Source organism: Streptomyces sp. SID5464 (assembly GCF_009862985.1).
Classification (GTDB): Bacteria; Actinomycetota; Actinomycetes; order Streptomycetales; family Streptomycetaceae; genus Streptomyces; species Streptomyces chartreusis_D.
Genome location: NZ_WWIQ01000008.1, coordinates 950 through 58620, shown reverse-complemented (window position 1 = coordinate 58620; position 57671 = coordinate 950). Strand labels below are relative to the sequence as shown.

48 protein-coding genes (1 of these 48 cut by a window edge) are annotated in these 57671 nt (G+C 71.8%); 19 read left to right on the top strand and 29 right to left on the bottom strand.

Translation table 11 applies throughout. The features are described 5' to 3' along the window. Positions 1-216, bottom strand: the 5' end (the start) of a protein-coding gene (locus GTY47_RS07885; RefSeq protein ID WP_010036949.1) for a sialidase family protein. It extends 858 nt beyond the left edge of the window; the window shows 216 of its 1074 coding nt (coding positions 1-216); its start codon is at positions 214-216; its stop codon lies beyond the left edge, outside the window. A gap of 118 nt (positions 217-334) precedes the next feature. Between GTY47_RS07885 and GTY47_RS07880 the strand changes: the two genes are divergently transcribed. Further along, complete coding sequence (locus tag GTY47_RS07880; RefSeq protein WP_010036947.1) at positions 335-937, top strand: hypothetical protein; 603 nt, start codon at positions 335-337, stop codon at positions 935-937. 66 nt (positions 938-1003) lie between these two features. On the opposite strand, the gene GTY47_RS07875 is transcribed toward GTY47_RS07880, so the two are convergent. Further along, the gene (locus tag GTY47_RS07875) at positions 1004-1234 is read right to left on the bottom strand and encodes a hypothetical protein (protein ID WP_010036946.1); all 231 of its coding nucleotides are present in this window, start codon (positions 1232-1234) and stop codon (positions 1004-1006) included. Between the two features lie 58 nt (positions 1235-1292). Here GTY47_RS07875 and map point away from each other — a divergent pair, with 58 nt between their 5' ends. Continuing rightward, positions 1293-2150, top strand: coding sequence for a type I methionyl aminopeptidase (gene map / locus GTY47_RS07870; protein ID WP_010036945.1), 858 nt, complete (start codon positions 1293-1295; stop codon positions 2148-2150). Between the two features lie 31 nt (positions 2151-2181). Here the strand turns inward: map and GTY47_RS07865 are convergent, their stop codons facing one another. Further along, positions 2182-2577 carry a MarR family transcriptional regulator gene (locus tag GTY47_RS07865; RefSeq protein WP_078602784.1) on the bottom strand — a complete coding sequence of 132 codons (396 nt, stop codon included), beginning with the start codon at positions 2575-2577 and terminating at the stop codon, positions 2182-2184. A gap of 191 nt (positions 2578-2768) precedes the next feature. On the opposite strand from GTY47_RS07865, the gene GTY47_RS07860 reads away from it, so the two are divergent. After that, the gene (locus tag GTY47_RS07860) at positions 2769-3554 is read left to right on the top strand and encodes an NmrA/HSCARG family protein (protein WP_231911255.1); all 786 of its coding nucleotides are present in this window, start codon (positions 2769-2771) and stop codon (positions 3552-3554) included. A 134-nt stretch (positions 3555-3688) separates the two neighbouring features. Beyond that, positions 3689-4336, top strand: coding sequence for a biliverdin-producing heme oxygenase (locus GTY47_RS07855; protein WP_010036941.1), 648 nt, complete (start codon positions 3689-3691; stop codon positions 4334-4336). A 66-nt stretch (positions 4337-4402) separates the two neighbouring features. Here GTY47_RS07855 and GTY47_RS07850 read toward each other — a convergent pair whose 3' ends face one another. Then, the gene (locus tag GTY47_RS07850; protein ID WP_010036940.1) at positions 4403-5047 is read right to left on the bottom strand and encodes a PhzF family phenazine biosynthesis protein; all 645 of its coding nucleotides are present in this window, start codon (positions 5045-5047) and stop codon (positions 4403-4405) included. A gap of 179 nt (positions 5048-5226) precedes the next feature. Here GTY47_RS07850 and efeO point away from each other — a divergent pair, with 179 nt between their 5' ends. The 4 genes from efeO to GTY47_RS07830 all read left to right on the top strand — a co-directional run bounded on the left by efeO (position 5227) and on the right by GTY47_RS07830 (position 9574). Next, the gene (gene efeO / locus GTY47_RS07845; protein WP_010036939.1) at positions 5227-6375 is read left to right on the top strand and encodes an iron uptake system protein EfeO; all 1149 of its coding nucleotides are present in this window, start codon (positions 5227-5229) and stop codon (positions 6373-6375) included. Between the two features lie 12 nt (positions 6376-6387). Continuing rightward, on the top strand, positions 6388-7626 hold the full coding sequence (efeB, locus tag GTY47_RS07840) for an iron uptake transporter deferrochelatase/peroxidase subunit (RefSeq protein WP_010036938.1): 1239 nt from the start codon (positions 6388-6390) through the stop codon (positions 7624-7626). A 5-nt stretch (positions 7627-7631) separates the two neighbouring features. After that, a complete protein-coding gene (efeU, locus tag GTY47_RS07835) occupies positions 7632-8477 on the top strand; it encodes an iron uptake transporter permease EfeU (protein WP_010036935.1) in 846 nt (281 codons plus the stop codon). 95 nt (positions 8478-8572) lie between these two features. Next, positions 8573-9574 (top strand): hypothetical protein, encoded by a 1002-nt coding sequence (locus GTY47_RS07830; protein ID WP_078602778.1) that lies wholly within the window; start codon positions 8573-8575, stop codon positions 9572-9574. Between the two features lie 43 nt (positions 9575-9617). On the opposite strand, the gene GTY47_RS07825 is transcribed toward GTY47_RS07830, so the two are convergent. Continuing rightward, a complete protein-coding gene (locus tag GTY47_RS07825; protein WP_010036926.1) occupies positions 9618-10352 on the bottom strand; it encodes a bifunctional DNA primase/polymerase in 735 nt (244 codons plus the stop codon). Between the two features lie 210 nt (positions 10353-10562). On the opposite strand from GTY47_RS07825, the gene GTY47_RS07820 reads away from it, so the two are divergent. After that, positions 10563-11483: a glycerophosphodiester phosphodiesterase gene (locus tag GTY47_RS07820; RefSeq protein ID WP_040902849.1), complete on the top strand. Its 921-nt coding sequence runs from the start codon at positions 10563-10565 to the stop codon at positions 11481-11483. Here the strand turns inward: GTY47_RS07820 and GTY47_RS07815 are convergent. Next, positions 11462-12103 (bottom strand): TetR/AcrR family transcriptional regulator, encoded by a 642-nt coding sequence (locus GTY47_RS07815; protein ID WP_010036921.1) that lies wholly within the window; start codon positions 12101-12103, stop codon positions 11462-11464. The two genes, GTY47_RS07820 and GTY47_RS07815, sit on opposite strands and share 22 nt — an antisense overlap. 107 nt (positions 12104-12210) lie before the next feature. Here GTY47_RS07815 and GTY47_RS07810 point away from each other — a divergent pair, with 107 nt between their 5' ends. Further along, positions 12211-12420 carry a DUF6243 family protein gene (locus GTY47_RS07810; RefSeq protein ID WP_010036919.1) on the top strand — a complete coding sequence of 70 codons (210 nt, stop codon included), beginning with the start codon at positions 12211-12213 and terminating at the stop codon, positions 12418-12420. Between the two features lie 126 nt (positions 12421-12546). After that, the gene (locus GTY47_RS07805) at positions 12547-13896 is read left to right on the top strand and encodes a S28 family serine protease (RefSeq protein ID WP_010036917.1); all 1350 of its coding nucleotides are present in this window, start codon (positions 12547-12549) and stop codon (positions 13894-13896) included. Between the two features lie 10 nt (positions 13897-13906). Here GTY47_RS07805 and GTY47_RS07800 read toward each other — a convergent pair whose 3' ends face one another. Next, on the bottom strand, positions 13907-14893 hold the full coding sequence (locus GTY47_RS07800; RefSeq protein WP_010036915.1) for a small ribosomal subunit Rsm22 family protein: 987 nt from the start codon (positions 14891-14893) through the stop codon (positions 13907-13909). Between the two features lie 92 nt (positions 14894-14985). Then, positions 14986-17637, bottom strand: coding sequence for an RICIN domain-containing protein (locus GTY47_RS07795; RefSeq protein WP_010036912.1), 2652 nt, complete (start codon positions 17635-17637; stop codon positions 14986-14988). Between the two features lie 307 nt (positions 17638-17944). Between GTY47_RS07795 and GTY47_RS07790 the strand changes: the two genes are divergently transcribed. Next, on the top strand, positions 17945-18298 hold the full coding sequence (locus GTY47_RS07790) for a cupin domain-containing protein (protein WP_010036910.1): 354 nt from the start codon (positions 17945-17947) through the stop codon (positions 18296-18298). A gap of 38 nt (positions 18299-18336) precedes the next feature. Here GTY47_RS07790 and GTY47_RS07785 read toward each other — a convergent pair whose 3' ends face one another. Further along, the gene (locus GTY47_RS07785; protein ID WP_050810203.1) at positions 18337-19452 is read right to left on the bottom strand and encodes a serine hydrolase domain-containing protein; all 1116 of its coding nucleotides are present in this window, start codon (positions 19450-19452) and stop codon (positions 18337-18339) included. An 11-nt stretch (positions 19453-19463) separates the two neighbouring features. Further along, positions 19464-20819 carry a multidrug effflux MFS transporter gene (locus GTY47_RS07780; protein WP_010036906.1) on the bottom strand — a complete coding sequence of 452 codons (1356 nt, stop codon included), beginning with the start codon at positions 20817-20819 and terminating at the stop codon, positions 19464-19466. 86 nt (positions 20820-20905) lie between these two features. Here GTY47_RS07780 and GTY47_RS07775 point away from each other — a divergent pair, with 86 nt between their 5' ends. After that, positions 20906-21940: a Gfo/Idh/MocA family oxidoreductase gene (locus GTY47_RS07775; RefSeq protein ID WP_010036904.1), complete on the top strand. Its 1035-nt coding sequence runs from the start codon at positions 20906-20908 to the stop codon at positions 21938-21940. On the opposite strand, the gene GTY47_RS07770 is transcribed toward GTY47_RS07775, so the two are convergent. Further along, positions 21927-23567, bottom strand: coding sequence for an alkaline phosphatase D family protein (locus tag GTY47_RS07770; protein ID WP_010036902.1), 1641 nt, complete (start codon positions 23565-23567; stop codon positions 21927-21929). The genes GTY47_RS07775 and GTY47_RS07770 overlap by 14 nt on opposite strands. Before the next feature lie 134 nt (positions 23568-23701). Here GTY47_RS07770 and GTY47_RS07765 point away from each other — a divergent pair, with 134 nt between their 5' ends. Beyond that, entirely contained in the window at positions 23702-24460 is a 759-nt protein-coding gene (locus tag GTY47_RS07765; protein ID WP_029180966.1) for an SDR family oxidoreductase, read from the top strand. A 280-nt stretch (positions 24461-24740) separates the two neighbouring features. Here the strand turns inward: GTY47_RS07765 and GTY47_RS07760 are convergent, their stop codons facing one another. The 3 genes from GTY47_RS07760 to GTY47_RS07750 form a co-directional block, all read right to left on the bottom strand. Beyond that, positions 24741-25883, bottom strand: coding sequence for a serine hydrolase (locus tag GTY47_RS07760; RefSeq protein ID WP_010036895.1), 1143 nt, complete (start codon positions 25881-25883; stop codon positions 24741-24743). A 74-nt stretch (positions 25884-25957) separates the two neighbouring features. Beyond that, on the bottom strand, positions 25958-26944 hold the full coding sequence (locus GTY47_RS07755) for an aldo/keto reductase (protein WP_010036893.1): 987 nt from the start codon (positions 26942-26944) through the stop codon (positions 25958-25960). 60 nt (positions 26945-27004) lie between these two features. After that, positions 27005-27331, bottom strand: a complete 327-nt coding sequence (locus GTY47_RS07750) for a hypothetical protein (RefSeq protein WP_010036891.1) — start codon at positions 27329-27331, stop codon at positions 27005-27007. Positions 27332-27480: 149 nt separating this feature from the next. Here GTY47_RS07750 and GTY47_RS07745 point away from each other — a divergent pair, with 149 nt between their 5' ends. From GTY47_RS07745 to GTY47_RS07730, 4 genes are all read left to right on the top strand, one after another. After that, positions 27481-28038 (top strand): DoxX family membrane protein, encoded by a 558-nt coding sequence (locus GTY47_RS07745; protein ID WP_010036887.1) that lies wholly within the window; start codon positions 27481-27483, stop codon positions 28036-28038. Positions 28039-28085: 47 nt separating this feature from the next. After that, a complete protein-coding gene (locus tag GTY47_RS07740; protein WP_010036885.1) occupies positions 28086-28430 on the top strand; it encodes a MazG-like family protein in 345 nt (114 codons plus the stop codon). A gap of 93 nt (positions 28431-28523) precedes the next feature. Next, a complete protein-coding gene (locus GTY47_RS07735; RefSeq protein ID WP_107500550.1) occupies positions 28524-29891 on the top strand; it encodes an MFS transporter in 1368 nt (455 codons plus the stop codon). Then, a complete protein-coding gene (locus tag GTY47_RS07730; RefSeq protein ID WP_029180965.1) occupies positions 29851-40488 on the top strand; it encodes a hybrid non-ribosomal peptide synthetase/type I polyketide synthase in 10638 nt (3545 codons plus the stop codon). The genes GTY47_RS07735 and GTY47_RS07730 overlap by 41 nt, the downstream gene beginning before the upstream one ends. Positions 40489-40503: 15 nt before the next feature. Here GTY47_RS07730 and GTY47_RS07725 read toward each other — a convergent pair whose 3' ends face one another. From GTY47_RS07725 to GTY47_RS07660, 14 genes are all read right to left on the bottom strand, one after another. Continuing rightward, positions 40504-41286 carry a hypothetical protein gene (locus tag GTY47_RS07725; protein ID WP_010036879.1) on the bottom strand — a complete coding sequence of 261 codons (783 nt, stop codon included), beginning with the start codon at positions 41284-41286 and terminating at the stop codon, positions 40504-40506. A gap of 48 nt (positions 41287-41334) precedes the next feature. Next, positions 41335-41823, bottom strand: coding sequence for a hypothetical protein (locus tag GTY47_RS07720; RefSeq protein ID WP_029180964.1), 489 nt, complete (start codon positions 41821-41823; stop codon positions 41335-41337). Continuing rightward, positions 41820-43097 (bottom strand): MlaD family protein, encoded by a 1278-nt coding sequence (locus tag GTY47_RS07715; RefSeq protein WP_010036874.1) that lies wholly within the window; start codon positions 43095-43097, stop codon positions 41820-41822. The genes GTY47_RS07720 and GTY47_RS07715 overlap by 4 nt, the downstream gene beginning before the upstream one ends. Then, complete coding sequence (locus GTY47_RS07710) at positions 43094-44398, bottom strand: MCE family protein (RefSeq protein WP_010036870.1); 1305 nt, start codon at positions 44396-44398, stop codon at positions 43094-43096. Before GTY47_RS07710 ends, GTY47_RS07715 begins: the two co-directional genes overlap by 4 nt. Then, positions 44395-45486, bottom strand: coding sequence for an MCE family protein (locus GTY47_RS07705; protein WP_029180963.1), 1092 nt, complete (start codon positions 45484-45486; stop codon positions 44395-44397). The genes GTY47_RS07710 and GTY47_RS07705 overlap by 4 nt, the downstream gene beginning before the upstream one ends. Before the next feature lie 20 nt (positions 45487-45506). Then, positions 45507-46652 (bottom strand): MCE family protein, encoded by a 1146-nt coding sequence (locus tag GTY47_RS07700; protein ID WP_010036863.1) that lies wholly within the window; start codon positions 46650-46652, stop codon positions 45507-45509. Continuing rightward, the gene (locus GTY47_RS07695; RefSeq protein ID WP_010036861.1) at positions 46649-47686 is read right to left on the bottom strand and encodes an MlaD family protein; all 1038 of its coding nucleotides are present in this window, start codon (positions 47684-47686) and stop codon (positions 46649-46651) included. The genes GTY47_RS07700 and GTY47_RS07695 overlap by 4 nt, the downstream gene beginning before the upstream one ends. After that, a complete protein-coding gene (locus GTY47_RS07690; protein ID WP_010036860.1) occupies positions 47683-48927 on the bottom strand; it encodes an MCE family protein in 1245 nt (414 codons plus the stop codon). Before GTY47_RS07690 ends, GTY47_RS07695 begins: the two co-directional genes overlap by 4 nt. A gap of 8 nt (positions 48928-48935) precedes the next feature. Further along, a complete protein-coding gene (locus GTY47_RS07685) occupies positions 48936-49739 on the bottom strand; it encodes an ABC transporter permease (protein WP_010036859.1) in 804 nt (267 codons plus the stop codon). Between the two features lie 3 nt (positions 49740-49742). Beyond that, the gene (locus GTY47_RS07680) at positions 49743-50513 is read right to left on the bottom strand and encodes an ABC transporter permease (RefSeq protein WP_010036858.1); all 771 of its coding nucleotides are present in this window, start codon (positions 50511-50513) and stop codon (positions 49743-49745) included. Beyond that, positions 50510-51439 (bottom strand): ABC transporter ATP-binding protein, encoded by a 930-nt coding sequence (locus GTY47_RS07675; protein ID WP_010036857.1) that lies wholly within the window; start codon positions 51437-51439, stop codon positions 50510-50512. Before GTY47_RS07675 ends, GTY47_RS07680 begins: the two co-directional genes overlap by 4 nt. A 148-nt stretch (positions 51440-51587) precedes the next feature. Beyond that, positions 51588-52676 carry a sigma-70 family RNA polymerase sigma factor gene (locus GTY47_RS07670; RefSeq protein WP_231911183.1) on the bottom strand — a complete coding sequence of 363 codons (1089 nt, stop codon included), beginning with the start codon at positions 52674-52676 and terminating at the stop codon, positions 51588-51590. A 76-nt stretch (positions 52677-52752) separates the two neighbouring features. Then, entirely contained in the window at positions 52753-53808 is a 1056-nt protein-coding gene (locus GTY47_RS07665) for a lytic transglycosylase domain-containing protein (RefSeq protein ID WP_029180961.1), read from the bottom strand. A gap of 228 nt (positions 53809-54036) precedes the next feature. Beyond that, positions 54037-54261: a hypothetical protein gene (locus tag GTY47_RS07660; RefSeq protein WP_010036853.1), complete on the bottom strand. Its 225-nt coding sequence runs from the start codon at positions 54259-54261 to the stop codon at positions 54037-54039. A gap of 373 nt (positions 54262-54634) precedes the next feature. Between GTY47_RS07660 and GTY47_RS07655 the strand changes: the two genes are divergently transcribed. Continuing rightward, positions 54635-55105, top strand: coding sequence for a hypothetical protein (locus tag GTY47_RS07655; protein ID WP_010036852.1), 471 nt, complete (start codon positions 54635-54637; stop codon positions 55103-55105). A gap of 171 nt (positions 55106-55276) precedes the next feature. Here the strand turns inward: GTY47_RS07655 and GTY47_RS07650 are convergent, their stop codons facing one another. After that, positions 55277-57436 carry a lambdoid prophage protein gene (locus tag GTY47_RS07650; protein WP_010036851.1) on the bottom strand — a complete coding sequence of 720 codons (2160 nt, stop codon included), beginning with the start codon at positions 57434-57436 and terminating at the stop codon, positions 55277-55279. Positions 57437-57671: the final 235 nt, after the last annotated feature.

The window sequence follows — 57671 nt, the reverse complement described above, 5'->3', positions numbered from 1 at the left end:
GCCGTTCCTGGCGGCGACCAGGAGCGGGCTCCAGGTGCGGCCGCCGTCCGTGGAGCGTTTGAGGACGATGTCGATGTTCCCGAAGTCGTCCCGGGAGCCGACGCGGCCCTCGCAGAGGGCGAGCAGGGTGCCCGTGCCGGTGGCGACGACGGCGGGGATGCGGAAGCTGGCGTACCCCTCCCGGCCGGCGCGGAAGGGGACGCTGGTCTCGGTCATCGGCGGGTTCCTCCGGTAGTTCGACGACGGTACGGATGACCGGTCCACCTGCCCAAGCCGGGCGAATGCGTGGTGAATTCCACGTCACGAGTGACCGGTCGGGGCAGGATGCCGTCGTATGGATGCCGTACGGGTCGCGCTGTTGCGGGAAGTGCTCGTCGGGACGGAATGGCTGGGCGCCACGCGGCGCTTCGCCGGTGCGCTGCGGGGGTCGGTGGTGTCGCACGGCGGCGGGCTGCTGCTCGTCGGCACGCCGGAGTACGAGCCGTGGCACCTGGCGGCGCACCTGGTGGACGAGGCGGCGTGGTCGGGCACGCCGGAGCTGGCCCCGACCCTGGTACGGCATGACGCGCGCCCCTCGGATCCGGCGCACCTGGCGGTCGGCCTCGGGCGGCTGGAGGCGGCCCGGCGGGGCGAGACGCTGCTGGTGGTGTCGCCCGAGGGACCCGCCGCACCCCTCCTCGAACGGGTGTCCGACGCCCGGCGCGCAGGGGCGACGGTGCTGTCCCTCGGCCCCGGTGAGGGCGAGCTGCCGGCGATGGCCCACGAGGCCCTGGCCGTCCCCGACGGCTCGGAGCTGGACCTGGACACGGTCCAGCACCTGGTCAGCGCGGCGGCCGGGGAGAACGCCCTGCCGACGCCACACGGGCGTCGCCGCTTCCGGGACAGGGTGTCGAGACTGGCGGAACACCTGACGGCCCCACCGCCGGCGCGCTGGTAAGGGGCGGTGGGGCCGGTTCTGCCGGTGGTGCGGCTGCGCGGGTCGCGCGCGGCCGCCGGGGTGCGCCTATTCGTCGTTGCGGCCGCCCGCCGGGGCGTCGTGCCACTTGGGGTCGTTCTCCCACTGGAGGTTGCGTGCGCGGGCGGTCTCCATCGCGTGTTCGGCTTCCGTGCGGGAGGCGTACGGCCCGAACCGGTCCTTGTTGGGGCACTCCGGCCCCTCCTCGACCTTCTTGTGCTCCAGGCAGTAGTACCACTCACCCGGCTTGCCGACCGTCCGCTTCTTGAACAGGGCCATGACCAGCTCCTCTCGCCATCGACATGTTCCCCCATGGGCGCTGGTTAGACTCGCTGGCATGTCTGGCCAGTCGCTGCTCGTACCGGGGGAGCTGTCCCCCACCCGTCCCGTGCCCGGAAACATCCGCCGCCCCGAGTACGTCGGCAAGCCCGCGCCGACGCCGTACACCGGACCGGAGGTGCAGACGCCCGAGACGATCGAGGCGATGCGGCTCGCCGGCCGGATCGCCGCCCGGGCGATGGCGGAGGCCGCGAAGCTGATCGCCCCCGGGGTGACCACCGACGAGCTGGACAAGGTGGCGCACGAGTACATGTGCGACCACGGCGCCTATCCCTCGACGCTCGGCTACCGGGGCTTCCCGAAGTCGCTGTGCACCTCGGTCAACGAGGTCATCTGCCACGGCATCCCGGACTCGACGGTCCTGCGCGACGGCGACATCGTCAACCTCGACGTGACGGCGTACATCGGCGGTGTGCACGGCGACAACAACGCGACCTACCTGGTCGGTGACGTCGACGAGGAGTCGCGGCTGCTGGTGGAGCGGACCCGGGAGTCCCTCGACCGGGCGATCAAGGCGGTCAAGCCGGGCCGGCAGATCAACATCATCGGCCGGGTCATCGAGTCCTACGCCAAGCGCTTCGGCTACGGGGTGGTCCGGGACTTCACCGGCCACGGCATCAACAGCTCGTTCCACTCGGGCCTGATCATCCCGCACTACGACAGCCCGCACGCGACGACGGTGATCCAGCCCGGGATGACGTTCACGATCGAGCCGATGCTGACGCTCGGGACGCACGAGTACGACATGTGGGACGACGGCTGGACGGTCGTGACGAAGGACCGCAAGCGGACGGCCCAGTTCGAGCACACGCTGGTGGTGACGGAGTCGGGCGCGGAGATCCTCACGCTGCCGTAGCGTCCCGCCCCCACCGACGCCCGGCCGGTCGTCAGTCCTTGCCGCGCAGGTGGGCGATCTGCTGCCGGGAGAGCTCGACGGTGCGTCGCATGTGCCGGTACAGCAGGGCGAGTTCGTCCTCGGTGTAGTCGGCGAACATCGCCCGCCATCGCTCGCCCAGCTCGGCCCACAGCTCCGTGAGATTCCGCATCGCCTTCGGGACGGGCTCCACCAGAACCCGGCGGCGGTCGGTCTGGTCGCGGCGCCTGACCACGTAGCCCGCCTTTTCCAGACGGTCGACCAGCCGGGTCGCCGAGCCGCTGGTCAGGCCGGTGAGCTCGGCGATCCGGCCGGTGGTGAACGGGCCGGACTCGGCGGTCAGCAGGTTGAGGCACTGGACGTCGGTCGGGTGCAGCTTGAGATGGTCCGCGACCGCCTGGTTGAACATGACGTAGGAGGCCAGGTAGCGGCGGGACTCCTGCTGGAGATCGTCTATCAGCAAGGGGTCTCCTAAATATCTGCGTCACGCAGTGACTGTGTCATACAGTAGGCGCATGACGAAGGAATTCTACCGGCCCGTCGTGGCCGTTGCCGGAGCGACCGGCACCCAGGGCGGCGCGGCCGCCCGCTCGCTGCTCGATCAGGGCTAACCGGGTCCGCGCCCTGACCCGCACTCCCGGCTCGGCCGCCGCCCGGGCGCTGCGGGCCCTCGGCGCAGACGTGCTCGCGGCCGACTTCGACGACCGCGAGTCGCTGGAGTTCGCCCTGAAAGGCGCCGACGGACTGTTCGCCATGTCCACCCCCTTCGGCTCCGACCCGGAAACCGAGGTCCGGCAGGGCATCGCCCTGCTGGAGGCCGCCCGGGACATCGGGCACATCGTGTTCTCCTCCGCCGCACACGCCGACCGGGACACGGGCATCCCGCACTTCGACAGCAAGTACCGCATCGAGCAGCACCTGCGCGGGCTGGGTGTGCCGTGGACGGTCCTCGGCCCGGCCGTGTTCATGGACAACTACACGGTCGAATGGTCGCTCGAAGGTCTGCGCGAGGGCAGATTCGTCCTGCCGATGCCTGATGACCGGCCGGTGACGCTGATTCCCGCGCGGGACATCGGCGCCTTCGCCGCCCATGTGCTCGCGCGGCCCGAAAAGTTCGCGGGCCGGCGCATCGACATCGCCTCCGACGAGCTGACCTGCCCCCGGATCGCGGAGGCGCTGACCGGCGTGTGCGGCAGGCCGATCGTCTTCGAGCGGCTGCCGATCGCCCGCGTCGAGACGTTCTCGGCCGATCTCGCCGCGATGTTCCGCTACTTCACCGAGACCGGCCTCGATGTCGACGTGGACGCCCTGCGCCGCGACTTTCCGGAGATCGGCTGGCAGCGCTTCGGCACCTGGGCGGCCGAGCGCACCTGGCCGGTCAACTGAGTGCACGCAAAACCCATCCCCTGAACTGGAGTGTTGCGACGACCACCGGAACCCGAGCCCGGAGGGCGGGCTTTTTCCACGGCACCGGAGTACCGTTTTTACCGACACGACGTCGGGAAACAGGAAGTGGGCCCATGGAATCCTTCTCCACCCTCATCCGGACCGCTTCCCGCGAGCAGCACGAGGAGGTCAGGGGCTCGACGTTCATGAGCGACCTGCTGGGGCACAAACTGGGGGTCGACGCGTTCGCCCGCTACACGGAGCAGCTGTGGTTCGTGTACGGGGCACTGGAGTCCGGCGCCGAGCGCCTGGCCGGGGACCCGGTGGCCGGCCCCTTCGTCCGCCCGGAGTTGTTCCGGACGGCCGCGCTGGAGCAGGACCTGGAGTACCTGCGCGGCCCCGGCTGGCGAGCGGGCATCAGCGCGCTGCCCGCCACCCTGGAGTACGCGCGACGGATCTCCGACTGCGCCCGCACCTGGCCTGCCGGCTACGTCGCCCACCACTACACCCGCTACCTCGGCGACCTCTCCGGCGGGCAGATCATCCGCGACACGGCCGAGAGGGCGTGGGGTCTGCCGAAGAAGGGCGACGGGGTCCGCTTCTACGTGTTCGAGGAGATCCCCAACCCGGCCGCCTTCAAGCGGGGTTACTGGGAGCTGCTGGACGCGGTGCCCGGAGACGAGCTGGAGCGGCAGCGGATCGTGGCCGAGTGCAAGCGGGCGTACGCGCTGAACAACGCGGTGTTCCACGCGCTGGGCGAGGAGTTCCCGCTGTCGGCCTGACCGGCCCCAAAGACCCGCGGCGGGCACCCGAGAGGGTTCCGCCCGTACCGACGCGCGCCGCCCGGGTCAGCGTTCGAGGTGCACCCGGCCGCCGACCTCGGTCCAGCCGCCCGGCTGGGGTGCGGTCAGGATCTGGGAGCCCGCTCCCTGGGTGATGTTGAGGGCCCGGCCGAGCCGGTCGGTGAGCAGCAGGGCCGCCGCCCCGGTCGCCTCGTCCTCGTCGATCCCGTCGCCGCGTCCGGGGAAGGCCCGGGCCCGCACCCGTCCGGCGGGCTCGTCCTCCCACGCCCAGGCGTAGACCCACTCCCCCGGCGGCGGCACGGCCAGGTCGTCGACCTCGGCCGCGCTTCCGTACTGCCGCAGGGTGCGCTGCGGCACCCACTCCGCCCGCGCCTCGATCCAGCAGAACTCCCCGTCCTGCCGGGCCCCGACCACCCCGGCGGGCGTGACCAGTTCGGGCACGTCGAGCAGCCAGGCCGTCCCGACACACGGGTGCCCGGCGAAGGGCAGGCGCAGGGTGGGCGTGTAGATGTCGATCACCCCGCGCTCGGGGTCGTCGACGAACACGGTCTCACTGAACCCGAGTTTCGCGGCGAACGCCTGCCGCTCACTCCGCTCGGGCATCACCGAACCCTCACGCACGACACCGAGTTCGTTGCCGTATCCACCGTTCGGCCCGCAGAAGACGCGGAGCACGTCGTAGTCAGTCACGGGGGCATTCAAACACCGCCCGGGCGACCAGGTCGTCCCGGGCGGCCGGCGCTCCCGATCATCCCGAAGCGCGACCTTTGACCTTCCCTTGACCACTTCATGAGAGCGATTTTGAGTCATTTAAGTAATCCTTATCTGGCTTAGGTGAGCCTCACCTTCCCCGTCCTTCTGGAGCTTTCATGCGACCCGCCAGCCCCGTATCCGTCGTGATCGCCGCCGCGGCGGTTCTGACCGCAGTCACCGGCTGTACGGAGAAGAGCAACGCCGAGGACGGCGACCGCGTGGTCCATGTGACGGCCACGGACGACAAGTGCGAGGTGTCGAAGAAGGAGTTCCCCGCCGGGCACGTCGAACTGGCCGTCGAGAACAAGGGTTCCAAGGTCACCGAGGTCTACGTGCTCTTCCCTGACGACCGCGTGGTCACCGAGCGGGAGAACATAGGCCCCGGCACCAGGCAGCGGGTCACCGCCGAGGTGAAGGCCGGCGACTACCAGATCGCCTGCAAGCCCGGCATGAAGGGCAAGGGCATCCGTCAGGCCGTCAAGGCCACCGGCGGCAAGGCGGTCAAGCGCGACCCGCGCCTGGACGAGGCCGTGGCGGCCTACCGCGCCTACACCCAGGAGCAGGCCGACGAGACCCTGCCCAAGGCCGAAACCTTCGCCCGGGCCGTCAAGGACGGCGACCTGGAAGCCGCGCAGAAGGCGTACGCGCCGTCCCGCATCGGCTGGGAGCGCACCGAGCCGGTCGCCGAGTCCTTCGGCGACATCGACCCGAAGGTCGACGTCCGCGAGGACGGCCTGGAGGACGGCCAGGACCCCGCCACCGACTGGACCGGCTGGCACCGCCTGGAGAAGGCCCTCTGGCAGGACAAGAAGATCGGCGACCGGGAGAAGGAGCTCGCCGACCGGCTCATCACCGACCTGAAGGACTGGCAGGAGCGGGTCGGCAAGGCCGACATCACCCCGACCTCGATGGCCAACGGTGCCAAGGAACTCCTCGACGAGGTCGCGACCGGCAAGGTCACCGGCGAGGAGGAGCGCTACTCGCACACCGACCTGGTCGACTTCAAGGCCAACGTCGAGGGCGCGCAGAAGTCGTACGAGCTGCTGAAGCCGGTCGCGCAGGAGAACGACAAGGCCCTCACCACGGAACTGGACAAGCAGTTCGCCACCCTGAACACGCTGCTCGACAAGTACCGCCCGGACACGACGTCGTACGACTTCACCTCCTACGACAAGGTCGGCAAGGCCGACCGCAAGGAGCTCTCGGACGCGGTCAACGCGCTGGCGGAGCCCCTGTCGAAGCTCGCTGCCGCAGTCGCGAAGTAGGGGACCGCGCCCATGACGGACAACGACACGCCATCTCCCTCCCGGCGCTCCCTGCTCGGCTGGGGCGGCGCGGGCCTGGCCCTCGGCGCCGCCGCGGCGGGCGGAGCGGTGGCGATGGCCCGCACCGACGACGACCCCGCACCGGACACGGGAACCGCGATCGCCTTCCACGGCCCGCACCAGGCGGGCATCGCCACGCCCGTCCAGGACCGGCTGCACTTCGCCGCGTTCGACGTGACGACCGACGACCGGGCGGAGTTCGTCCAGCTGCTGAAGGAGTGGACGGAAGCCGCCCGCCGCATGACGGCCGGGCAGCCGGTGGGCGAGGGCGGCTTCGGCGGCCTCCCCGAGGCACCCCCGGACGACACCGGCGAGGCCCTGGACCTCAAGCCCTCCCGCCTGACCCTCACGATCGGCTTCGGTCCGAGCCTGTTCGGGAAGTTCGGCCTGGCGGAGCAACGGCCGGCCGCCCTGGTGGACCTGCCCAAGTTCGCGGGTGACAACCTGGACAAGAACCGCAGCGGAGGCGACCTGTGCGTCCAGGCCTGCGCGGACGACCCACAGGTCGCCGTGCACGCCATCCGCAACCTGGCCCGCATCGGCTTCGGCAAGGTCGTCATCCGCTGGTCGCAGCTCGGCTTCGGCAAGACGTCGTCGACGACACCCGAGGCACAGACCCCGCGCAACCTGATGGGTTTCAAGGACGGCACCCGCAACATAGCGGGCACGGAGACGGACCGGCTGAAGAAGTTCGTGTGGGTGGACGGGAAGGACGGCCCGTCCTGGATGACGAACGGCTCCTACCTCGTCGCCCGCCGCATCCGCATGCACATCGAGACCTGGGACCGCACCTCGCTCCAGGAGCAGGAGGACATCTTCGGCCGTGACAAGGGCGAGGGCGCCCCGGTCGGCAAGGCGAAGGAGCGTGACGAGCCGTTCCTGAAGGCCATGAAGCCCGACGCGCACGTCCGGCTCGCGCACCCCGACGCCAACCACGGGGCGACGATCCTGCGCCGCGGCTACTCCTTCACCGACGGCACGGACGGACTGGGCCGCCTCGACGCGGGCCTGTTCTTCCTCGCCTACCAGCGGGACGTCCGCAAGGGCTTCATCCCGATCCAGCGCAACCTGGCCACGGACGCGCTCAACGAGTACATCCAGCACGTGGGTTCGGCGCTCTTCGCCATCCCGCCGGGCGTCCGCGACAAGGACGACTGGTGGGGCCGGACGCTGTTCTCCAAGGAGGCCTGAGCCTGTTGTTCTCCAACTACCTGATCGGTCTGCGCGAGGGCCTGGAGGCGAGCCTCGTCGTCTGCATCCTCATCGCCTACCTGGTGAAGACGGACCGCCGGGACGCGCTGCGGCCGATCTGGATCGGCATCGGCATCGCGGTCGCCCTCGCGTTCGGCTTCGGCTGTGCGCTCGAATTCGGCTCGCAGGAGCTGACGTTCGAGGCGCAGGAGGCGCTCGGCGGGTCCCTGTCGATCCTCGCGGTCGGTCTGGTGACGTGGATGGTGTTCTGGATGCGGCGCACCGCCCGGCACCTGAAGTCCGAACTGCACGGCAAGCTGGACGCGGCCCTCGCCATGGGCACGGGCGCGCTGGTCGCCACGGCGTTCCTGGCCGTGGGCCGGGAGGGCCTTGAGACGGCCCTGTTCGTCTGGGCCTCGGTCCACGCGGCGAGCGACGGCAGCCCGCGTCCCCTTCTCGGTGTCGCCCTGGGCCTGTTGACCGCGGTCCTCCTGGGCTGGCTCTTCTACCGGGGCGCCCTGCGCATCGATCTCGCCCGGTTCTTCACCTGGACCGGCGGCATGCTCGTCGTCGTGGCCGCGGGCGTACTGGCGTACGGCTTCCACGACTTGCAGGAGGCCCGCTTCCTGCCGGGCGAGCGGAAACTGGCCTTCGACATCTCCGGCACGATTCCGCCGGACAGTTGGTACGGCACGTTGCTCAAGGGCGTGTTCAACTTCCAGCCGGATCCGACGGTGCTCCAGGTCGTGGTGTGGCTGCTGTACCTGGTCCCGACCCTGACCCTGTTCCTGGCACCGACGGGCCTTGGACGCGGCCGGACGGCGCCGGCGCCGGTGCGCGACAGGGCCTGACGCCGCCGGGATTCCTCTCGCACACCCACCCCCGTCCGGCCGCCGGCGGCACCCGGTAGGGTTCGCCTCCGGAAAGGGGAAGGTGAAGGAACCCGATGAGCAGGGATCGCGACCCTCGAACGCTCCGCAGGTCCGCCCGGAGCGCCCTCATAGCAGCCTCGGTGACCGCTTTGTCGTTGACGGCGAGCGGATGCGTCGTGGTGCACGGCGAACGGGAGATCCTCCCGTCCACGACCCGAGCCGAAGCCGCCAAGGCCCTCCAGGAGTTCACGACCGCGTACAACGAGGCCGACAAGGCCTACGACGCCTCCCTGGACGCCGACCACACCACCGGCGCCCTGGCCGACATCGACTCGGCACGCCTGAAGGCCGGCCGGACGAACAGCCCGGACGGCAACCCGAACCACACGCCCCTGAAGCTGACGGACGCGAAGTACACGATCCCCAAGAAGGCCGGCTGGCCCCGCTGGTTCCTCGTCGACGCGGCCGGCAACAAGGGTGGCACCGCCCGCTGGCTGCTCGTGTTCACCCGCAGCAGCCTGGACGACCCCTTCCAGGTCGCGTATCTCACCCTCGTCGCACCGGGCAAGGTCCCGCGGTTCAAGAAGGACGCGGACGGCTGGGCCGAGTCGGTCCCCGTGAACTCGACCGGCCTGTCCGTCGCCCCCGGCGACCTGAGCCAGGACTACACGACCTACCTCAAGAACGGCGGCGAGACCTTCGCCGACGGCTCCCACACCAGCCAGTGGCGCGCCCTGCGCGAGAAGAACGCCAAGAAGCCGGGCCTGGTCACCCAGTACATCGACGAACCGCTGACGAACGGCGACTACCAGCCCCTCGCCCTGCGCACGGCGGACGGCGGCGCACTGGTGTTCTTCACCACCCGGCACTACGAGAAGCAGACGGCCTACGCGGGCACGTCGTTCCCCATCCCCGGCAAGGACGTCCTCGCGCTGACGAAGGGTGAGGTCAAGCAGTCCCTCCTGATGGAGTTCGTCTCCAACGAGGTGGCGCTGGACCCGCCGAAGGGCAGCGGCAGCGAGCAGGTGACGATCCTCGGCCGGATCCAGGGCATGACGTCGGCCGAAGGCTCGTAGGAGCAGGGCGGGGCAGGGTCGGAAAGGACAGGGCAGGACCGGCTCAGTGCCGCAGCGGCCAGGCCTGCCCGGCGTGGTCGGCTTCCTCGCCGGCGTACCGGGCGCAGGCCTCGGTCAGGGTCTCCAGCAGGCTCAGCGGATCCGGCAATGGATGCTCGGGCCCGCGCACCCAGTGCACCGTCTGGTCCTCACCGGGCAGCCGCGCCGGCGGTACGAGGACGTAGGAGCCACGGCAGTGCCACCGCAGCCCGGGGTGCTCGTCCATCGTCTCGGGGTGGCAGTCCAGTTCGCACGGCCACCACTCGTCCTCCTCCTCGGGCGTCCCGCGGGTGAGGGTGAAGAACAGCATGCGGCCGTCGTCGCTCTCGGCGACGGGCCCGACCTCGACACCGTCGCCGAGCAGCCGCTCCAACGCACTGCGACCGGCATCCAGGGGCACGTCGAGGACGTCGTGCACCATGCCGGTCGCGGTGATGAAGTTGGCCTGCGGCTGATGGCGGGCCCAGCGTTCGATCTGGGCGCGGTCGGTGGTCGACTGCGTCTGCCAGGCGAAGGACACCGGGTGCCGGGCCGGGGTGGGACAGCCGACGCGGTCGCAGGAGCAGCGGTAGCCGGCCGGGTGGGCGGCGGGCGCGAGCGGCAGTCCGGCTCCGGCGGCGGCGAGCAGCAGGGCCTCACGGCCGCCGTCACCGGCGGTCTCCTTCGGCCGGCGCCCGGCGCGCAGCCACTGGGTGAGTTTGCCCTGTAGGCCGGTCCTGCCGCCGTACTCCGCGCTCATCTATCCCCTCGCCTCGCTGTCGTGCGGAACAGCATGCCTCATGGTCCCATCTTCCCGCGCGCCGGGGGGCCAGTGCCCACATCCGGGGCAGGAGGGCCGAGACATGTACCGGTGGGGCGAGGCATATGCCGGTGGGGCGAGAGGTACTCCGCACCGTGATCGGGTGTCATTGCCCGCTTTGCCGTGACATGGCGTCCTACCGTGGTCGCCATGGTCACAAGGATCGCGCTGACGGGCCTCGCCTCCGCGGTTTCCGTGGTCTCGCTGACCCTCACGGGACCGGTCGGCGCCGCCCCGGCCCTGCCGTCGGGCCTGCGCCCGCTGGAGGGACGCACCCGCCCGCTGGAGTGGGGCACCGGCCCCCTGACGGTGGCGGCGCTCCCCCGGGTCACGTACGTGGCCCACCGCGGCGGCGCCCGCGAGGTCCCCGAGAACAGCATGACGGGGCTGGTGGCCGCCTATGAGCGCGGTACGTCGCAGGTGCTGGACTTCGACACGCGGCTGCTGCGCGACGGGACGCCCGTGGTGTTCCACGACGAGACCCTGAACCGCACCACCTACCTGGGCGGCGAGGTGCGCGGCCTCGACGCCCGGGAGTGGCAGGGCGTCCGGCTGCGCCCGAAGGACGCGCTGCCCGGCAGCTGGCGCTCGGAACGGCCGCCGACGGTCGAGGAGGTACTGGATCGTTTCGGCGGGCGGATCGTGCTGATGCTGGAGGCGAAGGATCCGCGGAGTCTCGGCCGGCTGGCCGGGATGATCCGGGCCCGCGGCCTGACCCGCTCGGTGTTCGTGAACTCCAACGACCCGGAGGTGGCCCGCCGCGTCCACCGCCTCGGCCTGCTCACGCAGTTGTGGCGCTCGGCGCGGCAACTGCGCACGGACCGCCCGGAGCGCTGGCGGTCGTACGTGGACCTGCTGGACGTGGACCACCGTGCGCGTGACGCGGATCTCGTGCGGGCGGTGAAGTCGGGGATCCGGCGGGTGTGGGCGCACACGGTGGTGACGGACGCGCAGCGGGACCGGGTGCTGGCGCTGGGCTGCGACGGGGTGATCACGGACGCGCCGGGGCGCCTCGCGCGGGCCGCCCGGCGCGGCACTCGGCAGGGCACTCAGCGCGGTGCGAGGCCGTGAAGGGCGTAGTCGACGAGGGTGTCGGTGTACTCGTAGGAGATCGGGCCCGTGTGCTGGAGCCAGCGCTGGGCGAGCGGGGAGATGAAGAACTCCAGGGCGATGCGCGGGTCGATGTCGGCCCGGACCTGCCCTGCCTCCTGCGCGGCGCGCAGCCGGCCGATGTAGAGGTCGAGTGAGGGCTGCATGAGCTTGGCCACGAACTCGCGGCCGAGCTGCTCGTTCACCACCCCCTCGGCGGCCAGCGCGCGGGACGGCGCCTCGAACCTCGGGTCGCGCAACTGGTCGACGGTGGCGCGCAGGACGCCCTTGACGTCGGCGGCGAGGTCGCCGGTGTCGGGGAAGGCGTACGGCACCGGTCCCGCCTCCCGCAGGGACTGCTCGCCCAGATCGAGGAACGCCTCCATCAGCACGTCCGCCTTCGACGACCACCAGCGGTAGATCGTCTGCTTCCCCACGCCGGCGCGGGCGGCGATGCCCTCGATGGTGGTCTTCGGATAGCCGACCTCCACGACGAGCGCGAGGGCGGCGTCGTAGATGGCGCGACGGGACTTCTCGCTGCGCCGGGAGGCGTCGGGGGCGGACTTGCCGGGGGCGGACCGGGCGGACTTCGGTGCGGACATGGGTCGAATTTACCAGGTTGACAAGACGGAGCGTCTCGCGGACAGTGGAGCGACATGAACGAGACGAACCGTCTCGTTGCGAGCACGAACCGGAGAAGGAGCCCCACATGACCCGAGGCGGAGCCGGAAACCTGCTGGGCGTCGGCGGATCGCGGCGGAAGCTCGGCCGCGAGGCGCTGCGCGGCGGCGGCCGGGGCGGCCGGATCGGCGGCGGCCTCGATCCGCAGGCCCACAAGCGCGAGCTGCTGCGCAAACTCCAGGAGCAACGGCAGCAGCAGGAACGACAGGAGGACGGTACGACCGACGAGTCGTCGTGAGCCTCCCCCGCCCGGGGGAGACCGTCCCCTCGCGCGCGGGATCCTCCCGGGACGTCCGGCGGATGTACTGAAGCGGTCGCGACACCGCGACAGTGACCGACAGACGGACACCCGGGAGGAACCACGATGCGCGTCTGGACGAGACGACGGCTGCTCGCCTCGGCGGTATCCGCCGCCTCCGCTGCCGGCCTCGCCGCGACGGCGGCCGTACCGGCACGGGCGGCGGGCGCTCCCCGGGCCGGGTCCGGGGAGCACGACGTGGCGGACGCCCTGCGGGCCCTGCCCGGACTGCGTCTGATCGAAGAGCGGCAGGACGCCGAACCCGGGTACCGGCACTTCGTCCTGGGCCTGCGCCAGCCGGTCGACCACACGAACCCCGCGGCCGGCACCTTCGAGCAGCGCCTCACCCTGCTGCACACCGCCGCCGACCGGCCCATGGTGCTCACCACCACGGGCTACCACGCGGTCCTCACGCCCTGGCGGAGCGAACCGACGATCCTGCTCGGCGCCAACCAACTCCAGGCGGAACACCGCTACTTCGGCGCCTCGCTCCCCGCCGGGCCCGGCTACGCCCACCTCACGATCCGCCAGGCCGCCGACGACCACCACCGCGTCGTCCGCCTCTTGCGCCGGCTCTACCCCGGCGCGTGGCTCTCCACCGGCAGCAGCAAGGGCGGCATGGCGAGCGTCTACCACCGCCGCTTCCACCCCCACGACGTGGACGGCACGGTGGTCTACTCGGCCCCGAACAACGTCGACGACCGCGACGACTCCGCCTACCTCCGCTTCCTGGAGACGGTCGGCACCGCTCCCGACCGTGAGGCCGTCAAGGCCGCCCAGCGGCAGATGCTGCTGCGCCGGGCCGAGATGGTCGCCCGCTACGAGGCCTGGGCGACCGCCCGGGGCGACACCTTCCGCATCATCGGCAGCGCCGACCAGGCGTTCGAGATCGCCGTGCTGCGTCTGCTGTTCATGTTCTGGCAGCGCGCAACGCCGACCGACGTGACCTCGATCCCCGGCCCGGGGGCGACGACCGACGAGCTGTACGCGTGGCTGGACGCATGGGCGGGGCTGTCCCTGTACGCCGACACCGCGGCGCGGCGGTACGTCCCGTACTGGTACCAGATCGGCACGCAACTGGGGTACGGCGATGTCCCCACCGCCCACGTGGCGGACCTGCTGCGCCACCCCGGCGGCATCGCGGCGCGCAACTTCGTCCCCCGGGACATCCCCATGGTCTTCGACACGACGGCCATGCCCGACATCGACCGCTGGGTGCGCCGTCGCGGCAGCCGGCTGCTGTTCGTCAACGGCGCCCAGGACCCCTCTGTCGCCGAGCACTTCCGACCTGCGGGTGCCGACTCACGCATCCTGTGGGTGCCGGGCGGCAATCACAGCGTCGACATCGCGAACCTGTCCCCCGCCGACCGGGCCTGGGCGGAGGAGGCGTTGTCCCGCTGGGCCGGTCAGGACTGACCGGCTCCGATCAGGGCGCCGGGGGCCAGGCGTCGCCCCAGTCCGCGTCCCGTGCCGCCTTGTAGAGGTCGCCGTGGCGCTTGGTGACGGTGGCACGGCGCAGGGACGGTTCGGTCTCGCACAGGTCGAGGAGGACCTGGCCCTTGCGGATCTGCGGGCGCCGGACGACACGGGAGGGTGCCGGGGCGACGGGGAAGCGGGCGGCGGCGACGTAAGCGAACTTCTCGTCCTCGTAGGCGAGGGAGCCGCCCTTGACCTGGCGGTGCAGGGAGGAACGGCTGACCCGGGCGGAGAAGTGGCACCAGTCCGTGCCCGGGGCGATGGGGCAGGCGGCGCTGTGCGGGCAGGGCGCGGCGACGTGGAAACCGGCCTCGACCAGCCGGTCGCGGGCCTCGATGACGCGGGCGTAGCCGTCGGGGGTGCCGGGCTCGACGATCACGACGGCCTGTGCGGCGGACGCGGCGGCGTCGACGAGGGCGGTGCGGTCGGGGGCGGTCAGCTCGTTGAGGACGTAGGAGACGGTGACGAGATCAGTGCTCTCCAGGGTGAGCGCCGCTCCGATCCGAGAGCGCTGCCACCGTACGTCCCGCAGGGCCGGGTCGGCCGCGGCGATCTCCCGGCCCAGGGCGAGCGCGGGCTCGGCCCAGTCGAGCACGGTGACGGGCCGCTCCCCGCCCCAGGTCGCGCTCACGGCCCAGGCCGCGGCACCCGTACCGCCGCCGACGTCGGTGTGCGATCCGGGCACCCACCCGGGCGCGGCCTCGGCGAACGCCTCCAGAGCCGACCGCACCGCCTCGAAGGTCGCGGGCATCCGGTAGGCGGCGTAGGCGGCGACGTCGGCCCGGTCGCGCAGGATGGGAGCGTCGGTCGGGGTGGCCCCGCGGTAGCTGGCGATGAGCCGCTCGACCGCCTGCGAGGCCTGCCGGGGCGGCAGCCCGTCGAGCAGACCGGCGAGGGCGGCACGGAGGGTTTCGGCCGGGGGTGCGGGGGCGTTCACCCGGCGATTCTACGAGGGCCCCGCGCCCGGTGACTCACCCGTCCGGACGGGTCGGACGTCCGGACGGGTCGGGCGTCAGGACGGGTCGGGCGTCAGGACGGGTCGCCGTACTGCAGGCCGCGTCCGTTGGTGCCGACATAGACGCGGCCGTAGCTGTCCGGGTCGCCGGTGATGACACCGACGCCGCCGATGGCGCCCCACTGGTGGGCGTCGTCGTTGACGCGGAGCCAGGTGGCGCCCTTGTCGGTGGAGCGGAAGACTCCGGTGACGTTCTTGACGGTGCCGATCAGGTACAGGGCCTGGTAGCCGGTGCCCGGCTTGGCCTTGCCGAAGCCGAGGGCGGAGGCGGACTGCACCGACCTGAGCGTGGTGAAGGTCCGGCCGCCGTCGGTGGAGTGCAGCAGTCCCTTGCCACTGCCGGCGATCCACAGGTCCCCGGCGATGCCGGGGACGGCCGTGAGCCGGCCGTCGGGCAGGTTGCCGGCGCGGGCGGTGAAGGTCGCGCCGCCGTCGGTGCTGGCGTAGAGCGTGCCGCCGGACAGGGAGTAGAAGGTCCTGGCCGAGGAGCGGTCGGCGACGACCACGGCGTCGTTGCCCAGGCCGCCGACCCGCGACCAGCTCGCCCCCTTGTCGGTCGAGCGGTACGGGGCCTGACCGGCCTGCGTCCAGACGATGGTGGAGCCGTCCGCCGCGAGCGCGACACGGCCGTCCTGGGCGCTGGCCACCGGCTCTGCCTCGAAGCCGTTCCAGCTGCGGCCGCCGTCGGTGGAGTAGGCGCCGTCCTGCGCGCCGCCCCGGCCGACGCGGACCATCATCGAGGGCTTGGACTGGGCGAAGTCGATGTCGGTGCTGTTGGTCATCATCGGGTTCTTCAGCCGCCCGGAGGGCACCTTGGTCAGGTCGTCGTGCCGGAAGCCGCCCTGGTCGCCCATGGCGGTGATGACCGCGGCGCCGCCGGGCGGGGCGATCGCGTCCAACAGCGCGGTCTCCTCCAGCCCTCGGGCGCCCATGCTCCAGTGGCTGGTACCGCCGCTGTCGGAGGCGCCCGCGTCCTTGCTGCGCAGGATGCCGTTGCCGGTGCCGTACAGCACGTGCCCGGAGTCGAAGGGGTCGATGGCCAGGGCGGTCATCCAGTGCCCGGTATGGGTGCCGACGTAAGGAGCGGCGGAGGCGTTGCGCACCGACTTGTCGGCCAGTGCCTTCCAGGTCGTGCCGCCGTCGGTGCTGCGGTAGATCTCGTCCTGGGGCCACCAGCGGCCGAGGGTGGTGACCATCACCGTGGAGGGCTTGCGGGGGTCGACGGCCAGACCGGAGAACCCGTAGTCGCCCCTGGACGGGGAGATGTTCTTCCACGTCCCGCGGGCCGGCGTGTACTTCCACACCGAGCCCCCCGTCACGCCGTTGGGTCCGAGGGCGTTGGTGTACGTCAGGTAGAGCGAGCCGTCACCGGAGAGGACGCCGTGCTGCGGCATCTCGCCGGTGGGCTGCCCGGAGACGGCCTGCCAGGTGCTGCCGCCGTCGGTGGAGCGGTAGAGGGAGGTGGACTTGTCGTTGACGCCGACGTAGATCGTCTTGCTCCCGGCCGGGCCGTACGTCACGAAGGAGACGCCCCCGCCGCTGCTCGCCCCGTTCTTGACGGGGAACGAGGAGACCTGCCTCCATGTCACGCCGTGGTCGGTGCTGCGCCACAGGCCGTTCTTGCGGGTGCCCAGCAGCAGGGTGCCGGGGTCCGCGGGGTCGATCGCGAGCCGTTCGCCCGCCCCGCGGCCGTCCTCGTTGCCGCCCACCTTGAACGGCAGATCGGTGCGCTTGAAGGTGCGGCCCCGGTCCGTGGAGCGCAGGATCGCGCCGTTGCCCGCCCACTCGTTGGTGTAGGTGCCCGCCATGAGGTAGAGCCGCTTGGGGTCGACCGGGTCGGTGGCCACCGAGTCGATGCCCAGCAGGTTCCAGTCCTTCTCGCCGATCCAGTCGGTCAGCGGGATCCACTGCTCGGCCCCGGTGTCCCAGCGGTAGGCGCCGCCCATGTCGGTGCGCGCGTACAGCAGGCCCTTCTCCCGCGGGTTGAACACCAGCCCGGTGACGTAACCGCCGCCCACCACCTGGGCGTTCTTCCACACATACGGTCCGGCCGCGGCCGTGGGCCGCGCAGTGCCCGCCCCGGCCGTGCGGGGCTCGGCCGTCTTGACCAGCTTCCACTGCTGGTTGGTGCCGCCCCGGTCGGGATACTGGACGACTGCCGCCCCCTCGGCCGTGGAGCCTGAGGAGACATCCAGGACCTGGCCGCTCCTGCGGGAGGTGAAGGTGACGGCGCCGGAACCGCTCACCTCGTTGATCCGCCATTCCTGGGAAGGGGAGGAGCTGTCGGTCTGCTGCTCGGCGGCGGCGCCCTGGGCGGTCGAGTTGCCCGCTATGCCCAGCACTTTGCCGCTGTTGCGGTTCACCAGCTCGTAGTAGCCGTCCCCGGCGGGTTTCAGCCTCCACTGCTGGTTGGCGGTGCTCTGGTCGGTCCACTGCTGGATACGGGTGCCGTCGGCGGTGGAGAAGGCGTTGACGTCCATCACCTTGCCGCTGCGCACGGAAACCAGCCGGTAGTAGGCATCGCCGTCGACCGTCGCGGCCTGCGAGTCCTCCTGTGCGTACAGGAGATACGGCACGAGGACGGCGGGCACGCCGAGCAGCAGACCGGTGGCGGTCCAGCGGCGGCGGTGACGCCCGCGGCGTCCGCCGTTCGTGGGGTTGTTCATGGGGAGGCGTTCTCCTTGCGAGCCGTTCACGAGCGAAGGCGGATTCCGGCACCGGAACTGGCCGGATCCACTCCCTTGTGGTCACAGCCCCCGCAAAAGGTTGCCCTGCGCCAGGACGCCCGAGTTTCAGCACTCCCCGGGCCGACCGGAGCCGTGGGTGCCGCCTTCCAGCCCCTCGCTTGACACAACGTCCGAACATCGCGCCCGCAACGGACAGCTCACGCGTGGGCTCCGTGCGGGGCGTCGGAGATAGTCGACGGTGTCCGCTCCCGATGTGCGTCGTTCCCGACACCAGCAGAGGAAAAGCATGTCGCTCCTGAAGACCATCGACACCGATCCCTCGTTCGCCCCCCGCGAGTCCGGCCCGCTGCCGGAACGCCTGATCTCCGGCGACCCGACGTTCAAGACCTGGGCACAGGACACCGCCCGTGGGGAAACGATCAATACGGGTGTCTGGGAAGCCACGCCCGGCGAGACGCGCTCGATCAAGGGCGAGATCTTCGAGTTCTGCCACATCCTTTCCGGCGTCGTCGAAATCACGCCGGAAGGTGGCGAGCCGGTGGTCTACAAGGCAGGCGACAGCTTTGTCATGAAGCCTGGCTTCGTCGGTGTCTGGAAGACCATCGAAACCGTGCGCAAGATCTACCTGACCGTGTCGTGACGCCGATGCCGCCGGCGCCTCGCGCAGGCGGCAGCGGGTCACATCCCCCGAACCGCCCGGGCCACCCGCGACCCCGCCGCCGCCCTCGGGGCGCTGTCCGGGCGGCGGCGACGGGGATGGACCGCGTTCGTGAGGAGGATGAGGAACGTGTCCGTCGCCCGGTCCAGGACGAGGGACGTGCCCGTGAAGCCCGTGTGGCCCGCCGCGCCGCGCCCCGCCAGATCGCCCATGAACCACGGCTGGTCGAGCAAGAAGCCCAGGCCGGGTGGCGTGAAGAGGAGGTCGACGAAGTCGGGGCCGAGGATGCGGGCGGGGCCGTAGGAGCCGCCGGCGAGGAGGGTGCGGCAGAACACCGCGAGGTCGCGGCCGGTGGAGAACAGGCCCGCGTGGCCCGCCACGCCGCCCAGCGCCCAGGCGTTCTCGTCGTGCACGTCGCCCCGCAGCATCCCCCGGTCCGCCTTGGCCCACGGCCGCCGCTGGTCCTCCGTCGCCGCCGCCCCGGGGCACGGCCCGAACTCCGTCGCCGTCATGCCCAGCGGCCGCGTGATGCCGTCGCGGAAGAGCACGTCGAGCGTGCGGCCGGTGATGCGTTCCAGGAGGTGCTGGAGGAGCAGCATGTTCAGGTCGGAGTAGCGGTACGTGCCCGGTGCCCCGACCGGCGCCTCCGTCCGCAGCGCGGCCAGCCGCCCGGCGTCGTCGGCGCAGTCGTACAGCGGGAGTTCGGGCCGCAGCCCGGAGGTGTGGGTGAGCAGCTGCCGTACGGTGATGTGGTGCCGGGCGGCCGCCGTGAAGTCGGGCAGATATGCCCCGACCTTCGCGTCGATGCCGAGCGTGCCGCGCTCGATCTGCTGCACGGCGGCCACGGCTGTGAACAACTTGGTCAGGGACGCGAGGTCGAAGGGGGTGCCGACGGTCATCGGGACCCGGTCCTCGGCGGGCAGTTCCACGCCGGTGTCGGTGTCCTCGTCGTAGGCCGAGTAGCGTACGGCCCAGCCCGCCGCCTCCTCGACCGCGATCACGGGGCCGCGTCCGACGACGAGGACCGCGCCCGGCGCCCAGGGGCGCTGCCCGGTGGTGAGGACGTGGACCTCCCGGACCAGGTGGCGCAGTTCCCCGGGGTCGAGACCGGCCCGTTCCGGCGTGCCGTCGCGCAGTCGTGGTGCGCTCAGCTCCCTGCTCCCTCCACGCTCGCGCCCCTGCCGTCCGTGATTCCGTCCGTCTTCGCGTCCGTGTGCCCGTCCGTCTTCGCGTCCGTCTTCCAGGGTCGGCACATTCCCACGAAACAGGCCAGTGCCACCAGGGCGGCGGCCAGTTGGACGACGGCCATCGGGACGGCCGTGTCCTCCCCGGCGACGCCGACGAGCGGGGAGGCGACCGCGCCGATGAGGAACGACGAGGTGCCGAGCAGGGCGGACGCTGAGCCGGCGGCGTGCTTGGTGCGCATCAGGGCGAGGGCCTGGGTGTTGGGCAGGGTGATGCCCATCGCGGACATCAGGACGAACAGCGCGACGGCGACGGGCGCGAGACCGACCTCGCCGAACACGCCCAGGGACATCAGCAGCAGCGCGGTCGCGGCGGTGATGACGATGGTCAGGCCGATCCCCAGGACGCGGTCCAGGCTGACCCGGCCGACGAGGACCTTGCCGTTGATCTGGCCGACGAGGACCAGCCCGACGGAGTTGACGCCGAACAGCAGGCTGAACGTCTGCGGGGATGCGCCGTAGATCTCCTGGATGACGAACGGGGACGCCGAGATGTAGGCGAACAGCGCGGCGAAGGCGAAGCCGCCGGTGAGGGTGTAGCCGGCGAAGGAGCGGTCGGCGAGCAGGCCGCGCATCGCGCGCAGGGCCTCGCCGACGCCGCCGCTGTGGCGCTGAGCGGGCGGCAGGGTCTCGGGCAGCCTCGTCCAGACCAGGGCCCCGATCAGGATGCCGATGACCGTGAGGACGACGAACACGCCCCGCCAGTCCGTCACGCGCAGCACCTGCCCGCCGATGAGCGGCGCCACGATCGGGGCGACCCCGGAGATCAGCATGAGGGTGGAGAAGAAGCGGGCCATGGCCATGCCGTCGTAGAGGTCGCGGACGACGGCCCGGGCGATGACGATCGCGGCGGCGCCCGCGAGGCCCTGCGCCAGCCGGAAGGTGACGAGGAGTTCGACGGTGGGCGCGAGGGCGCACAGGACGGTGGCCACGACGAAGACGCCGAGTCCGGCGAGCAGTGGGCGGCGGCGTCCCCAGCGGTCGCTCATCGGACCGACGACGAGCTGGCCGAGCGCCATGCCGGCCAGGCAGGCGGTGAGGGTGAGCTGGACGGTCGCGGCGGGGGCGTGCAGGGAGCGGGTGACCTCCGGCAGCGACGGGAGGTACATGTCCATCGCCAGCGGAGGTACGGCGGTCAGGCTGCCGAGGAGGAAGGTGACCAGGAGCCCGGTGCGGCGGTGCGGTGTGAGGTCGGGCCGCTCCGTCCCGGCTGCGGCCCCCTGCGCGGTGTTCGATATGGACGCCCCACCCTCGGGCATGAGTCCCTCCCTTTTCGAGTCGATCGCCACCTATGCTCTCAGCTCGTACGGACTGCTCGGGGTCACGAGGTGGAGGCGGGGCGGGAATGACGGCGGACACGGTGCGGTGGGGGATCCTGGCGACCGGGGGGATCGCGGGCGCGTTCACGGCGGACCTGATCGACCTGCCGGACGCGGAGGTCGTGGCGGTGGCGTCCCGGTCGGAGGCGTCCGCGCGGACGTTCGCGGAGCGGTTCGGGATCCCCCGGGCGTACGGCGACTGGGACGCGCTGGCCCGGGACGAGGACATCGATGTCGTCTACGTCGCCACCCCGCACACGGCGCACCGGACCGCCGCCGGTCTGTGTCTGGCGGCCGGGCGGAACGTGCTGTGCGAGAAGCCGTTCACGCTGAACGTGCGCGAGGCGGCGGAACTCGTCGCGCTGGCGCGGGAGCACGGGCGCTTCCTGATGGAGGCGATGTGGATGTACTGCAATCCGCTGGTGCGGCGGCTGAAGTCGCTGGTCGACGACGGGGCGATCGGTGAAGTGCGCAGCGTCCAGGCCGACTTCGGGCTGGCCGGTCCGTTCCCGCCCTCGCACCGGCTGCGGAACCCGGAGCTGGGCGGGGGCGCGCTGCTCGATCTCGGCGTGTATCCGGTGTCGTTCGCGCAGCTGCTGCTCGGGGAGCCGTCGGACGTCGCGGCGAGGGCGGTGCTCTCCGAGGAGGGCGTCGATCTCCAGACGGGGGCAGTGCTCTCCTGGGAGAGCGGCGCTCTCGGCTCGGTGCACTGCTCCATCGTGGGCGGCACGGCGACCTCCGCCTCGGTCACCGGCTCCCAGGGCCGTATCGACATCCCGCACGGCTTCTTCTTCCCGGACCGCTTCGTGCTGCACCGGGACGGCCGCGACCCCGAGGAGTTCACGGCCGACCCGGCGGACGGGCCCCGCAACAGCCTCCGTCACGAGGCGGCCGAGGTGATGCGCGCCCTGCGCGCCGGTGAGACGGAGTCCCCGCTCGTCCCGCTCGACGGCACGCTCGCCGTGATGCGGACGCTCGACGCCATCCGGGACCGCGTCGGCGTCCGCTACCCGGGCGAGACCCCGGACGAGGACCTCACGGCCGAGCTCACGCCGGCTTGAGCCCCTGCTCCCCCACCTCCGTCACGAAGGACGCGGCCGTCGCGACCGGCGCCCCCTGCCTGGTCACGTACGGCACGGTCTTGAAGTCGGCCCGCGCCGACTCCTGCCCCAGGGCGACCGTGACGTAGCCGCGCCGCCCGTTGAAGAACTTCAGGTGCGGGTTGGCGGACATGTAGGTGTCCCAGGTGGCGGGCTTGTCGGCGCCGTCCCTGCCGCTGGAGACGGAGGTCGCCACGATCTCGGTGCCCAGGGTGGCCGAGGACTGGTCGTCGAAGTCGTCCTTGATGTCGAAGGCGTACGCCGAGTGCACGTCGCCGCTGAGCACCATCAGGTTCTCCACGCCGGCGGCCTTCGCCCCGTCGAGGACGCGCCGGCGTGAGGCGCTGTAGCCGTCCCAGGCGTCCATCGACACCCGCGAGGGGGTGGTCGCGTCCATGTGCCGCCGGGCGAACATGACCTGCTGCGGTACGACGTTCCACAAGGCGCGCGAGGAGCGCCAGCCGTCGAGCAGCCACCGCTCCTGCGTCGCCCCGGTCATGGTGCGTGCCGGGTCGTCGGACTCGGGCCCGGGGACGTGTGCCCGGTCGCCGTAGGCCTGGTCGGAGCGGTACTGGCGGGTGTCCAGGACGTCGAACTGGGCGAGCCGGCCCCAGTGCAGGCGGCGGTAGAGCCGCATGTCCGGTCCGGCCGGGCGCTGCGGCCGGCGCAGCGGCTGGTTCTCCCAGTAGGCGCGGTAGGCGGAGGCGCGGCGCAGCAGGAACTCCTCCGGCGGGACGCTGTTCTCGGGGATGTCGTCGGCGTAGTTGTTCTCGGTCTCGTGGTCGTCCCAGGTGACGACGAAGGGGTGCGCGGCGTGTGCGGCGCTCAGGTCGGGGTCGGACTTGTAGAGGGCGTACCGCAGTCGGTAGTCCTCCAGGGTCAGCGTCTCGCGGTCGAAGAGGTCGGGCAGTGTGCGGTCGGTGTGGTTGCGCTGGCCGCCGACGGAGTTGACGGCGTACTCGTAGAGGTAGTCGCCGAGGTGGAAGACGAGGTCGACGTCGTCGGCGGCGAGATGGGCGTACGGCGTGTAGTAGCCGTCGTGGTAGGCCTGGCAGGAGACGGCGGCGAGGGTGAGTTCCCGGACGCGGCTGCCGGGGTCCGGGGCTGAGCGGGTGCGGCCGGCCGGGCTGACCCAGCGGCCCACGCGGAAGCGGTAGTAGTAGACGCGGCCGGCGTCGAGGTGGGTCACCTCGACGTGGACGGCGTGGTGGAACTCGGGGTGCGCGGTGGCGGTGCCGCGCCGGGCGATGCGGCGGAACCGCTCGTCGTGGGCCAGCTCCCAGTGGACGGTGACGCGCTCGGCGGGCAGTCCGCTGTCGGCCTGGAACGGGGCGGGCGCGAGGCGGGTCCACAGGATGACCGAACCCGGCAGGGGGTCGCCGGAGGCGACGCCCAGCGTGAACGGGTTCTCGGTGATCCGCGCGGCGTCGAGTTCGGCGGCGGCCGCGACTCCGGCGGAGGGCAGGTTGGTCGCGAAGGCGAGCGCGGCGGCGGCGCCGGTCGCGGTGAGGAAGCGGCGGCGGGCGATGTGCCGGGCGGCCGCGCGGAGTTCGGGGGCGTGCTGGGACGGGTGTGCTGCGGGTGTCATCCGGTCCTCCCCTGACGAATGGCTGCAGGGGGCATTGGAGTGGCCGGGGACGACACCTGATTGACACGTACACAGCACTCGCGTGACGGACGGATGAGTTCCGCACGGCGGGGCCTCCCGTACGCTGCGGGCCCATGGATGCGAAGCGAACTGGTATCGCGGTGGTGACCGGGGCGGGCTCCGGTATCGGCCGCGCGGTGGCCGTGGAACTGCTCCGGGCCGGCTGGTCGGTGGCGCTGGCGGGGCGGCGCGTCGAGACCTTGGAGGAGACGGCGGCCCTGGTGCCCGAGGGCGCCGCGCTCGCCGTACGGACGGACGTCTCACGGCCCGAGGACGTGACCGCCCTGTTCACCGCCACCGTCGAGCGCTTCGGGCGGGTGGACCTGCTGTTCAACAACGCGGGCACCTTCGGGCCGGGCGGCGTACCGGTCGAGGAACTGTCCTACGACGCGTGGCGGCACGTGGTGGACACGAACCTCAACGGGGCGTTCCTGTGCGCGCAGGCGGCGTACCGGCGGATGAAGGAGCAGCAGCCGCAGGGCGGGCGGATCATCAACAACGGTTCGATCTCCGCGCACACGCCGCGTCCGCACTCGGTGGCCTACACCGCGACCAAGCACGCGCTGACCGGTCTGACCAAGTCGCTGTCGCTGGACGGGCGGCCGTACGGCATCGCCGTCGGGCAGATCGACATCGGCAACGCGGCGACGGACATGACGGCCCGTATGCAGACGGGAGCGCTGCAGGCGAACGGCTCGGTCGCCCCGGAACCGGTGATGGACGTCGCCGACGTGGCCCGCACGGTGCGGCACATGGCGGAGCTGCCGCTGGAGGCGAATGTGCAGTTCGCGACCGTACTGGCCACGGCGATGCCGTACGTCGGGCGCGGCTGACCCGGGGGCGGGCACTCGTCAACTCGTCAACTTGCACAAACGGAATAGGAACGTCCGCACCATTGCGGCCGGTCGGATGCTTATGCTCAAATCTCCTACACGAAAGCTTCACAGTTGGAGCAGACAGCTTCCGTCGGCCACCTTCAGGGGGGGGGAGGCGGCAGTCGTTCCACGGCACCGGGTGGGGGTGGACCCCGCGTGGGACCGCGGGGTGCGCACCGGTGCGCGTGGAACGACTGCCGCACACGTCAAGCGCCGGATGCCGTACGGCCGGTGGACGTCATTGGCGGTGCCGTCCCCTCGCGGACCCGCGCGTCCCGCGCCGGCGCAGCGCCCACGCCCCGCCCGCCAGCAGCGCGAGCGCGGTACCGGCGCCCTCCACCAGCCGCCCCGCCGAGGGTCCGCGCACGACGGTGCCGCCGACGGCGATCCCGCGCCTGGGCGCCGGCTCCGCTCCCTGCCCCGCGCTCACCGGCTCGACCAGCGTGCCCACCGCCCGTGCCGACGCACCGTGCGCGAAACCCCAGTCGAGCAGGGCGGCGGCCTCCTCGTAGACGGCGTCGGCTTTGTCGGCGGGGTGCATGACGGTGACGAGCAGGGTGCGCCCGGCACGCGTGGCGGCGCCGGTGAAGGTGTTGCCGGCATGGGTCGTGTAGCCGTTCTTCACACCGATCAGCCCCGGATACGCCCGCAGGCGCCATGCCCCGCTCAACAGCCGGTCGGTGTTCTGGATCTGGAACGTCTTCCCGCCCCCGGCCGGGAAGTCGGCCGTTCTCGTACGGCAGTAGGCGCGGAAGCCGGGGTCGCGCAGCCCGTGCCGGGCGAAGAGCGTCAGGTCGTACGCCGAGGACAGCTGCCCCGGGTGGTCGTAACCGTCCGGGCTGACCACGTGCGTGTCCAGGGCCTGGAGTTCCCGCGCCTTGGCCCGCATCTCGGCGACGGTCTTCGCCACACCGCCGTTCATGTGCGCGAGGACGTGCACGGCGTCGTTCCCCGAGCGCAGGAAGACGCCCTGCCAGAGCTGGCCGACGGTGTACGTCGTCCCGGGCTGGATGCCGACGAGACTGGAGCCCGCGGGGATGCCGGCGAGGTCGGCGGCGGTGACGGTGTGCCGGTCGCCGGGCGGGAACCGGTCGAGCACCGTGTCGGCGAACAGCATCTTCAGCGTGGACGCGGGTGGCAGCCGCCGGTGCGCCCGGTAGGCGGCCAGCACATCGCCGCTGTCGTGATCGGCGACCAGCCAGGACCGGGCGGTGAGCCTCCCGGGCAGTCCGGTGGTGCTGCCCACCTGCACCGCGTCGCTGCCGAGGCGGTCACCGCCGAGCACGGGCCCGGAGGCCCGGGCCGGTGCCGCGGCGGCCACCGGGGCGGCCACGGCCAGGGCGAGCACGGAACGTCTGGACAGCCGGGCGGAGTCACACATCCCGCGACGTTACGAAGCGGAACCGCCTGGGCGTGCACGGAACGTTCAAAGACTCGCCCAAGGTCCCGCAATGCTCACCGCCCGAGCAGCCGGTCGACCTCGGCCAGCTGCTCGCCGGTCAGTGCCCCCTTCTGCAGCGCTCCCGCGTTCTCCTCCGCCTGGGCGACCGAACGGAAGCCCGGGATGGGAATCGTGCGCGGGCTGCGTGCCCACAACCAGGCCAGGGCGCCCTGGCCGAGCGTGCGGCCCTCGCTGGTGAGGACGTCCCTGAGGGCGTCGACGCGGGCGAGCCACTCCGGGTCGGCGCCGGATCCGTCACCGAAACCCTGGAGCCAGGCCGGGGGCCTGCTGCGGATGTCACCGGCCTCCAGCGGCTGCCCGTCCCGGCGCTTCCCGGCGAGCAGCCCCATGGCGAGCGGGCTGCGGTTGATGCTCGCGAGGTCCGCCTCCTCGCACAGCCGGATCATCGCGGGCGCGTCCTGGAGAACGTTGAGGGTGTGCTGGACGGCGGCGCAGTGCGGCCCCTCGGCGAACACGGCGGCGCGGTCGGGGTCGTCGGTGCTCCACGCGTAGGCCCGTATCAGCCCCTCGTGGACCAGCTCCTCGCACGCGTCCCGGAGCAGGGCGGCCTGTTCGGTGTCCGCGTCGGAGATATGGAACTGGTAGAGATCGATGTAGTCGGTGCCGAGCCGGTCCAGGGACGCGGTCAGGGCGCGGCGCAGATGGGCCGGGGAGGCGTCGCTGCCGGTGAGGGTCCGGGTGTCCTCGTCGAACACGTTGCCCCACTTGGTGGCGACGACGACATCGGCCCGGCGCTTGCCGAGGGCCCGGCCGAGCACGCGTTCGCTGTGTCCGGCGCCGTAGGTGTCGGCGGTGTCGAAGAAGGTGACACCCAGGTCGAGGGCGCGCCGCACCGCCCGTACCGACTCCTCGTCGTCGACCTTGCCCCAGCCGAGCGGCTGCCCGTCGGGCCGCTGCCATTCGCCGCCGATCGCCCAGCAGCCGAAGCCGAGGGCGCTCACCTCGATGCCGCTGCGTCCGAGCGGCCGTGTGGTTTCCATGCCCGGGAGGCTAGGAGTTGGAGTGCACTCCAGCACAAGCCCCCGGCGAGGTCGGGTTTTTCAGGCCTGGCCGGTCTCGAAGCGGGAGATTTTGCCGTCGTCGTCCACGGTGAAGCTCCACCGGGTGCGCATCTCGCCCCAGGTGTCGTTGCTGTAGCGGGCGATGAGGGCGCGACCGCCGTTGGACTCGTTGTCGACCTCCAGGTGACCGTGGGAGGAGAAGATCTCCCGGTCGACCCAGTCGGCGAGGTCGCGGTCGGAGCCGTCGTCCGCCATGGTCGCGCCCGGCGCGAGGAGTGCCATGAAGGCCTCGCGGTCGTGGTTGTTCACGGCGGCCACGAAGGCGCGGACGGCCGGATCGCTGAGACGCGTGGTCTGAATCGTCATGCCAGTCAGCCTCGTACCGGCCGGCGGACCACGCCACCCGTGCCACCCGAACGGCGTCCCGGTCGGGTCCGCGGGGTGTCAGGAGTGCGACGGTGGAAACGCGACGGGGAGGGTTCTTGAGGTTCCTGCTGTCTGCTCCGGGAGACGACGTGAAGCGCTACGACCGACGTGATCTGGGCCTGCTGCTGCTCCGGCTGGGGACGGGCGGTGTACTGGCCGCGCACGGCACGCAGAAGCTGTTCGGCTGGTTCGGCGGAGGCGGCATCGAGGGCACCGGCCAGTTCATGGAGTCCGTCGGCTACGTCCCCGGCAAGGCGAGCGCGACCGCGGCGGGCCTCGCGGAGACCGGCGGCGGCACCCTGCTGGCCCTGGGCCTGGCCACACCGGCGGCCGGTGCCGCGGCGGCCGGAGCGATGGCGGGCGCGGCGGCGGTGCACACGCCGAACGGCTTCTTCAACCAGGGCGGCGGCTACGAGTACGCGGCGGCACTGGGCCTCACCGCCGCGGGCCTGGCCGTCACCGGCCCCGGGCGGCTCTCCCTGGACCACGTGCTCGGGCACGCCGTGAACCGGAGCTGGATGATCCCGGCGGCCTTCGCGGCGACGGCGGCGGGGACGACGCTGATCGTGGGGGCGCGCAACCGGCGGCTGCGGAAGGCGAAGGAAGGCGAGCAGGACCCGCTGTTCGAAGAGGAGTACATGGAGTAGCCGTCGGGGGCGCCTCGCTGTCAGACCCCCGTGGCAGGCTGCCGCCCATGAGTGATCACACGCCGCCCGTGCCCGACCTGTGGGCCACCATCGACACCCTGTCCGAGTGGCTCGACACCCACCGCCCGGTCGAGGGCCGCGAGGGCGTGCTGCTGCGCATCCTGAAACTGTCCGAGGAGGTCGGCGAGGTCTCCGAGGCGGTCATCGGCGCGACCGGCCAGAACCCGCGCAAGGGCGTGACGCACACTTGGGACGACGTGCAGGCGGAGCTGTGCGACGTCGTCATCACCGCGCTGATGGCGCTGCGGACGCTGACGCCTGAGGCGCGGGAGGTGTTCGGGCGGCATCTGGAGCGGGTGAGGGAGCGGTCGCTCTCCTCGGCACCGCGATGATCCGAACGCCCCCATGACCTGACCACGTCAGGTTACTCTGCGACGGAGACGCCGAGCGGCCGAACCCCGGCCCGACCAGGTGTGAGGAGTTTGGTGACGGGGGTGGACCGAGGGTTCCGGTTCCTGGTGGCCGCACACGCCGTGTCGGCCTACGGGACCTACCTCAACCTGATCGCGCTCAGCCTGTTCTCGTACGAGATCACCGGTACGGCCCTGGGGGTGGGCGCGGTGATGGCCGTACGGCTGCTCTCCGGCGTCACGGCGGGTCTCGCCGCCGGGGCGCTGGCATCCAGGGTCACGCGCCGGACCGTCATGGTGGGGACGGACCTGGCGCAGACCCTCGCCATGGTCGTGCTCGCGCTGGGCGCCCCGGACACGCCGCTGTGGGTACTGCTCGGGGCGGTGGTCGTGCTGGGCGCGGGCAACACGTTCTTCAACGTCGCCCTGCGCAGCGCGGTGCCGGTCTTGGTCGGGCAGGACAGCCGCGCCCGGGCGAACGGCGTGCTGGTGACCGCCCGTTCCGTGGCCACGGTGCTGGGGTTCGCGTCGGCCGCGCCGGTCATCGCCCTCGGCGGTTTCGGTGTCGCGTTCGCCCTCAACGGGGCGAGCTTCGCGGTGTCGGCCGCGGCCGTGCTGGTGCTCCGGCCGCGCACGGACGACGGGCCGGTGGACGACGCGCCCGAGGCGCCCCCGGAGCAGGGCGGCACCGGATCCCCGGGGGCCCGTGGCGGGTGGCTGCGGCGCCGGGGGGCGGGCCTCGGCAGGGTCGCGGGCCCGGGTCGTGTGGCGGGCCTCGCGGGAGCCTTGCTCGGCATGATCGCGCTGCGGGGTCTCGACGCCCTGGCGTCCGCGTCGCACAACGTCGCGCTGCCGCTGGCGGCGCACGCGGCCGAGCCGTCCGACCCGGCGGTGTTCATGACCCGGTTCTGGTCGGCGTGGGCCGTGGGCACCCTGCTCGCCCACCAGGTCCTCAAGCGCCGGTCGCAGGGGACGTCCTGGGGCGAGCGGGCGTTCGCGGTGGGCACCTGCGCGATGTCGTTCTGCTTCGTGGCGGCGTTCACCGGGCTGCCCGCCCCGGCCCTGACGGCGGCGGCCGTGGCGGCGGGGTTCGCGGACGGCTGGACCGAGATCGTCTACACGTCGCGCCTCCAGGCGGCCCCCGACCGGCAGCGCGCCCGCCTGTTCGGCCTGTCCGCCACCGCCGAGCAGTCCGGATTCGCCCTGGGCACGATGGCCGCGGCGGCCGCCCTGGAGGTTCTGCCCGCCCTGGCCGTGGTGGGCGTCTTCCACGGGGCGGCGGTGTGCGGGGCGCTGCTTCTGCTGCTGTTCCACCACCGATCCACCGCGAAGAACCACTCGCCCACCGGCGAGGACCGCTCACAGCATTCGCCGGCCGGCGAAGGAGAGGGAGAGGACGAGCATGGAACGTCTACGGGGGCAAGCCAGTTGCCGGGGCCCTGAACCCGAACGCACGCAGGGCGATCCGGTCGACGCCGTGCGGGCGCTGCTGGGCGCCGCCCGGTCCGCACCCGGCGGAGCCGTCGTCACCGTCGCAGCCGACGGCACGACGAGCTCACGGTCGTATCCCGAACTGCTGGACGCGGCACGCCGTGTGCTCACCGGCCTGCGGGCGCACGGACTGCGGCGCGGGGACACGGTGGTGCTGTGCGGGCTGCCGCTGGCCGAGTTCTTCCCCGCCTTCTGGGCCTGTGTGCTCGGCGGGGCCTTACCCGTGGCCATCGCCGAGCACCCCGCGCCGGGCTCCCCGGCCTTCGAACGCTTACGGCAGGCCTGCGCGTTGCTCGACGGGCCGCTGGTCCTGACCGACGAGCCCGGCGCGGCGGCGCTCGCCCACGCCACGCCCGCCCCTCGGGTCGCCCTGGCGCGAGAGTGTCTCGCCGCGCCGCCCGCGGACGGCCCCGACGGCCTCGTCGAACCGGATCCGTCCGACACGGCCCTGCTGATGCTGTCCTCCGGCAGCACCGGCGTGCCCAAGGCCGCCCGGCTGACGCACGCCGGGCTCGCGGACTTCGCGGCGAGCAGCCGGCGCATCCTTGACGTGCGCCCGGACGACACGATGGTGAACTGGCTGCCCGTCGACCACAGCGGCGCCTTCCTGCTCTACCACCTGCTCGCGGTCTTCACCGGCTGCACCAACGTCCACGCGCCCACCGACCGGGTGCTCGCCGACCCGCTGCGCTGGCTCGACCTCCTCCACGAACACCGGGCGCGGCACAGCTGGGCACCGACCTTCGCCTACCGGCTGGTCGCGGACGCGCTCGCCGAGCGGCCCGACGGCCACTGGGACCTGGGCGGCCTCAAGTCCCTGGTGTGCGGGGGCGAACGGGTCGTGCTGCCGGTGCTGCGCCGCTTCCTCGACGCGACGGCCCCGTACGGCGTGCGCGAGGAGCACATCGCCCCGGTGTGGGGCATGGCCGAGACGGTCACGGCCGTCACCTACGGCCGGCTGGACCGGCCGGGCACCGTGCACCGCCTGCTCAAGAACAGCCTCGGCGGCGACCTGGTCCGGGCCGGCGAGGACACCCCGGACGCCGAGTGCGTCACCTTCGTCGCCTCCGGCTCGCCCGCGCACGGCGTCACCCTGCGCATCGTCGACGACCGCGGCGAGCTCGCCCCGCCGGGCCGCATCGGCCGGCTCCAGGTCCACTCGGCCGCGCGGCTCACCCCCGGCTACGTGAACAACCCCGAGGCGGACGCCGCGGCCTACCCCGCCGGACGCGACTGGCTCGACACCGGCGACCTCGCCTTCCTCGACGACGGCCAGGTCGTCATCACGGGCCGCCGCAAGGATCTGATCATCCTCAACGGCCACAACGTGTACTGCCACGAGGTGGAGGAGACCGCCACCGCCGTCGAGGGCGTCCGGCAGGGCGAGGTCGCCGCCTGCGGCATCCCGCACCCGGAGCGGGGCACGGAGGAACTCGCCGTGTTCTTCGTCAGCCGCGGCCCGGCCGAGGACCCGCGGATCGCCGCGGAGGTGAAGGCGGCGCTGTTCACCCGTCTCCGGCTCACCGCCGCGTACGTCCTGCCCGTCCCGGCGGACGAGTTCCCGCGGACGCCGGCGGGCAAGGTGCGCCGCGCCGAACTCCAGGGCCGCCTGATCGCCGGTGCCTGCGGCGCCGCCCCGGCCACGGCCCCGGCCGCCCGGGCGGACGCGGACGCCGTGACCCGGGCCGTCCGGGAGGAACTGAGCGCCGTGCTGGGCCGGCCGGCCGACGCGGACGTGCCGTTCTACGAACTCGGCCTGACGTCCGTCCTGCTGGTGCGCCTGCGGAACCGGCTGGCGGAACGCCTCGGGACGCCGATCGCCCAGACCGCCTTCTTCGAGCACCCGACGGTCACGGCACTCGCGGCCCATCTCGCGAGCGGCCCGGCGGCCTCGGCCGGGGCGGTCATGGCCGAGGAGAACACCGCCCTCGTGGACTCCCCCGACCGCCGCGTCGCCGTCATCGGACTGTCGCTGCGCTTCCCCGGCGCGCACTCGGTCGAGGAGTTCTGGGCCAATCTGCAAGGCGGCGTCGACAGCGTCCGGGTCTTCGGTGAGCAGGAGCTCGCGGCGGCGGGCCTGTCGCCGGAGCAGCGCCGCGCGCCCGGGCTGGTGCCCGCCGCCGGAGTCCTCGACGGCGTGGAGGAGTTCGACGCGGACTTCTTCGGGATGAGTCCCAAGGAGGCCGGACTGACGCATCCCGCGCACCGGCTGTTCCTGGAGTGCTGCCACCAGGCCCTGGAGGACGGCGGCCACGCGGCGACCGCGCCCGGCGTCCGGGTGGGGGTGTTCGCCGGGTCGGGCATGAACCTCTACGACCACCAGCAGCAGCCCGCGACCGGCTCACCGTACGACCCGGCGGACCCGGCCGCCGGCATGCAGTCGGCCATCGGTCAGGAGCCGGACTTCCTCGCCACCCGCGTCGCCTACCGGCTCGGCCTCACCGGCCCGGCGATCGGCGTGCAGACGGCCTGCTCCACGTCCCTGGTCGCGGTGCACCTCGCGGTCCAGGCGCTGCTCACCGGGGAGGCGGACCTCGCCCTGGCGGGCGCCGCGGCCGTGCACCTGCCCCAGGAGACCGGCTATCACAGCCACCCTGGGTCGATCCTGTCCCCCACCGGACGCTGCCGCGCCTTCGACGCGGCGGCCGACGGCACCGTCGGCGGCAACGGCGTGGCCGCCGTCCTGCTCAAGCGCCTCGACCGGGCGCTGGCCGACGGCGACACCGTGCACGCGGTGATCCTGGGCTCGGCGGTCAACAACGACGGCGCCGCCAAGGTCGGCTTCAGCGCGCCCGGTGTCGAGGGGCAGGCCGAGGTCGTGCGCCAGGCGCTGCGCCGGGCGGAGGTGCCCGCGGAGACGATCTCGTACGTGGAGGCGCACGGCACGGGAACGCGGCTCGGTGACCCGGTGGAGCTGACGGCGTTACGGCGGGCGCTGGTCGAGGAGCCGGGAGGTTCCGCTCGCTTTGGCCCCTGCGTGGTCGGCTCGGTGAAGCCGAACATCGGGCATCTCGACAGCTGCGCCGGAATGGCCGGGCTCATCAAGACGGTCCTCATGCTGCGCGACCGCACCCTGGTGCCGACCCCGCACCTGACCCACCCGAACCCCGAACTTCCCCTGTCGGACGGCCTATTGACGCTCGCCACGGAACTACGGCCGTGGCAGGTGCCGGACGGCGTGCCCCGCCGGGCCGGGGTCAGCGCGCTCGGTGTCGGCGGCACCAACGCCCATGTGGTGCTGGAGGAGGCCCCGCCCGCACGCCCTCGCCCCGCCCCCGGACTGCCCGTCCTCGTCCCCGTGTCGGCCCGCGACCCCGAGGCCCTGGAGGAGCTCACGGCCGCGCTTCGCGACCGGCTGCTGGCCCGGCCCGGCCTCCCGGCCGCCGACGTGGCAGCCACCCTGGCCCTCGGCAGGCCGCACCGCGCGGCACGCACCGCCGTGGCCGGGCGCACGGCGGCCGAACTCGCCCACGCGCTGGGGGAACAACGCCCCCTGACGTCCTCCCCGCTCGGCCCGGTCGCCTTCGCGTTCGCGGGCCAGGGCAGCGCACGTCGCGGCATGGCGAACGGCCTGTACGGCGCGCACCCGGCCGCGCGTGCCACGCTCGACCGGTGCGAGGAGGTCTACGCCGCGGAGTTCGGCGGCAGCCTGCTCGCGCGGCTGCTGACCGCCCCCGCTCCCACCGGCAGCCCCGCGGACGACGAGATCTGGCCCACCGAGACCGCGCAGGCCGCTCTCTTCGCCCACCAGGCGGCACTGGCGGACGCCTGGCGGGCGGCCGGGATACGCCCCGGGCTCCTGCTCGGGCACAGCGTCGGCGAGTACGCCGCCCTGTACACGGCCGGTGCCCTGACGCTGGAGGACGGGCTGCGGCTCACCTCCTGGCGCGGGCGGCTGATGCAGACCCGCTGCCCGGCCGGGGGCATGCTCGCCGTCCGGGCCGACCGGGCCACCGCGCGGCGCATCGCGCTGGCCGCCGGTGCGGAGCTCGGCGCGTTCAACGGCCCCCACGCCCAGGTGCTGTCGGGTCCGCCGCAGGCCCTGAAGGAGGCGGCGGGGCTGCTCGACCAGGAGGGCCTGCGGTGGCGTGCGCTGCCGGTCGACCGGGCGTTCCACTCCGCCGGGATCGACAGCGCCCTGGACGAGTTCCGGACCCGCGCGGGCGGCGTGACGTACCGTCCGCTGCGCACCCCGCTGGTGAGCACGGCCGACGGTGAGCTGCGCCGGGCGGGCTGGACGGCCGACGCGGAGTACCTCTGCCGTCAGGCCCGGCAGCCGGTCCGCTTCGACCTCGCCATGGACAGGGCCGCCGGGCAGGGCTGCCGGGACTTCGTGGAGATCGGGGCCGGGCGGACCCTCACCGGCCTCGGCAGGCACTGCGTACCCGACAGCCGCTGGGTGGGCGGGCAGGGCGAAGGGGACGGGGCGGCCGAGCAGGCACACGGCTTCCTGACCGCGCTCGGCTCGCTGTACGGCAGGGGCGCGGACCTGGACTGGCAGGCGCTGACCGGTGACGGGGGCCGGGTGCCGCTCCCCGGGCATCCGCTGCGGCGGCGTGCGGTGCCGTACCGCGCGGAAGCGTCGGCGCCGGCACCCGGGAAGGCCGGCTCGGACGACGACGTCCTGCGCGTGATCAGGGAACTGGCGGCGGACAAGCTCGGCCGCCCCACCGCCGACGTCGCACCGGACAGCTCGTTCTTCGAACTGGGCGCCGACTCGCTCTCCCTGATGAGCATGACGACGGAGCTGGAGCAGCGGTACGGCGTCCGTGTCCCGGTCCGTGAGGTGTTCGACTCGGCCGACACACCGCGCAGGCTGGCCGAACGGATCGCGCACCTGGGGGGAGAGGCGCCGGTGGTCCAGGAACCAGTGGTCGAGCAGCCGGCGGTCGAGCAGCCGGCGGCGCCCACTGCTCCGTCGGAGTCACCGGAAGGGCTGCACGCCCTGTTCGGTCAGCAGCTGCGGCTGGCGGAGCAACTCGTCGACCGCGTGGGCGACATGATTTCCCGTCAGTTGGACGTACTCGCGACCGCGCCACCCGCGCCACCCGCGCCACCCGCCGTGCACCCCACCCCCGCACCGGCACCCGGCCTCAGCCCCAGCACCAGCCCCTCCGCCGCGCCCGCCGCAAGCGGCGACTTCAGCCTCTACTTCTTCGGCGACTACCCCGAGGACGCCGACCACGACAAATACGGCCTGATCATGGCCGCCGCGGACTTCGCCGACCAGCACGGTTTCCACGCCCTGTGGTTCCCCGAGCGGCACTTCAACTCCTTCGGCGCGCTCTTCCCCAACCCTTCGGTACTGGCCGCTGCCCTCGCCGCCCGCACCAGCCGGATCCGGCTGCACGCCGGTTCCGTGGTGCTGCCGCTGCACCATCCCGCCCGGGTCGCGGAGGAGTGGTCCGTGGTCGACAACATCTCCGGCGGCCGGACGGGCCTGTGTTTCGCGAGCGGCTGGCACGCCACCGACTTCGCGCTCGCGCCGCAGCACTTCGGCCGGCACCGGGAGGTGATGTACGAGCATCTGGCGACCGTACGGGACCTCTGGTCGGGCCGGGCGGTGCCGACGACGGCGGGCGACGGCACCCCCGTCGAGATCCGCCTGCACCCCCGCCCCGTACAGGAACGGCCGCCGATGTACGTGGCCGTCGTGGGGAACCCGGACAGCTACCGCCGGGCGGCCGCCGAGGGCCTCGGCGTGGTCACCAATCTGATGACGCAGACGGTGGAGCAACTGGCCGAGAACATCGCGCTGTACCGGCGCTGCCGTGCCGAGCACGGTCTCGACCCGGCGGCCGGGCGGGTCGTGGTGCTCGTGCACACCTACCTGGAGGACGACGCGGAGCGGGCGCGGGCCGAGGCCTACCGTCCTTTCCTGTCGTACCTGCGCTCCTCGCTCTCCCTCTTCGACCAGGTCACCAACAGCCTCGGCTTCCAGGTGGACCTGGAGAACACCCCCGAGGAGGACGTGGAGTTCCTGCTCGGTCGCGCCTACGAGCGCTACTGCGCCTCCCGCGCCCTGATCGGCGACGAGCACACGGCCACGGAGACCGTACGGCGGCTGCGGGAGGCCGGAGCGGACGAGATCGCCTGCTTCGTGGACTTCGGCGTACCGAAGGAGAAGGTGCTGGCGGCGCTGCCGGTACTGGACCGGGTCCGCCGGACGACTCCCGGAACCGCGCCGCAGGCGGTGCCCGAGCCGCGCCGACGGCCGCTGACCCCCGCCCAGCGCCGCATCTGGTTCCTGGAACAGCTGCACCCGGGCGCCGCCATGTACCACGAGCCCAAGGCGATCCGCCTGGACGGCCCCCTGGACGTCGCGGCGTTGCGATGGGCGCTGCACCGCGTCACGGACCGGCACCCGGCGCTGCGCACGGTCTTCGGTGACACGGCCGGTGTCCCCTACCGGGAGATCCGCGACCGTATGCCGCTGGACTGCCCGGTGGAGGACCACACGGGCTCGACCGAGGAGGAGGCGCTGCGGGCGGCACTGGCCGCCGCCGGCAGCCACGGACTCGACCTGTCCACCGGCCCCCTGGTCTCCGCCCGGCTCCTGCGTCTGGCGGAGGACCGGCACCTGTTGTTCCTCCTGGCCCACCACATCGTCTTCGACTCCTCCTCCACGGCCGTGCTGGCCCGGGACCTCGCCGCGTACTACCGCGCCCGGCAGCGTGGCGACGCCGCCGCCGAACCGCCGCCCCTGCCCGAACCGCCGGCCCCGGCCCCACCGGACACCGCCCGCTCCCTGGACTTCTGGCGGCGGCACCTCGGCGACGCGCCGGAGCTGACCCTGCCCACCGACCGCCCCCGCCCACCGGTCAGGACGGGAGCGGGCGCGAGCCTCACGCACGCCCTCGACGCGGAACTGACGGAGGGGTTACGGAGGTTCGCGGCCGGGCACCGCGCCACCCTCTTCATGACACTGACCAGCGCGATCGGCGCGGTCCTGGGCCGTTTCAGCGGGCAGCGGGACGTGGTGATCGGCACCGCGGTGGCGGCCCGCCCCGCGGGCGCGGAAGACCACGTGGGCCTGTTCCTCGACACCGTGCCGCTGCGCCTGGACCTGACCGGCGACCCGGACTTCCCGACGCTGCTGCACCGGGTCCGCGAGAGCAGCACGTCGGCGTACGAACACCGCGGAGTCCCCTTCGACGAGCTGGTCGGGGCGCTCAACCCGCGTCGCGACCCGGGCCGCAATCCGCTGTTCCAGGTGATGGTGGAGTACGAGAACGAGGGCGAGGCCCTCTTCGACCCGCCCCGCCTGACGGCCACCCTGCTCGACGTCCCGAGCGCCCGCGCCCCGTTCGATCTCAGCGTCTACCTCACCCACCACGCGGGCGGCGTCCGCTTCATGGTCGAGTACGACACGGCCCTCTTCGACGAGGCCACGGTGCGCCGCTTCGTGGACTACGTCGAACAGTTCCTGCGCCGCGCCCTGGACACACCGGCCGCGCCACTCGCGGAGCTGACCGCCCTCACGGCCGCGGACCGCACGGCCCTGGCCCGTCCGGAACGCCCCGGTCCGGAAGGGGAAGCAGCGCTTGCCACCCTGCACGGCCTGTTCGAGCGGCAGGCCCACCGCACCCCGGACGCCACAGCGCTGATCAGCGGGGAACAACAGGTCTCCTACGCGGACCTGGACGCGGCGGCCAACCGCCTCGCCCGGCAGCTGCGCACCAGGGGCGCGGCACGCGGAGAACGGGTCGCCGTACTCCTGCCCCGCGGCCCGCACCTGATCACAGCCCTGCTCGCGGTGCTCAAGAGCGGGGCGGCCTACCTCCCCCTCGACCCGTCCCTCCCCACCCCGCGCCTGTCGCTGCTGCTCACCGACGGCACACCCGTACTCCTGCTCACCTCCGGCACCGCGCTCGCCGAGCACCCGGACCTGGCGCCGGACCCGCCCGTCCTGCGGATGGACGAGGTGGACGGCACACTGCCGTCCACGCCCCTCCCGGACGGAGCGGGCCCGCAGGACCCGGCGTACTGCATCCACACCTCAGGCTCGACGGGCCGCCCGAAGGGCGTCGTCGTCCCCCACCGCGGACCGGTGAACCTGATCCATGGCCACCTGCGCCGCCACCCCGCGCTGCGCACCCTCCAATGGACGTCAGCGGCGTTCGACGTCAGCGTGCAGGAGATCTTCACGACGCTGGCCTCGGGAGCCGCTCTCGTCCTCGTCGACGACGCCGTACGGCACGACCCCGAGGCGCTGGCGCGGGCGGTACGCCACCACGGGGTACAGCGCATGTTCATGCCCTGCACCCCCCTGAAGTACCTGATGGAGACCGCCCCCCGCCTGCCCTCCCTGCGCGAGCTGTTCTCGGCGGGCGAGGCACTCCAGCTCACGCCCGCCTTCCGCCGCTTCCTCTCCACGCACCCGGACTGCGTGCTCCACAACCAGTACGGCCCGACCGAAACGTCGATCATCGTCACGTCGCACCGCGTCGACCCGGCCGGCGAGGAGTGGCCCCCGATCGGCACGCCGGTGCCGGGGGCGCGCGTCCTGCTGCTGGACGACTCGGGCCGGCAGGTCCCGGTCGGCGCAGTCGGCGAGATCCACGTGAGCGGCACGCCGGTCGCGCTCGGCTACCACAACCGCCCCGCCGAGACCGCCGCCGCGTTCCTCGACGACGGTGCGGGCGGGGTGCTGTACCGCACGGGCGACCTGGGCCGCCTGCGCACGGACGGCACGCTGGAGTACCGGGGCCGGGCGGACGACCAGGTCAAGATCCGCGGCTACCGCGTCGAACCGGGCGAGGTCCAGTCGGCGTTGACGGCACTTCCCGGGGTCCGGGACGCCGCGGTCCTGCCACGCCCCGACCGCCACGGTGACATGGTGCTGGTCGCGTACGTGGTGCCCACCGAACCGACGGTCTCCTGGCATTCCTTGCGCACCGCACTGGTGGCCGAACTGCCGGACCACCTGGTGCCCCGCCGCTGGGTGGTCCTCGACCGCCTCCCGGTGAACGCCTCCGGCAAGCTGGACCGCACGGCCCTGCCGGATCCGGGGGACGAGTACGCCGAGCCGTCGCGGACCGGGCCGGCGACGGCCCTGGAGAAGACGCTGCACGACGTGTGGGGCGAGGAGCTGGACGCCCGGCCGATCCCGGTCACGGCGTCGTTCTTCGAACTCGGCGGCCACTCCCTGAGCGCGATCCGGCTGCTGAACCGGATGCGGGAGGAGGCGGACATCGACCTCACGATGGCCGACTTCTTCCTGGATCCGACGATCCGGGGCATCGCGACGCGTCACCGTGTCGTGGACACCGCGCCGATGCCCTCGACCCTGCGCCGCCTGTGGCGCCGCCACCACGCACTCCCCGACCCGAGCGTCTACAACATCGCCCACCGCACGGACCTGCGCGGCGACCTGGACCCCGAGGTCCTGCACCAGGCCCTGAAGGACCTGGTGGCACGCCACCACGCGCTCCGCAGCAGGCCGGTCCGCCGAGAGGACGGACAGTACGAGGTCGACATCCTGGCCCAGGTCCCCGTGACGCTGCCGATCACCGACCTCCGCGCCCACGCCGGGGATGCGGAGCGCCTGGACCGCTGGTGCCGCGAGCAGGTCGCCGCCCCGTTCCGGCTGGACCAGACCCCGCTCTTCCGCTTCCGCCTGGCCCGCCTCGCCGAGGACCACTGGGTCATGGTGACGGTCTTCCACCACGCGGTGTGCGACGGCTGGTCCCTGAGCATCATCAGGCGCGACCTCCAGGAGCTGTACAACGCGCGACGATCCGGAACTGCCCCACAACTACCGGTCGATGTCGCCCAGTTCACGGACTTCGCCCGCTCGGAACACGCCCTTGCGGACGACCGGAGGAAGGCCCTGGAACGCTTCTGGCGCACAGAACTGGAAGGCACTCCCCTACGCCCGCCCCTCCCCTACGACCACCCGCACCCGGGCAAGCTCTCCGGCCGCGGCGCCCTGCACACCTGGACCCTCACCGACGACACGCCCGCCCGCCTGACCGACGCGGCCACCCGCCTGGGCACCACGCCCTACACGGTCCTGGCGGCCACGTTCGCCACCTGGCTGGCCGACCTGTGCGGCACACAGCACGACATCGTCCTGGCGGCCTCCAGCGCTAACCGCGTCCGACGCGACCGCTCGGAGATCGTGGGCCTCCTGGGCGACGCGGTACTCCTACGGGCCCGGCTGTCCGCAGCGGAGACCTTCCCCGACCTGGTGTCCCGGCTGAGCACCACCCTCTTCACGGCCCTCGACCACCAGGAACTGCCCCTGACGGACGTGGTGTCCCTCGTCTCGCCCGAGCTGAAGGACGCCCTGTTCCCCACGGTCCTGTTCACCGTGATCACCACAGACCCCCCGACCCTGAACCTCCAGGAGGTCTCCACCACCGTCCACGCCCTCCCGATCCAGGGCGTGGCCCGCAACGAGCTCTACGCGGTGATCGCCCCGGAGGCCGACACCATCATGGTCACCTTCGAGTACTCGACGGACCTGTTCACCCGGGAGACGGTCGAGGCGTGGGCGAGGTCCTTCACCGAGGCACTGAGATCGGCGGTGGACTCCATGCCCTGAGAGGTCGGGCTGCCTTCACAGCGCGTCCACCCCGCTCACCTTCCACCCGTCGCCCGTGCGCTCCATCGTCATCCGCACCCGGTTCTGGTCCACGCGGGAGCCCGAAACCTGGGTGCTCCGGGTGACCTGGTTGACGAAGAGCAGGACCACGACCTTGTCGCGGGAGGCCGAGACGACGGAGGCGGCCGGGGTGCCTCCGGAGCCGGGGGCGGCGACCGTTGCCCTCACCACGCCGTGGTACTTCTCGGCCGTCGGGGCGACCACGGTCTTCGTGGTCTTGCCGTACTCGTCGCGGAAGTCGCCGGTCAGGTGGGCGCGTGCCTGCGAGAAGTCCTTGTCCAGGCGGCGGTAGTCGTACGACAGGACGACCGGGGCCGCTTCCCGCGCGGCCGCGAGCGCCTCGGTCCGGGCGGTCTCCGTCAGGCGGCCGTCGCGGTACTGCCATCCCAGGGCGGCGAGCGCGACCAAACCGACGACGAGCAGGACGGCCAGGACCAGGGTGAGCAGCCTCCGACGGCCACCGGGGCCGGGCTCGCTCCGCTCGGGCGGCCCGTCCTCCTCGGACGGCTCCGGCGACGGCTCCGGCGGGTCGTCCCAGCCGTCCTTCGGGGCCTCGATGAGGACGGTGCGTCCGGCCGGTGGCCGCTCGGCCCGGCGCGGGGACTCCTCGTCGCCGGCCGTCGCCGCGCCCGCTTCGCGGTGGCCGCGCTCGGCGCGCTTCGCCGCCGCGCGGGCGGCCGCCGTCATGGTGCGGCGGGTGCCGGGACCGGGGGCGCGGCCGGTGGTCGTCTTCGGCATGGTGGTACTCCTCGTCGGTGCGTGTCGGTCGGCGAATCGGCCCGTGGATCAGCCGACGAACTCGACGTCGGACGTCAGCCAGCGGCCTTCCTTGTGCACGAGGTCGAGCTGGAGCCGGTACGTGCGCGCCTCACCCTCGGGCACGGCGGTGTTGGTCACCCTGCTGTCGGCGACCACCAGCACCCGGGCCGACTTCTCGTCGGAGCGGACGATGCCCGCCTCCAGGACCTGGCCTTCCGACACGGACTTGTTCTGGGCCACCAGCTTCGTCAACTGCTCCGTCTGCGCGGTGAACTGCTTCTTGAAGTCGCCGGTCGCGCCCGCAAGTACGTTCGCGCTGTCGCGGTCGTAGTGCCGGTAGTCGAGGGAGGTGAAGTTCAACGCCGACTGGCGGGCCGCGGCCAGGATGCCCTGGCGTCGCTGGTCCGCCTCGCGCTGTTCGTAGAGGCCGAAGGTCAGCCAGAGCGTCACTGCTGTGGTGATGACGGTCGCCGCGACGAGTCCCGCCGTCATCGCTCCGGATCTCACCGGCCTCATGCCATGGGGCCAACGAGCAGCCATTGCCACGACTCCTTTCCGAACACGGCCTGCTGGCCGCCCGTCGAGCCGATCTCGACGTTCCTTCCGTCCGGGCCGGTGGTGGTACCGGTCTCCGGGTCGTACGGGGTCACGTACGTCGCCTGGTTCGCGCCGCCGCCGGCGGTCGACGCGCCCGGGGCGTTCTGCGCGCCCCGTACCGACGACTCGCTGCCGCGCGGGAGGGTGCAGCGGGCGCCGGTGTTCGCCTCGCGTGCGCTGGTGTCCGCGGGGTCGCGGCGTGCCGTGCCGTACCCCTGGGTGCAGGCCGGCGGGTCGTCGGCGTTCAGCACCAGACCGAAGTGGGTGGTGCCGTCGCCCGGGACGACCGTGTAGCTGCCCGCGACCATCAGCGGGAAGGTGACCAGGGCCTGCTCCACGCCGGGGAGGCGGGCCAGCGTGACCTGGCCGCCGCTGATCAGGTTGGCCAGCAGGACCGACAGCTGCGGCCCGGTCGACTTCAGCAGCGCGTTCAGCTCCTGCGCCGCCGGCCGCGCGTTGCCGATCAGCTTGCGCAGGTCCCCGTCGCTCGCCTTCAACTGGGCCGAGAGTGCCGCCAGATCGCGCGCGAACGACTTGATCGACGAGCCCTGGTCGGCCTGCGTCTTCAGGACCTTCCGTGAGTCCTCGATCAGGGCGATCGTCTCCGGCAGCGCCCCGGACGCCGACTCGACCAGGGTGTTGCCCGAGTCCACCAGGCGGCTCAGGTTCGGTCCGGTGCCGGCGAACGCCTTGCCCACCTCGTCGACGGTGACCCGCAGGTCGTCCTTGCCGACCGAGTTCACCAGGCGGTCCAGGCTGAGGACCAGGTCCGTCGTCGGCAGCGGCACCCGCGTGCTCTCGCGCGGGATCGTGCTGCCGTCCAGCAGGTACGGGCCGTGGGAGGTGCGGGGCTGGAGGTCGACGTACTGCTCGCCCACCGCCGAACGGTTCGCCACCACAGCCAGCGTGTCGGCCGGGATGCGCGGCGCCCCGTCCTCGATGTCGAGCGCGACCGACACCCCGTCCGGGCCGGTCAGGCGCAGTGCGCCGACCTTGCCCACCGGCACCCCGCGATACGTGACCTCGGCACCGGGGAAGACGCCCCCGGAGTCGGCGAAGTCGGCCCGCACGGTGTAGCCCCGGTCCAGGACCTCGTCCACCAGGCCCGTGTACTCGGCGCCGACGTACGACACACCCACGGCGGTGAGGGTGGCGAAGGCGATCAGTTGCGCCTTGACCGTACGGGTGATCACGGCTGGACCCCCTTCAGCATCAGCTCGGCGAGTTCGAGGTTGATTCCCTCGGGCCAGCCGCTCCCGGTGCGGTGGCCGCCGGCGCCGTAGCCGGCGGTGCACACCGGCGGGCACAGTGGGTCGCCGCCGCCCGAGGGGGCCGACGGGGCCGACGGCACGCCCGGCCTGCTCGGCAGCGCGGTGGGCGTCGGCACGCCCGGCGCGTCCGGGAGATCCGGTACGTCCGGCAGATCCGGCAGGTCGGGGGGCTCGGGGAGCTCGGGCCCCGGGGTGTCCCCGCCGTTCCCGCCGCCCGGCTCGTCCGTCAGGTTGCCGTAGATCCCGGCCAGGTCGAGGTCCGCCGTGATGTGCAGGTTGACGTAGTCGCCCTTGATGGCGTCCACGACGTTGCGCGGGAACGGGTACGTCGTCAGCAGTTCCAGGGAGTTGGGCAGGTCGCTGCCCGCCTTGTTCAGCTGTCGCAGGATCGGCCGCAGCTGCCTGAGGTTGGCGACCGTGTCGTCGTGCGAGGCGTTGACCACCTTGGTGCCGGTCCTGCCCAGCTCGGACAGGGCGGTGAGCATCCTCGTCAGGTCGCGGCGCTGGTCGGCCAGGACCTTCAGGGCGGGCGGCATCGCGTCGACGGCCTCGGCGATCGTCGTCTTCTCCTTGCCCAGCCGTTTGGCCAGCCGGTCCACGGCCTTCAGCGCGCGCACGATGTCCCGGCGCTGGTCGTCCAGGCCGCCGATGAAGGTGTCGAGCTCCTTGAGCAGGGACTTGACCCGGTTCTCCCGGCCCTCCAGGGCCTTGTTCAGCTCCGTGGTGATCGTCTTGAGCTGGGCCACTCCGCCGCCGTTGAGCAGGGCGGACAGCGCGGACAGCACCTCCTCGACGTCCGGGTTGCGGCCGCTGCGGGACAGGGGGATCACATCGCCGTCGCGGAGCCGGCCGGCCGGAGTGCTCTCCGGCGGCCTGGACAGCGCCACGTACTTCTCGCCGAGCATGCTGGTCTGCCTCAGCTCGGCGATGGCGTTGGCGGGCAGCTTCACCGAGTCGGCGACCCGGAGGCGGACCCTCGCGTGCCAGCCCGCCAGCTCCACCTTCTCCACGGCGCCCACGGTGACGTCGTTGACCTTGACCGCCGACTGCGGGACGAGGTCGAGGACGTCGCGGAACTCGACGGTGACGTGGTAGGCGTGGCCGTCGGCGGCGGCCCCGCCGGGGAGCGGGACGTCGTACCAGCCGTTGAACTCGCAGCCGGTCAGCAGCAGCGAGCCGACCGCCGCCCACGCGACGGCCCCGCCCTTGCGCAGTGGCCTCATGCGCTCGCCCCCAGGATTCCGCCGAGGGTGCGGTCGACCGTGCCGGTGACCGCGGTGCCCCGGGGCACTTCGGGCAGGGAGTCGAAGAGGTCTCTCAGGTCCCCGCAGTCGGTCTTCTCCCCGGTCGTCCTCAGGATCGAGCACAGCAGTGAGGCCGGATCCTGCGGGCGGTCGGGGTTGTTGCGGGTGTCGAGGGTGCCGGCGGAGGGGTTGTAGGCGTTGTTCAGGTTCGACATGCCCGTCGGCGCGACCTCCAGCAGTTCCTCCAGCGCTGCACGTTGGGTGACGAGCACCTTGGTCACCTTGCTCAGGCCCGCCACGTTCGACGTCAGTGACTTCTTGTTCTTCTTCACGAAGGCGGACACGTCGCCGAGCGCCGTGCCGAGGTTCTTCAGCGCCGCCGCCAGGTCTTCGCGCTCCCCCGCGAGTTGCTCGGCGACCTTGGTGAGGCTGGTGTTGAACGACCGCACGCTCTTGTCGTCCGCCGCCAGCGCCGCCGTGAACACCTGGAGGTTGCGGACCGTGCCGAACAGGTCCGTGCGGCCGTCGGAAAGTGTCGTGACCGCCTCCGAGAGGTCCTCGACCGTCCGATGGAGGTTCTCGCCCTGGCCGTCGAGGTTGTCGGCGCTGACGCCGAGCAACCGTGACAGGGCGCCGTCCTTGTTGGCGCCCTCGGGGCCGAGCGCCTCGGCCGTGGTGTGCAGGCTGTCGAAGACGCGGTCCAGTTCGACCGGTACGGCCGTACGCGACTGGGGGATCTCGTCCCCGTCCCGCAGCACCGGACCGCTCCGGTACACCGGCAGCAGTTGCACGTAACGGTCGCTTACGACCGAGGAGTTGATGATCGCGGCCTGCGCGTCCGCCGGGACCTTGCGGCCGGAGTCGTACTCCAGCTCCACCCGCACCCGGCCGCCCTCCGGCGTGATCTTCCTGACCTCGCCGATCCGCACGCCCAGCACGCGGACGTCGGAGCCGGGGTAGATGCCGACGGTGCGTGGGAAGTACGCCGTGACGCGGACCGGCTCGGTCCGCGGCCACAGGACGTAGGTGAGCGCGGCGATCAGGGCCAGGGCGGTCGGCACGGCCAGGCGCTTCGTCCAACGGTTGTTCACTGCCCGCCTCCCGTGCGCGGCACCACCGGGGCGGCGACCAGGTTCTGGACGTAGGAGTCGAACCAGCGGCCGTTGCCGAGGGTGTTGGTGAAGACCCGCACGTAGGGGGCCAGGAGCTTGATGCTCCGGTCGAGGCTTGACTGGTTCCGTTCGAGCATCTTCACCACGGTGTTGAGGCCCTTGAGCGCGGGCCCTATCTCCTTGTCGTTGTCCTGGACCAGGCCGGAGAGCTGGACGCCGAGCGCGGCGGAGGTCTTCAGCAGCTTGTGGATCGCCGCACGCCGCTTGCTGATCTCCTTGAACAGCTTGTCGCCGTCCTCGACCAGGGCGGTGAAGTCGCCCGACCGGTCGGCCAATACGCCCGTCACGCCGTTCGCGTGGTCGAGGAGCTCATGGAGGGCCTTGTCGCGCGATGCCACCGTCCGGGAGATCCGGGACAGGCCCTTGATGGACGCCCGTACCTCTTCCGGTGAGTCCTCGAAGGTCGTCGAGATGGTGTCCAGGGCCTTGGCCAGCCGGTCGGTGTCGACCTTCTCGGTCGTGGTGGTGAGATCGCTGAACGCCTGCACGACGTCGTAGGCGGGGACGGTCCGCTTCAGCGGGATCTCGCTGCCGGGCTGCAACTGGCCCGGCCCCTCGGGGTGCAGGGCGAGGTACTTCGCGCCGAGGATCGTCTTGACCCGGATCGACGCGCCGGTCTCGGTGCCGAACCCCGGCTGGTCCTTGATCTTGAAGGTGACCTTGACGTGGTCGCCGTCCAGGTCGACCTCCTCGACCTTGCCGACCTTGACCCCGGCGATCCGCACCTCGTCGCCCGGCTTGAGGCCGCCCGCCTCCGCGAAGGCGGCGCTGTACGTCTCGCCGTCGCCGATCACCGGCAGGCGGTCGGCGTTGAACGCGGCCGCGGTCAGCAGCGCGAGGACGGTGAGGCCCACCGCGCCGATGACGACGGGGTTGCGCTCACGGAAGGGGCCGAGGTGCGGGCGGCGCAACCGTATGGTCGGCAGCTTCGGCGGCTGGACGCGCACCTTGACCAGCGGCTGCGGACGCGGCTTGCGGCGCGGCAGGAGCCGTACCTTCGGCAGCTTCGGGGGGTCGATGCGCACCTTGACCAGCGGCTCCGGGCGGCGCTTGCGGCTCATGCTCCGCACCTCGCCCTCGCCACGTGCAGATCGGGCGTGAGCACCTGCTTGGTCTTCGGCAGCACGATCCGGCCGTCGAAGTCGCACAGGTAGAAGTTGAACCACGAGCCGTAGGACGCCGTCCCCGTCAGCTCGTTCAGCTTGTTCGGCAGCCGCTTCAGCACGCCCTCCACGGTCTTCTCGTTGTCGTTCAGCGTCCCGGTGAGTCCGGTCAGTTCCGCGATGTCGTCCTTGAGCGGCGGACGCGCGTCCTTCAGCAGGCCCGAGGTGGCGTCCGTCAGATCGCCGATGTTCACCAGCGACTCCCCGATGGGCTTGCGGTCGGCGGACAGCCCCGAGATGACCCGGCGCAGCTGCTTGAGCAGTCCGGAGAAGCGGGCGCCGCGCTTGTCGAGCGTCTCCAGCACGGTGTTGAGGTTGTCGATCACCGAGCCGATCAGCTTGTCGCGGCCGGCCAGCGTCGTGGTGAGCGACGCCGTGTGCGTCAGCAGGCTGTTGACGGTGCCGCCCTCGCCCTGGAGGGTCTTGATGATCTCCGTGGCGAGCTGGTTGACGTCCTCCGGGCTGAGCGCGGCGAACAGCGGCTTGAAGCCGTTCAGCAGCGTGTTCAGGTCGAGGGCGGGCTGGGTGCGCGCGAGCGGGATCGTGCCGCCGGGGCGCAGCCGGGTGCCGTCGCCTGCGCCCTCGGTCAGCGCGACGTAGCGCTGCCCGACCAGGTTGCGGTAGCGGATGACGGCGCCCGTGCTGGTGAGCAGCGGCCGGTCCTGGCTGACCGTGAAGGTGACCTCGGCCAGCGTCCGGTCCTTGATCCGGATGCCCTCGACCTCGCCGACCCGCACTCCGGCCACCCGGATGTCGTCGCCCTCCTCCAGGCCGGTGACGTCGCTGAAGACCGCGCGGTACTCGTGCTCGGGGGTGAAGGAGATGTTCACGATGGTGGCGGCGAGCAGGGCCGTGGCCAGCACGGTCACGAGCGCGAAGAGACTGAACTTGATCAGCGGGGCGGCGGTCTGCCGGGCTCCTGCGGTGCTCACGCGACGCTCACCGCCGTCCCACGTGCCATCGGCCCGAACAGCAGCGTCGCGACCGGCGGCACCTCGTCCGCGGGCACGCCCAGCACCGGGGCCACGAGCGAGCCGACGGCCCGCTGCTCGGCCCGGGTGGCGGAGACGCCGGGCGGACCGCCCGAGGAGGAACCCGGCGGCTTCCTGGAACCGTCGTCGAGGTGGGCGCCGGGCGCCGGCACCGGAGGATGCGGCAGATCACGGCAGTTGGGGCCCGACCGCTCGCCGTAGCGGGGTTCCTCACCTGGTTCGTACGCACCCTGCGCCCGTACGACCTCCAGCGTGATGTGCATCCTGCCGCCCCGGAACGCCTCCTCGGACGCCTTCTCCTGCCGGACCAGGCCGGCCAGCAGGCAGGGATACTGGGGTGAGTAGCGGGCGAACAGCTCCAGCGTGGGGCGGGAGACCCGGCCGAGGGTGATCAGCCGGTCGCCGTTGGCGTCGAGGAAGTCCTCGGCAGTACCGGCTACGGTCGCCGTGCTCTGCAGCGCGGCCGCCAGCCGGTCCTTCTGCTCGGTGATCGTGCGGCTGGTGGTGACGGTGTTGCGCAGGATCTCCATCAGGTCGGGCGCCGCGTCGCCGTAGACCTCGGCGACCTCGGCGAAGCGTGCGATGTCCTCTTTCAGGGACGGCAGGTGCGGGTTGAGGCGGCGCAGGTAGGCCTCCAGTCGCGTGAGGTTGTCGCCGATCCGGTCGCCGCGGCCGTCGAGGGCGGTGGCGAACGCGGAGAGCGTGGCGTTGAGCTTGCCGGGCTGCACGGTCCGCAGCAGCGGCAGCAGGTCGTTCATCAGCTGCTGGAGTTCGATGCCGACGCGGGTGCGGTCCTGGGTGATGACGTCCCCGGCGCGGATCGGGCGGGCGGTCGAACCGGCGGGCGGGACCAGGTCGACGTACTTCTCGCCGAACAGCGTCTTGGGCAGCAGGCGCGCGTGCACGTCGGACGGGATGTGGGCGGCGTGCTCCGGCTTGAGCGCGATGTCGAGCGTCGCCTTGGTCCCGTCGGCCCGCACGTCGCGCACCTCGCCGACCAGCAGGCCGCGCAGCTTGACGTCGGCCCGCGGATCGAGCTGGTTGCCGAGGCTGTCGGCCTCCAGCGTGATCCGCACGACCGGCGTGAACACCTGCTGGTAGACGGCGACGGACAGGGACAGCAGCAGCGCGAGCACGGCGATGAAGGCGACGCCGTACAACCGCAGTCTCAGCACCCTCATACGCCGGCTCACCCCGCGATCCGTACGGTCGTGCTGGCGCCCCAGATCGCCAGCGACAGGAAGAAGTCCAGGACGTTGATCGCCACGATGGAGGTCCGCACCGCACGGCCCACCGCGACGCCGACGCCCGCCGGGCCGCCGCTCGCGTAGTAGCCGTAGAAGCAGTGCACCAGGATGATCAGGACGGCGAAGACCAGCACCTTCCCGAAGGACCACAGGACGTCCACCGGTGGCAGGTACTGCTGGAAGTAGTGGTCGTACGTACCCGTGGACTGCCCGTAGTAGCCGGTGGTGATGGTGCGGGCGGCCAGGTACGAGGACAGCAGGCCGATCACGTACAGCGGGACGACGGCCACGAACCCGGCGATCATCCGCGTCGTCACCAGGAACGGCAGGGAGGGCACGCCCATGACCTCCAGCGCGTCGGTCTCCTCGCTGATCCGCATCGCGCCGAGCTGGGCGGTGAACCCGGCGCCGACGGTCGCGGAGAGGGCGAGCCCGGCCACCAGCGGGGCGATCTCACGGGTGTTGAAGTACGCCGAGAGGAACGCCACGAAGTTGGAGGTGCCGAGCTGGTTGAGCGCGGCGTACCCCTGCAACCCCACTTCCGTGCCGGTGAAGAACGACAGGAAGGCGATCACGCCGACCGTGCCGCCCACGACGGCGAGCGCGCCCCGGCCGAAGCTCACCTCGGCGAGCAGCCGCAGGATCTCCTTCTTGTAGCGGCGCAGGGTGCGGCCGGTCCAGGCCAGTGACCGCCCGTAGAAGGACAGCTGGGCACCCAGCTCCTCCAGACGACTCAGCAGCGCCATGCCTCAGCCCCTCTGCGGAACGACTTGGAAGTACACGGCGGTCATCACGAAGTTCGTCACGAAGAGCAACATGAAGGTGATCACCACCGACTGGTTCACCGCGTCGCCCACACCCTTGGGTCCGCCCTTCGCGGTCAGCCCCTTGTAGGAGGCGACGATCCCGGCGATCGCGCCGAACACCAGCGCCTTGACCTCGGCCGCCCACAGGTCGGAGAGCTGGGCGAGGGTGGTGAAGGAGGCCAGGTAGGCGCCCGGGGTGCCGTTCTGGAGAACGACGTTGAAGAAGTAGCCGCCCGCCACGCCGACCACCGACACCAGGCCGTTGAGCAGCACCGCCACCAGCATCGACGCCAGCACGCGGGGGACGACCAGCCGGTGGATGGGGTCGATGCCCAGCACCTGCATCGCGTCGATCTCGTCGCGGATCTTCCGCGCCCCGAGGTCGGCGCAGATCGCTGTGCCGCCGGCGCCCGCGATCAGCAGCGCGGTGACGATCGGCGAGGCCTCGCGCAGCACGGCGAGCACGGAGGCGGCCCCCGAGAAGGACTGGGCGCCCAGCTGCCGGGTCAGGCTGCCGATCTGGAGCGCGATGACCGCCCCGAAGGGGATGGAGACCAGGGCCGTCGGCAGGATCGTCACACTCGCGACGAACCACGTCTGCTGGATGAACTCCCGTGCCTGGAAAGGCCGTCGGGGGATCGTCCGGACGACGTCCAGCGCCATCGCGAAGAGGCTGCCCGAGTGCCGCAGCGCTCCGACGGGTGACAGGCTCACGCGCCGGCCACCTCCTTCTGCTGGAGCCGGGCCTCGCGCCGGGCGATCGCCTGCCAGCGGGGCGGCCGGGTGATGCCCGGACCCGGCAGGAGACGGGGAGCCGGCTCCTGAACGCGCGGGCCGTCGCCGACCTGCGCGAGCTCCTGCTCGACCTGCGCCGCGTCCTTCTCCTCCGCCATGCCGATCGGGCCCTGCATCCGGCCGTTCAGGAACTGCCGTACGACGGGCTCGTCACTCGTCAGCAACTCCTCGCGCGGGCCGAACATGACCAGCTCCCGGCGGAACAGCAGCCCGATGTTGTCCGGCACCTGGCGGGCCGAGGCGATGTCGTGCGTGACGATCAGGAAGGTCGCGTCGATCTGGGCGTTGAGGTCGACGATGAGCTGGTTGAGGTAGGCGACGCGGACCGGGTCGAGGCCGGAGTCGGGTTCGTCGAAGAGGATGATCTCCGGGTCGAGCACGAGCGCCCGGGCGAGCCCCGCCCGCTTGCGCATCCCGCCGGAGATCTCACCGGGCAGTTTCCCTTCCGCCCCGATCAGCCCGACCATGTCCATCTTGTCCAGCACGATGCGCCGGATCTCGCTCTCGGACTTTCGGGTGTGCTCGCGCAGCGGGAAGGCGATGTTGTCGTACAGGTTCATCGAGCCGAACAGCGCACCGTCCTGGAACAGCACGCCGAACAGCTTGCGCACCTCGTACAGGTCGTGCTCGCGGAGCTTGGTGATGTCCCGGCCCTGGATGGTGATCGACCCGCGCTCCGGCTTCAGCAGTCCGACGAGCGTCTTGAGGAAGACCGACTTACCCGTGCCGGAGGGACCGAGCATGACCGAGACCTCCCCGGCGGGCAGCGTCAGTGAGACGTCCTGCCAGATGACCTGGTGACCGAAGGACTTGGTCAGCCCTTCCACACAGATCTCGACACCCATCCGGTCCCGCCCTTCAGCCCATGTCCCTGGAGCAGCTCTGACATCTGCTCTACGGGGAGGGGTGGGGGGGTCCGTCGCTCGGGGGGCGGATTTTTTTCGGGCGGGTTTCCGGGCGGCTTCCGGGCGCTTTCGGGCGGGCTTCCGGACGCTAGGGAAGCGGGCGTGGCGTGGGCTCGGGGAGCGGGGTGGACGGTACGGCTGGAGACTCCGGAGCATCCGGGACCGCCGGGGTCGCCGGGAGCGCCGTGTCCGTCGGCAGGGCGGAGTGCTCCCCGGGCAGGTCGGGGACACCTGGCTTGGGGACGTCGGGCACGTCCGGGATCTCCGGCGCGGACAGCGAGGGCAGCGGCGTCACCGGGACGCCCGGAACGACCGGAACCACTGGAGCCACCGGAACGTCCGGGACCTCCGGCAGCGGCGGGACGGACAGCGGGAGGCCCCCCGCTGTTCGGGACTCGGCCGCTCGCCGGTCGGCTGCTTCCGCCGCGGGCTCGACCCCCGGCGTACGACCCCCGCCACCGCTGTCCGGCCGCAAGGTCTCCGCGTCCGGCGAGGCGACCGCGGGCCGAGGCGCCGCACCGCCCCCGCCCCCGCTGCCGTCGAGGGCGTACGGCAGCACGAGGCCCGCCACCGCCAGGGACGCCGCCGTCGAGGCGACCGCGACGGCCTGCACCCTGCCGACTCCGCGCGGCCTCCCCCACCCGATCAGGAACAGAGCGAACCCGAGCGTGGCCGCCAGCGACTGCCGCAGCGTCCGCCGGGCCCGGGCCAGCAGCGACTCGACGGTCCGGTAGCTCAGCCCCATCCGGACGGCGACCTGGCCGACGTCCAGGTCCTGCGACTTCAGCCGCAGCGCCTCGGCCTGCCGCGCGGGCAGCTCACCACTGCGCACCGCCAGCCACTTCGCCTCGGCCCGGTCGCACACCACTTCCTCGACGGGCACCGGACCGGGGGTGACGAGCGTCGGGCTGGTACGCACCTCGGCCTCGCGGTTCACCTGCCGGTAGCGGTCGACGCACAGCCGCATCGTCACCGTCGTCAGCCAGGCCGCGAGCCGCTCCTCGTCCAGGTCGGGCCGCTCGGCGGCGCGCAGCATCGCCTCGTGCACCGCGTCCTCGGCGTCCTCCGGGCTCATCGACCTGCGGCGGGCCACCTTGAGCAGGTGCTCGCGGTGGCTCCACATGCGCCGCCACCGCTCGTCGGCGGCCTGCGTCTGAGCGGGTGTCTCTGCGGGCATGTCCGCAGGCATGTCCGTCGCCATGAGGGCCCCTTCGCGCTCCCACCGGCCTCGTGCTGTCCGGCGGGGGGCGACATTACCGCCCAGTATCGGCGGTTGTGGAGGGGGTGGCGGTCATCGAGTCCGCGCTGTTACGGGCGAGTGGAGCGTCACTGGGCAGCAGGTCGCCGCCGGGGAGCTGGATGTCCGGGTCGGGGGCGGGGAGTTGCGGCTCGTCCGGCTTCCCGGGTTCCGGCGCCGGGCGGGTTCTGGCCGGGGCCGGGGAGGCAGAGGGCGACGGGGTGCGAGACGGCGGAGCACCCGGCCGGGCGGAGGGGGTCGGTGAGGCCTCCTTCGGCTTCAAGGGGGACCGCGACGGCTCCGGACGCGCGGAGGACGACCCGGCGGAGGAGGACCCCGCGGATCCGTCCGGCACCACCCGGTGCCCTTCCACGAAGTACGCGTACCAGGCCCTGACCGTGCGCAGATAGGCCGCCGAGTGGTTGTAGCCGAGGATCGCCCGGTCCAGCTGGGCGGGGACGGACAGGTCCCGGCCGCCGGCACACAGATACCGTCCGGCGGCGAGGGCCGCGTCGAAGACGTTGTTCGGATCCATGCGCCCGTCGCCGTTGCCGTCCGCGCCCCAGCGGGCCCAGGTCGACGGGATGAACTGCATCGGCCCGACCGCGCGATCGTACGCCGTGTCCCCGTCGTGGGCACCGTTGTCGGTGTCCCGGATCAGCGCGAAGGCCACGCCGTCCAGCCGCGGCCCGAGGATCGGCGCCACGGTCGTGCCGTCCGACGTCACCCTGCCGCCCCGCGCCTGACCCGACTCCACCTGCCCGATCGCCGCCAGCAGCTGCCAGCGCAGCCGGCAGCCGGGCGCCTCGCGCGCGAGCCGCTCCTCGGCCCGCCGATAGGCGGCGAACACACTCGCCGGCAGCACGCCACCCACCTCCGCCGCAGCCCCGTCACTCGCGCGTTTTCCGGTCCGCAGCGGTGGAAGCTCGGTCCGGTACGGCGCGTCGCCGGAGACGCTCGGTCCGTCCTCGCCGAGTGCCGGACGGGCCGCGGGCGCGGAGGCCCGCGCCGTCACCGCCCCCGGCGCCTGTGACGCGGTGAGCGCCGCCATCGCCACTACTGCGGCCGCCACACCTCTGACACGTCTGCCCCTGTGCCCTGCCACGTGCTGTTCCCCTCCCTGTGAGCTTCCTGTCGTCTGCTCTACGGGGGAGGGTGGGGGGTCCGTCGCGGGGTTTGCGCACGTTGCAGCTATGGCGGTTTCCCCGCTCGGAAAGAGAACGACCGACAGGGAGCGCACGACCTGTTCCCGGCTCAAGCCGGTGTAGCACGAGGAGGGCGAGCGACCACCGGGACGGGACTACTCCGTGCCGTCCGCCGGCAGGCGCTCGGGAAGCCCGAGCCGCGGGAACTGGTCGTCGTGGAATGTGACGATCTCGGTGATCGCCCCGCCTTTGACGCGCAGGACGTCGATCGTCAGCGGCAGGTACGCGCCCTCCGGCTTCCGCCAGAGGTAGAAGGCGACGGCGGGCTGCCGGTTCACGGAGGCGAGGGCGGCACGCAGGCCGCCACCCTGGATGGGCACGAACCGCCGCCATGGCCATGGGTGTTCACTTTCACCGAAATGAAGGTCGCCGCCGCCCGAGTGGCCTGCGGTGCACGGCTCGGCCTCGCCGACTGGGTGCTCTCCGAGGACACTGAGGCGCTTGCCACCGGCCACGAGAAGCAGCGTGCGCTGTTGGTGCTCGACATCGCCTCCGGCCATCTCGCCGGAGGACGCGTCGATGCGGCGTTCGCCCTCGCCTCCCGCGCGCTGAACACCGGGCTCAAGTACCGGTCGGGGCGGATCGTGGAGCGGGCCCGCACCATGCGCCGTACTCTCACGACCAGTGCACCGCCCAAGGTGGTGCGGGACTTCGACGAGCAACTGCACGGCGTCTACCTGTGGGAGGTACAGAGTGCGGGTGGGGATCACGGGGCACCGCGGGCTCAGCGCGGAGGTCGAGGAACGAGTGCGGGCGATGCTCAGCGAGGCGGTACGCTACGACACCTCAGAACTGGTCGCCGTCTCATGCATCGCCGACGGTCCCGACTCCTGGTCCACGGAGGCGGTCCTCACGCACGGCGGACGCCTCGAAGTCGTCATTCCGGTCACCGAGTATCGCGACAGCCTCCCTGAGTGGCATCACAACACGTACGACGAGCTGATCCGGCAGGCGTCCGACGTACACGAAACCGGCCTGACCGAGTCGACGTCCGAGGCCCACCAGGCGGGCAGCGAACTCCTCGTCGGCCTGGTGGACGAGCTGCTGGCCGTGTGCGACGGGAAACCCGCGCGGGGGTACGGCGGCACAGCGGACGTCGTGGGCTACGCCGAGTGCAACGGCGTCCCTGTACGGATGTTGTGGCCGCAGGGTGCCTCACGCTGAACGGCGTTACGGCGGCCCGCCGACTGGGCGCAGCCTGTCAGCGTCCCCAGGCGGGCTGGCCCTTCTCGAACTGCCAGTCTGCCCGCCGGGCAGCAGCCCGGATCGACCCGGCAGGCAGGGCGTCTCCGAGACCTTCAGTGTCGCGATCGGCTCGGTCGCGACCGTTGGCCGCTAAACGGCATGAACGAGGGCGCGGTACTCCCTGGCCACCATTTCCACCTCACGCGGATGCCTGTTGAGGTACTGCGTGACGGAGACGATCTCGCCGTCGGCTGCTATTTCTGCGTATGCCTGTGCGTACGCAGAAGGGTGTGCAAGTGAGGAGTAGGCGCGAACACTCTGCTCGCGTCGCACCCAGATGCGCCGCTCGTTGATCGCAGACGGCCTAGCCCGGTCGGGTCCGATCTTCTCCAAGAGCACGTACTGAAGCCCGAGGAGGTCCAGCAGTTCTTGGTCACGCTCCCACATGATCCCGCCGTACATGTTGCTCATCAGAAACAGCGGGTCCCGATAGACGAGCCGTACTGCCTCGGGGAGCGACACGCCTCGCCCGCTCCAGCACAAGGCACCACGCACTGAGCTCGGCTGCCCCTGGGCGGGTACGGCTTCACCCATGACCATGGGCAAGAACTCCTCCATCCGATCCGGCCACCCGTGGATGATTGCTTGCAGGAGGTTGCAGGGGTTGTAGATGTGTAGCCCGACGTCCCCGTCCCCGACCATCCGACTCGCCTCATCGAGCCAACCATTGACCAGCGACTCCCACTCCAGGTTGCCGGCCAGACTCTGGCGGATCTCCCTTCGGAACCCCTCCCATCGGCTCGCCACCTGCGGGCTTGCGGAGCCTGTGTAGAGAATCTGGCTGTCACCTCGATCGTCCCCTGTAAGGAATCGGAACAGGTCCCGCTCCTCGAAGGCCGCCGTGTCATCGAAGGCGCCGGTGCCTCGAAAGGCTCGGATGGCCCAGTTGGGATCGTCTGCGAGATTACTCAGCAGCCCCGGGCGAGCGCCTTCCATGTTCATGCCGCGTATCTCGCTGTGGGCAAGGCGGCTGCAGATCACGCAGAGGGCAAGGTACTCAGCAGGGTGCTCGGCGGCGAACGGCTCCGGCCCGTCGTAACCACTCAGGAGGTCCGCCGATGCGCGTGCCTCGTTGACCCGGCCAACCGCCAGGTACAGGCCTCCGCCGAGCTTCCCGTCGAAGTGGGCGACAAGGACCAAGGATTGCTCGACCACGAGATGCACGAGCTGTGTCATGGTCAGCACCACGATGGCGTGACCCGAGCTCATCCTCCCGAAGGCAGAGGTCAGGTCTCGAACGTGGGATTCCGTAACTTTCATGCCAGCCCGTATGTCGCGGGCGTAGGCCGAAATAGCGGAGTCCGCGAACTGCGGGTCGCGGCTTAGCAGCATCATGGCGTCGCGCCAGCGCATGAGGTCGCGCGAGTTGATGACAGCATGGATTCCAGCGTTGAAGGCCGATTGTAGTCGTTGCTGCTGGGTGCCGGTGGGCAGATCATTGAGCGAGGCGCTTTGCAGCCCGACGTAGGTGTACTTCACCGCTTGAGGATCACTCTCCTCGACTACTTCGACGAAGGGATCGAACGCGCTGAAGGTGACCGAGACTACGTTCACGAAGCGCTCGCCGTCTGTGGACGTGGACGTCGGGAGCACATCCACGCGGCCGAATTTCGCGTGCCTCTCGGGCCAGACGACCGCAGCGGCGAGATTCCGCAGCAAGGTCGTCTTGCCAACCCCGTTGCGGCCAATGAGGACATGAATGTTGCTAGATGGCCTGGAGTCAGGATCGATCGCGAAGTCGAGAGTGCTCTCAACACCATGCCCCGGTGCGGTATAGCGGAATCGGTACTCGGTCAGCCGGACTCCGCCGCGTGCGATCCGGTTGAACTGCACCCTGACTGTCTGTTCGTCAATCGTCCGCAACAGTGATGAGCGTGTCACTGGGTACTGCATAGCGGTCTCAAGAAGGTCGGGGTTGTAGGCCACATCAGAGAGCCCTCGCAGGATCTCTTCGCGCCTGTCGTGTCCGAGCTTCTTGATGTTGTCGTAGTAGAGATCGCTCTGCCCGAGCGAGAAGAGTTCACCCGGTGGCGAACCATCGTAAACCCCGGCACGGATGGGGCTGGGGCCGTCTTCCTGCCCGGCAACGGCGACCTTGACGAAACCTAGGTTCGTCTGCGTCACCGAGTCTCGGTACCAAAGCGTGTAGCTGGTGCGGAAGCCGAAGTCATCCCAGTCATCGGCTACTAGGACCGCAGCTTCGGGTCCTGAACGCACCGGCGTGTCTTGGGGCAGGACAATGAACTTCACCGGGTCGAGCCTCCGGTTCTGCGGCGGACACCCGCACTTCGGTCGAACTGAGTTCGAACCCTATCGCCTCGCTCTGACAGGACGATCGCGGCGGCTTCGGCTCGCGACCGTGCACCAGCCTGCGGATCACGCCGTCGTCCGCGCCGTGATCCTGTTTGCGTAAGTTTGCCCCGCGAAGGGCGATTTCTCTCGCACCCTTACAACGGCTAACACAATGAGGTGGATCGACGCTGAT

Excerpts from the sequence above, each read along its gene's own strand:
- GTY47_RS07880 (WP_010036947.1), top strand. The coding sequence starts at position 335 with ATGGATGCCGTACGGGTCGCGCTGTTGCGGGAAGTGCTCGTCGGGACG.
- GTY47_RS07875 (WP_010036946.1), bottom strand. The coding sequence starts at position 1,234 with ATGGCCCTGTTCAAGAAGCGGACGGTCGGCAAGCCGGGTGAGTGGTAC.
- map (WP_010036945.1), top strand. The coding sequence starts at position 1,293 with ATGTCTGGCCAGTCGCTGCTCGTACCGGGGGAGCTGTCCCCCACCCGT.
- GTY47_RS07865 (WP_078602784.1), bottom strand. The coding sequence starts at position 2,577 with ATGTTCAACCAGGCGGTCGCGGACCATCTCAAGCTGCACCCGACCGAC.
- GTY47_RS07855 (WP_010036941.1), top strand. The coding sequence starts at position 3,689 with ATGGAATCCTTCTCCACCCTCATCCGGACCGCTTCCCGCGAGCAGCAC.
- efeO (WP_010036939.1), top strand. The coding sequence starts at position 5,227 with ATGCGACCCGCCAGCCCCGTATCCGTCGTGATCGCCGCCGCGGCGGTT.
- efeB (WP_010036938.1), top strand. The coding sequence starts at position 6,388 with ATGACGGACAACGACACGCCATCTCCCTCCCGGCGCTCCCTGCTCGGC.
- GTY47_RS07830 (WP_078602778.1), top strand. The coding sequence starts at position 8,573 with ATGAGCAGGGATCGCGACCCTCGAACGCTCCGCAGGTCCGCCCGGAGC.
- GTY47_RS07825 (WP_010036926.1), bottom strand. The coding sequence starts at position 10,352 with ATGAGCGCGGAGTACGGCGGCAGGACCGGCCTACAGGGCAAACTCACC.
- GTY47_RS07820 (WP_040902849.1), top strand. The coding sequence starts at position 10,563 with ATGGTCACAAGGATCGCGCTGACGGGCCTCGCCTCCGCGGTTTCCGTG.
- GTY47_RS07815 (WP_010036921.1), bottom strand. The coding sequence starts at position 12,103 with ATGTCCGCACCGAAGTCCGCCCGGTCCGCCCCCGGCAAGTCCGCCCCC.
- GTY47_RS07810 (WP_010036919.1), top strand. The coding sequence starts at position 12,211 with ATGACCCGAGGCGGAGCCGGAAACCTGCTGGGCGTCGGCGGATCGCGG.
- GTY47_RS07805 (WP_010036917.1), top strand. The coding sequence starts at position 12,547 with ATGCGCGTCTGGACGAGACGACGGCTGCTCGCCTCGGCGGTATCCGCC.
- GTY47_RS07795 (WP_010036912.1), bottom strand. The coding sequence starts at position 17,637 with ATGAACAACCCCACGAACGGCGGACGCCGCGGGCGTCACCGCCGCCGC.
- GTY47_RS07790 (WP_010036910.1), top strand. The coding sequence starts at position 17,945 with ATGTCGCTCCTGAAGACCATCGACACCGATCCCTCGTTCGCCCCCCGC.
- GTY47_RS07780 (WP_010036906.1), bottom strand. The coding sequence starts at position 20,819 with ATGCCCGAGGGTGGGGCGTCCATATCGAACACCGCGCAGGGGGCCGCA.
- GTY47_RS07775 (WP_010036904.1), top strand. The coding sequence starts at position 20,906 with ATGACGGCGGACACGGTGCGGTGGGGGATCCTGGCGACCGGGGGGATC.
- GTY47_RS07770 (WP_010036902.1), bottom strand. The coding sequence starts at position 23,567 with ATGACACCCGCAGCACACCCGTCCCAGCACGCCCCCGAACTCCGCGCG.
- GTY47_RS07765 (WP_029180966.1), top strand. The coding sequence starts at position 23,702 with ATGGATGCGAAGCGAACTGGTATCGCGGTGGTGACCGGGGCGGGCTCC.
- GTY47_RS07760 (WP_010036895.1), bottom strand. The coding sequence starts at position 25,883 with ATGTGTGACTCCGCCCGGCTGTCCAGACGTTCCGTGCTCGCCCTGGCC.
- GTY47_RS07755 (WP_010036893.1), bottom strand. The coding sequence starts at position 26,944 with ATGGAAACCACACGGCCGCTCGGACGCAGCGGCATCGAGGTGAGCGCC.
- GTY47_RS07750 (WP_010036891.1), bottom strand. The coding sequence starts at position 27,331 with ATGACGATTCAGACCACGCGTCTCAGCGATCCGGCCGTCCGCGCCTTC.
- GTY47_RS07740 (WP_010036885.1), top strand. The coding sequence starts at position 28,086 with ATGAGTGATCACACGCCGCCCGTGCCCGACCTGTGGGCCACCATCGAC.
- GTY47_RS07730 (WP_029180965.1), top strand. The coding sequence starts at position 29,851 with ATGGAACGTCTACGGGGGCAAGCCAGTTGCCGGGGCCCTGAACCCGAA.
- GTY47_RS07725 (WP_010036879.1), bottom strand. The coding sequence starts at position 41,286 with ATGCCGAAGACGACCACCGGCCGCGCCCCCGGTCCCGGCACCCGCCGC.
- GTY47_RS07720 (WP_029180964.1), bottom strand. The coding sequence starts at position 41,823 with ATGAGGCCGGTGAGATCCGGAGCGATGACGGCGGGACTCGTCGCGGCG.
- GTY47_RS07710 (WP_010036870.1), bottom strand. The coding sequence starts at position 44,398 with ATGAGGCCACTGCGCAAGGGCGGGGCCGTCGCGTGGGCGGCGGTCGGC.
- GTY47_RS07700 (WP_010036863.1), bottom strand. The coding sequence starts at position 46,652 with ATGAGCCGCAAGCGCCGCCCGGAGCCGCTGGTCAAGGTGCGCATCGAC.
- GTY47_RS07690 (WP_010036860.1), bottom strand. The coding sequence starts at position 48,927 with ATGAGGGTGCTGAGACTGCGGTTGTACGGCGTCGCCTTCATCGCCGTG.
- GTY47_RS07685 (WP_010036859.1), bottom strand. The coding sequence starts at position 49,739 with ATGGCGCTGCTGAGTCGTCTGGAGGAGCTGGGTGCCCAGCTGTCCTTC.
- GTY47_RS07675 (WP_010036857.1), bottom strand. The coding sequence starts at position 51,439 with ATGGGTGTCGAGATCTGTGTGGAAGGGCTGACCAAGTCCTTCGGTCAC.
- GTY47_RS07670 (WP_231911183.1), bottom strand. The coding sequence starts at position 52,676 with ATGCCCGCAGAGACACCCGCTCAGACGCAGGCCGCCGACGAGCGGTGG.